Here is a 45905-nt window from a genome sequence, read left to right on the forward strand (position 1 = left end):
GACTGCGCAAGGAGCCATCCATGCGCAGCGTGGTAGGAATCTCCGGCCTTCAGGCCGGGGAGGATGTCAAGATTCCCGTTTGCGACAGCTTCAGCCCCTTTCTCAAAGGGAGAGAGGAGTTGAGGCGATGCACAGCCCGACTGGGAATGCTCCTCTTGGCTCAATTGGCTGATGAACCAGAATCCAGCCCCTGGAGTTGCTCCCACTGGGCGGGGGTAAAGGTGCGCAGGGCCAAAGCATGTAGGCGGCCATCCTGCAGGTAGGCTTTCAGGGCCTCATTCACCAGCCGGTGCTGTTTGATCAGGGGCAAGCCCTGGAATTGTTCCGCCACCACGATGGCCTGGAAATGATGGCCATCGCCGACAGTGTCTTCCACCTGCACCCTTGCGCCGGGTAGGGCAGCCCGTACCAATGCCTCAATTTCTCGTGGATCCATGCGCTGTTGTTCCCGTTGTCTCGTCGCGTCAGCGTTGCGGAGCAATAGTGTGTCCAAGCTCGAGATCCCGCCTTGGATCTCGACCTGCTCATCCATTACCCTAGATGGTTCCGGGGCAAAACGGGATCTCTTCCGGCCCACTGCAGGCGGTGGCCAGGCTGGGATGGCTCAGCACCAAGACCTCGGTGATGGGACCGCGTTTGTGGCCCTGGGCGCTGATGGCACGGCTGGCAGAGATGGTCTGGATGGGGTAATCCCGGTACAGTTCCCGCACAAAGGGGCAATCGGAATTGGAGAGCAGCACCTGCACGCCTCGGTCGGCCAATGTTCCAAACACTTCTCGCAGGCGGATCTGTTCCGCTTCGCCGAAGGCAAACCGGCTGTAGGCTGTGAAGCTGCTGCTGGCAGAAAGGGGATAGTAAGGGGGATCCAAATAGACGAAATCCCCGGGTTTGGCTCGTTCGAGCACCTGCCAAAACGGCTGCACCGCGATCTCCACGCCTTGTAAAACCCGTGCCACGGCCCGTAGGTTCTCCGCGTCGCAAATGCGGGGATTGCGGTAACGGCCCAAAGGGACATTGAACTCTCCCCGCGAGTTCTCCCGGTAGAGGCCATTAAAACAGGTCTTGTTCAGATACAGCAGGCGGGCAGCCCGTTGCGCCGGATCTTCAAATCGAGCCGCGCGGATGGTGTAGTAATAATCCCGGCTGTGGTGGGCTTGGTGGTGGCTGAGCAGGGCAATGATCTCCTCCACCTGATCCCGCACGCAGCAATACACGTTTACCAGCTCAGGGTTGATATCCGACAAAACAAAGGGCCGCAAGCCCGGCGGAGTCCTCTGGGCCAGATGAAAAAAGACCGCTCCACCCCCCAAAAAGGGCTCGTGATAGGTGTTCCAGGCGCGAGGAAAAAAGGGTTCGTATTGGCTGAGCAGTTGCCCTTTTCCCCCTGCCCATTTTAGGAAGGGACGCGCTTTAACGGCTGGCTCCGCTGGGGTGGGTTCGCAGGAGTCGGGTACAGGGTTCCAGAGTTCTTCCCGCCGCAGAGCACGCCTATGTCCAAGAGAACAAGGGTGGGTCATCGTTGGTTCAGTGATCTGGATTCTCTTCCAGCAGCTTTTCTAGCGTCTCGATCCAATGCTCCAGCTCCTCCAGCGCCTGCAACACTCCCCCTGGGTCGCTCAGATCTGCCTGCAGCAGCTGGGTGGTTTCTTCCAAAGTCAGGGATCCGGGCGGGCTGGCCAACCAACGAAGGTAGTGGGGCAGAAAGTTGCGCGGAGAATCATGATAGCGGCGGTGACAGGCCAAGGCCACCAGGCTGGCAAGGCTGGCCTGATAGGCACTGAAGGGGTGGAGAAACAGCTCCGGCATCCCCACCCAGTAGAACTGGTGTTCCGGCAACAGTTCCACCGCATCTCCGCACAGCTCCTGACACAGCTTCAACCACTCTTCGCTCACCCAGGAGGAGTAGGTTACACCGTTTTCCCATTCGGGGATCCCCGACCGATAGAGGAGCAGCTCCAGCCGACCGATCAAACCCTGGTAAAACACCGCCTGCAACTGGGCTTCCAGATGATGTATCAACAGGGCCTGGGCCAACTGGAGGCTGCCGGAGCGTTCCCGCCAGCGCTGCGGAGCAGTTTGCCCCTCTGGGTCGTAAAGAGCAGGCCTGCCCATGCGAGGGGATCCCACTGCTGAGGCAACCAGGTGATCCAGGAGTATTTGCTGCAAAAAGACGGTGTGAGCCTGCACCCCCCACGCTCGCGGCAGCAGTGCGGAACTCCCCTGCATCTCCTCTAGATCCAGCCAAACTTGGGGATCCTCAGGCCGGAGCCGCCGGCTGAGGGTGGCAAGGGTCTTCAACAAGAGCTCGCTCCCGCCGGATCCCGTTTCTCCTGGTCTAGACGAGGACTCTGTTTCGCTGACGCGAGTGGGCTTGTCTGCCTCGGTTGCGATAGCGCCGACTTCCAGCAGCCAGGGTTTGGCCTGGGCAGCACACTCAGGGCAAAAGTCCTGCAAAGCAGCCCAGATTAGAGAGGTGGCCTCAGCAGAGGTCAGGGGCGGCACGGGATCCCCCCAGGGCGCATGCAGATCGCAGATGCGAATGGAACGTCCCATTGTTCTGCTTTTGAGGCGGTAATAGTGCTGGAACAGGTCAAACCGATCGCGGATCCCTTCCAATAGGTTCTCCAAAAAGGTCTGAGTCAGGCCCTGGCGGGCCAGATACAGCTCGGCAGCAGAGTCATAGCCCCGCCATTGGGCCTCCCACAGGTGGTCGCGGATCAGGGTGCTGAGGATAAACCCACCCAGATCGGCATGGGCTTCTAGGTGTTGGACTAGCCGCTGGTAGGCAGCCCAGCGGATCTCCGCGCTGGCGTGAGTTTGTAAGCTCTGCAGCTGGACAAGAGTGTGCTCTGGGAGCGCAGCAGGCGAGTTCAGGGTCACTTGCCACAACTGCCGCCAAGCTAACCTTCCTGTTGGGTACTGTTGGTGGAGCAGGCACTCCAGAGGCTCCGGTTGTTGGTGACCCCGCTGCTGCAGGAGGCGACACAAAAACTGGCGAAAGGGGCGCAGCTCCGGCTCGGCACAAGCAGCGGCCAAGGGATCCGAGGGCCGATCCTCTCGCTCCTGCGGCGTCTCAGCTGCGGGTTCGCCGAGGGGAACGGCGGTCAGGGATTGCAGTTCCAGGGGGAAAAACAACAGCTGGCTCTGCAGGGAGATGACCCGCTCCAGATCCCTCCAGCTGGGGTCTGCCTTCGTCCAGGCCATCTCTGGTTCGGCCTCAGCCGGGATCGCTGTTGGAAGGCTGCTGCTCTCGCAACCCTCGGCAAGATGGGCTGCCAGGGCGAGCGCCTGCGTCAGCTCCGACAACTCCTGCAGCGCCACCGCCAGCTCTGGCGGGCTGAGCTGGACCACCTGCCCCCGGTAGCGCTGGGCAAACTGCTGCACCTGCTCCTCCAGTTCATTCCAGGTTAGGGCGCGCTTTTTCCCAGAGCCAGAGAAACGCTCGAAAGGGGGTTCAGCAGCAGGAAAGACCACCGGCATCAGCCTCCTAGAGATGGGGTCGTCCCTCTGTTGGCTTGTCGGCAGAGGGGTGTGCCCGCCTTTTGACCTCTGCCAAAGGGCAAATGGCTGGGGAAATCTGGGTTGGAGGTGCAGGCTGCGATCAGAGGGATCCGGATCCCTGCTATCCCCCCCTGGGGGTTCCCATCCTGGTCAGAACATAGCCTCACCGCTGCTGTGCTGCGCAAAGGCGGCAGCAACAGCCAACCCAAGCCTGAGCCATTCGGCAAGCTCGGATCCGGGATCCCGCATTCATTAAAGACTGCGACTGCGAAAACCGACGTGCCTCCTTGGGGGCAGGAAAAACCTGAGATGATTGTGACATTCTCCTTGGGCAAATGCAGCCGGCAGCGTGGGGATCCCAATTTCGGCCAGGATACGTGTTGGGACAGAATAGGCCTGCGGCCACTTGTGCAAAGGGTAAAAGAACTATCCGAGGGAGGTGACAGCATTGTTTGCCCAAGTCACTGCTGCCGCTCTGCTGGGACTCCGGGCCGTGCAGGTTACGGTGGAGGTGGATGTGGGCGGTGGCTTGCCCCAGATCACCTTGGTGGGACTGCCCGATACTGCCGTTCAGGAGGCCAAAGAGCGAGTGCGGGCGGCGATCAAGAACTCCGGCTTTGCTTTACCCCAGCGGCGGATCATCGTCAACTTGGCCCCTGCCGATCTGCGCAAAGAGGGCCCCAGCTTCGATCTGCCCATTGCCATCGGGATCTTGGCGGCCTCCGGGGTGATCGAGGGGGAAGCGCTGGCCAACACCCTGATGGTGGGGGAATTGGCCCTAGACGGCACCCTACGCCCGGTGGCCGGGGTTCTGCCTATTGCCGCCAGCGCTGCCGAGATGGGGATCCGCCGCCTGGTGGTACCCCAGGAAAATGGGCCGGAAGGAGCGGTGGTGCAAGGGATCCAAGTGTATGGGCTGCCCTCCTTGGCGGCGGTGGTGGGCTGGCTGCAAAACCCAGAGGGAGTTGAGCCGGTGCGGATCCAGCCAGAACAGATGTTGCCAACCGAAACGGAACCCCTGCTGGATTTGGCCGATGTGAAGGGGCAAGAACATGCCCGGCGGGCTCTGGAGATCGCGGCAGCCGGCGGGCACAACCTGTTGCTGGTGGGCAGCCCGGGAGCGGGCAAGACCATGCTGGCGCGGCGACTGCCCGGCATTCTGCCCCAGCTGCAGTGGGAAGAGATGTTGGAGATCACCCGCATCTACTCGGCAGCCGGCCTGTTGCGGCAAAACCTGCACCTGGGACGCCAGACCCCCCTGATCGCCCAGCGGCCCTTTCGCGCTCCACACCATTCGGCTTCGGCAGTGGCGCTGGTGGGTGGCGGCCCCTACCCCAAGCCCGGGGAAATCTCGCTGGCCCACCATGGCATCCTGTACCTGGATGAGCTGACGGAATTCCGGCGGGAGGTGCTGGAGGTGCTGCGCCAACCCCTGGAAGATGGCAAAGTCACCATCTCCCGCGCCCGCGTTTCCCTAGAGTTTCCCGCCCAAACCACCCTGGTGGCCTCCACCAACCCCTGTCCCTGCGGCTTCTACGGGGATCCCGTTCACCCCTGCACCTGTACGCCGCAACAGCGGGAGCGCTACTGGTCCAAGCTCTCCGGCCCGCTGCTGGATCGCATCGACCTGCAGGTGCGGGTCAACCGCCTTAAGCCGGAAGAAATTGTCCGCGCCCAGGGCGGCGAATCTTCCCAAGCGGTGCAGCGGCGGGTGGAGCGGGCACGACAACGGCAGCGGCAGCGCTTTCAAAACGAGCCTGGGATCCACTGCAACGCCCAGATGCAATCCCGCCACCTGCGGCAGTGGTGCTCCCTTTCGGATCCCTGTCGCAAGCTCTTGGAAAGCGCCATCCAAAAGTTGGCCCTGTCTGCGCGGGGGAGCGACCGCATCCTCAAGGTGGCCCGCACCATTGCCGATCTCGAGGGCGCGGAGGCCATTGCCCCCACCCACATTGCCGAAGCGATTCAATACCGCAGCCTGGATCGCGCTCGGCTGTAAAGCCCAAGCGCTCGGCGCCGCTGACGCGACCACCCCCAGCCCCCCTCCCAGAGGGAGTTTCCCTTACCGCCAGAGCTCCGGCCTGCCCTACGGGATCCCATCCCCTGTTTTGCTGGGAAAAAGCTGCCCCCCCTGCACCTGAAGGATTTGGGCGGCCTTGAGCCAGCTGGCGTCGAAGGATCCCAGGTGGGTGGTGGTAACCAAGGTTTGCACGCGCTCCTGAATGGCTTCCAAGAGTTGGTTTTGCCGGTGCAGATCCAGCTCTGCCAGCACATCGTCCAACAGCAGCAAGGGCGGATCCCTGACCACCTGCTCGATCAGCTCCAGCTCGGCCAGCTTTAGGGCCAAGACCAAGGTGCGCTGCTGCCCCTGGGATCCGTAGGCGCGGGCGGCGGCTCCGTTGATGCACAGCTCCACTTCATCCCGATGGGGGCCCACCAGAGAGCTGCCCAGGGAGTGTTCGGCGGCGGCTTTGGCGCGGATCTCGGCCAAAAACTGGGCTTGGATCACTTCGGGGCTGGCCTGGGGATCCGGCAGGGGCACCTGGGGTCGATAGGTGAGGGTGAGGGTCTCCCGTCCGCCGCTGATGGTTTGGTGCCAGCGGGCGGCCAGGGGTTCCAGCCGTTGCAGCAGCCGGGCACGACGGCGCATGATCCGGCTACCGGTGGTGGCCAGTTGGGCATCCCAGAAGTCCATCTGCGAGAACTTGTCGCCGGCAGCCGCGGGATCCTGCTTCAGCAGGGCGTTGCGCTGCTTGAGGATCTGGCGATACTGCTCCACCAGGCCGAGGTAAGCTGGCTCCAGCTGCAGCAACACCCCATCCAACCAATTGCGCCGCGCCTCTGGCCCCCCTCGCACCAGCTCCAGATCCAGGCTGGAGAACACCACGGCATTCACCTGTCCCAAAAAGTCCACCTGGCGGCGCAGCACCTGCCCGTCCACCTTCAGGGATCGCCTGCCGCTGCTGCGCAGCTCCATCACCAGCTCGTGGGCCACCCCCAGCCGTTCCACCGTGGCGGCAATCCGCGCCTGCTGTTCTTCTTGATGCACCAGCTCCCGATCCCGAGCGGCCCGCCGCGAGCGTAAGGTGGCCAACAGCTCCACCGCTTCCAGCAGGTTGGTCTTACCCTGGGCGTTCTCCCCCACCAGGATGGTTTTGGGCGCGTCGAAGGGGATCCCTTGCTCCCGGTAGTTGCGAAAGTGCCACAGGTGCAGGAAACGCAGGTACACCAAGGGAGATGTAAAGACGCGATCAGTCAGTATTCGAGAAGAACAGCCCCCGCTCTGGGGGCTTTCACTTTAACCCAACTCCAGCAGGGGCAAGAGAAGGTAGAGGGGTTAACCCCGAAGACTCAGCCAGCAGGGATCCCTTCTATCCCCTCAGTTCAGGGTAGGCCAGATCAGCGCCTACTCAGGGCAGCCACCCCTCCGAGGCGCTCAGCCGCCAACAGATGGAGGGCTGCGCGGGCAGAGTAGCGGGCAGCTTTGCTGCGACTGTAGTCGGCGAAGGTGTAGCTGCCGGGATCCGTACTCACGTTGCCCAACAGGTTCTGCACTTGATTCTGCAGGCTAGAGACGCTGCCAGAGTTGACGTTGGCGAAGGTCATCTCTGCTTGTAGCCGGCTGAGGTACTCCTGAGCCCGGAAAGCGGCCTCGAAGAAGGAACGGCCAGGGCGACCCATAAAACCCAGCTCCGCTGCCCCGCTGAGCTTGCGCCGGGGATCCCAGCACCAGGGGGGTGAGGAGCACCAAAATCGGCAGAGAACAGCCGAGGGCACGGGTGAAGGAGGAACGAATCCTTTGCCAAGCCACTCGGCCTTACCTCAGGGGGGATCCAACTACCCTGAGCGAGGTCATGGCAACCAACCGCGAAATGGGAATCAGGGGAGAAGGGCTGGGGAAACGTCTCAAACTTCATCTAGACCTGGATCTAGAATGGCCCAAGCTGGTCGGCCCGAGTTGGCTAGACTCCGAACCTTCAGCCCATTGCTTGCCCACGTTTTGATGCCATGAGTTCTTCCGCCGAGCCTACTTGGGATGCCTTAGAGGTGGATCCCGCCCTCCTCACCCCCATGATGCAGCACTACGTAGAGCTGAAGCGGCAATACCCGCACGCCATTCTGCTCTACCGCCTGGGGGATTTCTACGAGATGTTTTTCCAGGATGCGCAAGTGGTGTCGCGGGAGCTGGAGCTGGTGCTCACCGGGCGAGAAGCAGGGGCCATAGGGCGGGTGCCCATGTGCGGGATCCCTTACCACGCCTTTGACCGCTATGCCGCCCAGTTGGTGGCCAAAGGCTATGCCCTGGCCGTCTGCGACCAGATGGAGCCAGCAGAGCAAGCCAAGGGCTTGGTGCGGCGGGAAGTGACGCGGGTGATCACCCCTGGCACCGTCCTCGAAGAAGAGCTGCTGCAGGCGCGGCAAAACAACTACCTGGCAGCCGTCGTGCGGCTCAAAGGATCGAAGCAGGCTCCCTGCCGCTGGGGCCTGGCCTACGCGGATGTCTCCACCGGCGAGTTCTGGGTGTGTCAGAGCGAGGGGCAAGAGCCTCTGGAGCAGGAACTGGCGCGGCTGCAGCCGGCGGAGATCCTGCTGCCCACCGAGGAGGGACTGGGCCTGGGTCTACTGCGGCCCGGGGATCCCCAAGGGCCTTTGGGGCTACCCGGCCAGTACGCCTATACGCTGCGCCCAGCGGAGCCTTTCGAGTTGGCGGTGGCGCGGGAGAACCTAATGCAAACCTACGGCCTGCGCTCTCTGGAGGGATTGGGCTGCCAGGGGCTGCCCCTAGCTATTCGAGCGGCGGGGGGGCTGTTGCACTATTTGGAGGAGACGCAAAAGAACCTAGTGCAGCCCTCTCCTCAGGGGGGCCATCCGCTCCTGCGTCCCCCTCGCACCTATCAGTTGACGGATTACCTCATCTTGGATGCCCAAACCCAGCGTAACTTGGAGCTCACCCAGACCATCCGAGAGGGGGCTTTTGTGGGATCCCTGCTCTGGGTGCTGGATCACAGCCGTACAGCCATGGGGGGGCGCACTTTGCGGCGCTGGCTAATGCAGCCTTTGCGGGATTCGGAGCAAATCCGCCTTCGCCAAGACACCATCCAAGAGCTTTTGGAAAACCCTTCTCTGCGGGCCCGCCTGGGATCCCTTCTGGACTCTCTGTACGACCTGGAGCGGCTGGCCAACCGCGTCGGATCGGGCACCGCCAACCCGCGCGAGATGGTGGCCTTGGGATCCTCCTTGGGCAAACTGCCCCAGTTGGCCGAGCTGGTGGGGGAAGCCAAGACTCCCCTCTTGCAAAGCCTGCAACAGGTGGATCCCGCCCTGGTTGAGCTGGGCCAACGCATCGAGCACACCCTCCTGCCCTCCCCTCCCCCTGTGCTCACCGAGGGGGGCCTCATCCGAGCCGGCGTGGATCCCGAGCTGGACAGGCTGCGGCAGCAGGTGGAGCAAGACCGCCAGTGGGTTGCCCAGTTGGAAAAAAGCGAGCGCGACCGCACTGGGATCCCCACTCTCAAGGTGGGCTTCAACAAGGCCTTCGGCTACTACCTCAGCATCAGCCGCGCCAAGGCCCACCAAGTCCCCAAAGAGTACATCCGCAAGCAAACCCTGACCAACGAAGAGCGGTTCATTACCCCCGAGCTCAAAGAAAAAGAGGCCCGCATCCTCACCGCCCAAACCGACATCAACCAGCGGGAATACGAGCTGTTTGTGCAGTTGCGCCAAGAGGCAGGATCCCGGGCCGAAGCCATCCGCCAAGTGGCCCAGACCCTGGCTGCTGTCGATGCCCTGTTTGGCCTGGCGGAAGTGGCAGTGCAGCAGGGATACACCCGTCCCCTCCTCACAACAGACCGCCGGCTGATCATCGAGGAGGGTCGCCACCCGGTGGTGGAAAAATCCCTGCCTCAGGGCCTATTTGTCCCCAACTCGGTGCAACTGGGATCCCCCCACGGCCCCGATTTGATCGTCCTCACCGGGCCCAACATGTCCGGCAAGTCCACTTACCTGCGGCAAATTGGGCTCATCCAAATCCTGGCCCAGATGGGCAGCTTTGTCCCCGCGCGGCGGGCAGAGTTGGGCCTCTGCGACCGCGTATTTACCCGCATTGGCGCTGTGGACGATCTGGCTACCGGCCAGTCCACCTTCATGGTGGAAATGAACGAGACCGCCAACATCCTCAACCACGCCGGCGAGCGCTCCTTGGTGCTGCTGGACGAGATTGGCCGAGGCACCGCTACCTTCGATGGCCTTTCCATTGCCTGGGCGGTGGCGGAATACCTGGCCACTCAGGTGCGCGCCCGTACGGTCTTTGCCACCCACTACCACGAGCTCAACCAACTGGAGACCTTGCTGCCCAACGTGGCCAACTTTCAGGTGGTGGTCAAGGAATTGCAAGATCGCATCATCTTCTTGCACCAGGTACAGCCTGGGGGGGCAGATCGCTCCTATGGCATCGAGGTGGGGCGCATGGCTGGCCTGCCGCAGCCGGTAATCCAGCGGGCCGAACAGGTGCTGGCCCTAGTGGAAAAACACAGCCGCATCGGCCTGGGCCTGCGCAACCAAGGAAAAAGCCAACCTGCCCAGAAGAACTCCAAAAAAGAGCCCGCTCCCAATCGCAGCCCCGATTCCGCCGTTGGGGATCAACTGTCTTTGATCCCAGCACCTCTCTCTCCCGATTGGCCTTAGACTCCCCTACCCCTAATCCAGATCCCGTTCTTGCAACCCCAGGGCTGCAGCCAGCCCATCCAGCTCATCCCGATGCCCCTCCACCCACAGGTGGGATCCAGAAGCCGTTGGCGTTCGTTCCCAGGACGAGAGCGGGACAGAGTCCTCGTCGGCTTCCTGCAGTTTCAGGCGGATTTGCTCCGGGCGTTGGTTGCGCCGCCAGTAGTACCAACCCGCCCAGGGGGAGGCCAGCACCACCATCCAGGGCCAAGCTCCCCACCCAGGCTCAAGGGTCTGCAGCACCAAGGCCAAACAGGCCAGCCCCGCCCCCGCCAGTCCCGTTAAAAAAAAGGTCAGCCCCACGCTAGCCTGACCCTGCCCTGCAAAGGTGGCGATCCCCTCGGCATCGGCGGACTGGAGACGATAGCCACGCCTTTCCAAGTGCTCCCGTAGAGCGGATCCCATTTCTTCCAGGCTGCGACTGCTAGAGTAGAGGCGACTCTCCACGCGATCCTTGCCCGCAGCTCGCAGAAAAAAGAATAGACCGATGGCCAATAGAGTCGTCAACGCCAAGGTTGAAACCTTTTCCCCCGTCAGCGGGGCTATGGCCAACCCAAGTGCCTGAGCAGAGCCCAGTCCGCCCAGAGGAAGGGGGTTGACCTGTTCGGGGAGTCTGGCTCCCCCACAGCTGGGTGGGATAGGTGAATGGGAACAGTTCATCGAATAGAATCGAATAGATTGGAATAGGCAAAGCAATTTACACGCTACCTTTGAAGTTTAGACCCTCTAGGATGGATGGGTTACTTCCCCCAAGGACGAGCTGCTGGGTTCACCCTGAGGGCAATACGCTTTTTCGCAGTGGCGGTGACGGTTGAACTGGGGGGATCCTACGCTGGCTCTCATGTCTCTGGGCTGAGAAATGCAACTATAATTAAGTTATGATAAGGGGCTCACGCTCTCCGTGTGACCCCTCCGCTGCTACTTCAGCCTTTCCCTATGGGGCATGGGCAGGAGGTCCGGTTGAGGAAGAGGTCAATGTATGATTTCCTCTGACTGCTGTAAGGCGTTGAGCAGGCGCGAAGTTACCGTTGGGGAACACTTAAGCTTAACTTGCTCCACATCACTGACCATTCCTCTCTCAGCCCACTGAACTGCTACCTCTGTCGCTACATCAGCAACACCCTACATGTCTAACTACGAACCTGAACTCAACGACATTTTGTTGGATGGACCCGCCGATCTCCTCGATGCTGCCGAAGAAGCAGAGGTGGATCTGGCCGATGGCGAGTTTCTGGAAGAGGAGCCAACCCGCCGCTCCACTGATCTGGTGCGCCTCTATTTACAGGAGATTGGTCGTGTTCCTCTTTTGGGGCGCGATGAAGAGGTGGCCCTGGCCCAAAAAGTCCAAGACTACATGAAGCTCTTGGATTTGCGCCTGCGCCTGCAGAAAGAGTTGGGACGGGATCCCACTCTTGCGGAATGGGTGGCCAAGGCTAACCAGTACCCCGAGTGGGCGCAACTGACCCCTGAAAAGCTGCAGCAGATTCAGCGGATTGGCAAGCGTGCCAAAGAACACATGATCAAGGCCAACCTGCGCCTGGTGGTGTCGGTGGCGAAAAAGTACCAAAACCGCGGCTTGGAGCTGTTGGATCTGATCCAAGAGGGTACGCTGGGCCTAGAGCGGGCGGTGGAAAAGTTCGACCCAAAAAAGGGCTACCGCTTCAGCACCTACGCCTACTGGTGGATCCGGCAGGGCATTACCCGCGCCATTGCCACCCAAAGCCGCACCATCCGCCTGCCCGTCCACATCACCGAGAAGCTGAACAAGATCAAAAAAGCGCAGCGCAAGCTCTCCCAGGAAAAGGGCCGCACCCCCACCATCGAAGACATCGCCTCCGAGTTGGAGATGACCCCGCCCCAGGTGCGGGAACTGTTGGTACGGGTGCCCCGCTCGGTTTCTCTGGAAACCAAGGTGGGCAAAGACAAGGACACCGAACTGGGGGATTTGCTGGAAACTGACGACATTTCTCCAGAAGAGACCATGATGCGGGAAGCCCTGCATCGCGATCTACAGCAGTTGCTCTCGGATCTCACCAGCCGCGAGCGGGATGTGATCCGCATGCGTTTCGGCTTGGGGGATGGGCGCACCTATTCGCTGGCGGAAATCGGTCGCGCCTTGGATCTGTCGCGAGAGCGGGTGCGGCAAATTGAGGCCAAAGCTCTGCAGAAGCTGCGTCAGCCGAAGCGGCGCAACCGCGTGCGAGATTACCTGGAAGCTATCAGCTAGTTCCGGCTTGCCCACTGGCTCCCCCAGCGTCCTACCCGTTTCCGCAGTCGGGCTGCTGCCCACTCTACTTCTGGGATCCGCAGGTAGAGAGCTCCGGCGGCGAACAAGCTTAGACCTAAACCCGCGGCCAGCCCGGCCCAAATGATGGCGGTGAGCAGGGGAGACCCCACAATCTCGTAGGAGCGCAGTTGGGTCCACAGCCAATGGCTCAGTCCCCCGGCCAGGACGGTGCTCCCCAGCAATGGCAGTAGGGCTTGTCCCATCTCCCGCCAAGGGATCCCTGGCAGGCGCTGGTGGAGGCGGATCCCCAGTCCGATCACGGCTATCAGGTTGACGCCGGCGGTGGCCAGGGCAATGCCCGGCGCTCCAAAAGCCTGCAAAAATAGAAAGTCCAGTAGGGCATTCAGGCCAATGGCCATGCTGCTAATGCGCAGAGGCGTAGCCCCATCCTCCAGGGCATAGAAGATCCGCACCAGCACATCCCGCAGCAGGTAACCGGTCATCCCCAGACCATAGGCCATGAGCAGGGCTGCCACCTCTTGTGTCACCTCCGGCGTAAAGCGCCCCCGCTGGTAGGCCACTTGGACAATGGGCTCGGCCAAAGCCACCAACAGCATCGACAGGGGCAGGGTCACAATTGCCGTAAGCATCAGCCCTTGGCGGATACGCTGGCGCAGCTCCGGCCAACGGGATCCATCCCCTGCCAACTGGGCATAGAGAGGCATCAAGGGCACCAGCACCATGTTGGAGAGGATCCCCAGCGGCGTTTGTACCAGAAGCTGGGCATATCCCAAGTTGCCGATGGTGCGATCCCCAGGTACGAAAGAGGCAAAAAACAGATCCACATAAACATTGATGTGGATCATCCCGGAGGAGATCACCGCCGGCAACATCAGCAAGCCCACCGCCCGTACCTGCGGGGATCCCCACTCAAAGCGCAGGCGCGGTCGCCCCAGCCCTAACCGCATCTGGAGCGGAACTTGGGCCAACCATTGGGCAATGGCCCCGATGAGCACGCCCCAGGCCAGCAAAGTTGGGATCCCCGTCCATCCCAGCGTGACCAGGATCCCGATCACCGCCAAGCTGGAGATCAGCGGGCTAAGGGCAGGCAAGGCGTAGTGTTCGGCAGCATTCAGCGCTCCAAAGCCGATGCCAATCCACCCCGAGAGCAAGGCCAAAGGGGCCATGATCCGCAGTTGCGCAGCGGCCAGAGCATGGACTTCGGGGCTGGCTCCCGGCGCATTCAGGCGCACCACCCAGTCCGCTCCCCACCAAAGGCCCAAGCTGACCAGCAGGAGCAGGCAGCCTACCAAGGTGGAAATGGATTCCAGCCAGGCAGCCGCATCCTCCCTGTCCCGATCCCGCTGCTTTTTGAGGACACTGACGATGGCGCTGTGGAAAGGGCCGTTGATCCCTCCCAGCAGAATCAACAGAAAACCGGGCAGGATGTAGGCTACCCCGAAGGCGCTGTACTCCGGCCCCGAGCCATACACTGCTGCAATCAAAGCTTGGCGAACGAAGCCTATGCCCTTACTGAGCAAGGTCGCCCCGGCCACCAAGCCCGCCACCGACACCAACGAACGGGATGGCCCTGCTGAAGGAGATCCCCCAGGGATCTCTTCCTGAGTGGCAGACTCCTCCATTACCTTGTGTCCTGCACCCCAACCACTGCCTCAACAACAAACTGATCCCGGATCCCTCTTTGAATCCCAGGAGCCGCTTCCCATTATCGGGAATATCGAACCCTTCTGGGCAATTGTCGGGCATTAGCTGGATCCCTTGGGCAGGCAGCGAGCTTGTCAGGCCAACAGTTGCCGTTCCTGTTCCAGTTGCTGCAACAGATGCTCATCCCCACGGGCTTGAGCAGAACGGATGCGCTCCTGCAGCCGGTGCAGCAGGTTCCGCCGATGGGTTTCCTCGACCAAGGTCATGAAGTGCTTCCGAGAGGAGACAGCCGCTGCCGGGCTCCCTTGCACCTCAGGGATCCCTGCCGTCACCCTTGCTCCAGGATCGAGGGCAATACCTCGATAGGTGAGGGGGAAAGACTGAGGCAGCGCCACGGCTAGGGATTGAGCTGGCCAGCTCCACCCCAAACCCCGGTGCCGAGCGGGCACATTCTGACGGCTTTGAATTACCCCAGAGGGATGCACAAACTCATGGGCAATGCCTTGATAGGTCAGTTGCAAAGGACTCCGTCCCGCTAATGTGAACAGCAAGGGCCCAGAAGCACCACCGCTCACAGCAGCTCGTCGATCAGCCGCAGCACCTGGTGCAGCTCAGCACCGGGGATCTTTTGATGTTCTAGGTTGATTTCCACCAACTGTTTGAGGGCAAGAAGCTTCAGGTTGGCCTCCACCGCCGCCACCGCAATGGCTTGTGCTGCCGGCAAATAGCCACTGGCCCCCAAATCCAAAAGGGCAGCCCGCCGCAGATGGATGTTGTGGTGATTCAACACCGACAGCAGGCGCTGAGCAAAAGTCGGATCCCCAGTGAGACGATAGCAGGCCCGTGCCGCCGCACATTGCAAACGGATGGAAGTGTGCTCTAGGTAGGGACAGATTGGCTCCAGAGCAGCGGTCACTTGCAGTTGTCCAAGAGCCTCGACAATGGCTTCTAGGGCGGCTTGGGCTTCCGTCTGCAGTCCTCGCTCCACACGGCGCAGCCCTTCTAGCAAAGCGGATCCCAGCTTTTCCACTTCGTCGGGATCCCTATGGAGGTTGTTGGCAAGGGCAATCTCAACCAGCGCCTGGGCAGCCGCTGCCACCACTTGGCCATCGGAGCAAGACAAAGCCGCCTTCAGGGGAGGGATCCCGGCGAGGGATCCCAGTTTACCCAAAGCACGAGCAGCGTTGCGCCGCAGCGGATATCCCCCTTGAGCGGTGCGATCCGTTTCATCGGCCAGGGCCTCGATCAGGGCCGGGATCCCTTCGACGATGCGCATGCGCCCCAGCCACCAAGCGGCATAGTAGCGTTCCCCCGGATCCCCGTGGCGCAGCTTGGCGATTTGTCCAGCCGGGGTGAGATCCACCGATGGATCGGGATCCAGAGGAACAGCAGTGGTCATGGAATCAACAACGGAGAGGACACCGAGAAGGGATCAAGCGCTGCGGACACTGACGATCTTGGCGCCCGATTTGAGCAACCGCTGCATTGTCGCCGACAGTTGATCGGCAGAGACGAAAATCTGCTGGTTGGATTTGCGCACTCGGCTGGAAGTGGCCAGCGCCGAAGGCGGATTCAGCAGCCGGGTCACTTCCACACAGAACATGCGATCCGACTGGCCCGTTGGCGGCCCCAGGTGTTTGGAAATGGGGCTGGGCGGCAGCAGCCCCCGCACCCCAATGCGGCGAATGGCCGGGGTAAACCCGGTGGCCAAAGGCATCATCAGACGGGGTCTGGGCCCTTGGGAGCGATCGTTGTTGGCGTAGCCCCCGTAGAGAGCGAAGAGATTGGTAAAGTCGCGGGTGGAATGAGCCTTGCGGTATTCAAACCCACGCGGGTAGGGGACGATGTTGTCTCCAAAAGCTTCCAGGTATTCTGGGCTGTCGATGTAGGAATCGATCTCCGCGCTGTGGCCGCCAGATTGGTAGATGTCCAAATGGCGGGCGATGTCTTTGGGGCTGGTGGGAGCGCGTCCCAGCAGATGCTTGAAATTGAGCTCGATGGCCCGGGTTTGCGAGTTGGGGTAGAAAAACCGCTTTTTGTAGGCTTCGGACTTGGCGATCCATCGCACAAACTCCCGCACCGTCAGGCTGCCCTGGCGCAGCAGCGATTCCGCACTGGCTAGCTCCTTCCTATCGGCCCCAAACAAATGGTCGTTGCCCAGCACCTGACGGTAGATGGCCCGCAGCACCGCATTGAGCTGATCCTGGCTGGCGTTGGGGCGCAACTCCAGTGGGGTGGTCTCCGTAATGCCCCGGATCCCCATCCGGCTTGCCGCTGTAATTGCACTCATGCTAATTCCCCCGATTGAACTGAATGGACACAGATTGAGAACAAGCTTGCGTTTAGGGTCATTTCGATTCAAGCTAGGACATTGCACCCACACCTAAAGTGTTGGTTGCGTCGTCGCGTCGGCGTTGCGGAGCAATAATGCAGGGGGCCAAAAGGCTTTTCAAGGACTCCGTCCCGCTGGCGCGATCAATAGCCCAGGCGTCTCACCCTAGCCTGAAACGACTGTAGAAATCGAAAACTAAAATTAGAAATCAAAAATCGGCAGCCCCAAGCTGCAGAAGAGCAACAGTGGCGCCTTCCTATTGGGGAGACTGATCCGCAAACCCACGTGGTCAAACGTATCTCTCCGCAACGTAGCAGGCTCACCACCGTTGCCCTCAACAACCTTCCCTCGCCATCCCCCCTGGTTTATGGGATGAGCCAACTGGCTAGCCGGCGTCGCCCTTTTAGAGGGATCCCAAGCCAAGGGTTTAGCTGAGCGCGTTGATGGCGTAGTCGATGTAGGTGTTGGCTTCGGTGGCCGCTTGCCCGGTCAGGCCGTGGTTGGCTTTGATGTAGCGCAGGGCTTCGATGAACCAACTGGGGGAGAGTTCAAAAGCGGCGTTGATTTCGCGGATCCCGGCCAACTGATACTCGTCCAGAGGACCGGTGCCACCGGCTACCAAGCAGTAGGTGATGTAGCGCAGGTAGTGGCGCACGTCGCGGGCGCACTTGTCTTTGCCGGCTTGGGTGTGGCACTGCCCACCGGGTTGGGTGGTGTAGGGGAACTTGGCGTAAACGGCTTCGGTGGCACCGCGCACCAGCTCGTCGGCACGGCTGCTCAGAACTCGAGCGGCTTCCATGCTGGCGGCAGCCCGCTGAAAACGGCCATTGATGGCCTGCAATTCGCTGTTGCTCAGGTAGCGCCCTTGGCTATCGGCAGTGGCGATGGCGTCAACAATTGGGGTTTGCATGATTCAAAACGCTCCTTTACTTAACTCAAGCTCAATGCAAAGAACAAGGCCAAAGCTGCAAAGTCTCAACTGCAAAATCGCTGCAAAAAAAGTTGCTTTTCTAGGGATCCCCTGCCAACCCGAGTTGTCTTAGATCCCAGAGAGGTCTTCACAACTGGATCCGGACACAACAGAAACTTCAGTCCACAAGGGATCAAACCACAGCGGCAGCAGCGCGATCGAAGTAGGATTCGATTTCGGCAATCAGAGCGCTGCAGTCACCCCGGGTGATGCCGTTGGGGTCGTTTACCACCGCCACCGCAGCCTTTTTCATCTTTTGGATGCCGTTGGCCACCGAGCTACCGGGGGTGCCCAAGGCTTGATAGGTTTCCCGCAGGCCGTTCAAGCAGCGCTCGTTCAGCACACTGGCATCTCCGGCTGCCACGGCGTAGGTGATGTAGCGGAGAATAATGTCCATGTCCCGCATACAGGCAGCCACATTGCGGCTGGGGTAGGCAGGCCCACCGGGAGCGTTCAAATTGGGCTCCTCGGCAAACAACTGACGGATGGCATCGGTCACGATCTTGGAGGCATTGCTGGTGAGGCGGTTCACAGCGTCCAAACGCTTGTTCCCCTCGGCAATTACCTGCTGGAGAGCGGCAAACTCGTTCTCTCCCAAAAAAGCGCCTTTGGAGTCAGCTTGGGCAACCACTTTGCCAAATACATCGTTCATGGTTTTGAATCTCCCTAGCAAAAGTAAAAGAGGTTATGAATCCACATTCCCTGCAGCGGACAAGAGAGCACCTGCCGGCCAGGAATGCAACACTGCTTGGATCCCCAGTGCCGAGAGGTGCTGTTTAACTCACAGAACCGCCGACGGGATCAAAGCCGATAGAACCAAGATGAGCAAGCGAAGCTCGCTCCCAGATCCAGGCCACCATCTACGGGATCGGACTTGGACAAGAAGCCTCAGCCGCTGCTGGCAACCTCAACTGGCAGACGAGAAGAAGCTGGCTCGCCTTGTTTCCAGTCTTTTTCTACCGCGAAGGCAAGAAGCGATGAAATCAAAAAATGTAAATCGGCTTTACCTCGCGCAAAAAGGCTTAGATCGGTTTTCAATCTGTTTCCCATCTGGGATCCCGGCCAATGCTCCCTATCTTTCGTAGCGGCAGTTTTTTACAAAAGAGAACGTTTCTTGACCTAGCTTTACAACATGAACAAAGATGTCAGCCCCGATCGCGGCTTTGCAGCTTGCAAGGGATCCATTTTCAGTATCGGAGCGAACATTCTCATAAAGGATACATAATTTAACACTTGCTGCAATCCTCGGTCGGGCCTGAGGTTGGGGCAAAATCTGAGAAGGTTCTCTTCGATTCCCTAAGATTTTCGGTACACACCTTTTACAGAAGTTCTGGATGCCCGCTTATGCCTATTGGGTTGGATCGCACTCCTTCCCCAGAGCTGCTGCAGATGGCGCGTTGGCTGGCAGGAGACTTCAGCAACCAAGAGCAAGCCTGGGAAAATCCACCGTTTTTCGCCCAGATCCGGGTGGCCTATCGCCCCTTGCCGGCCCACGTTTTGGGCGGGATCGGCTTTTATGTGGAGCAAGCCTACAGCGGCCATTTGGAGGATCCCTATCGGCAGGCGGTGGTGGAATTGACTCAGGCAAGCGCTGGGATCGTGATTCGCAACTACCGCCCTCTGGAGCCGCAGCGGTGGCGGGGCTGTGCTCGGGAAAGGGCAGACCAACTGAGTCAACTGAGGGCTGCCGATCTGGCCTATCTAGAGGGGTGTGATGTGCAGGTGAAGAGGCAGGGATCCCTCTTTGTCGGCGTGACGGAGCCGGGGTGCCGGTGTTGCGTGGTGCGCAACGGCCAAACCACTTATCTGCAGACCACCTTGCACCTGAGCGAGAGCGAGTTTTGCAGCCATGACCGAGGGATGGATCCCATCACCCACCAGCAGGTTTGGGGAGCCCTGGCAGGCGCTTTTCGCTTCCAAAAGGTAGTCGATTGGCAGGCAGAGCTGCTGCTGTAGGCTTCGGCCCAGCCAGCCCTGCAACCCCACAGTTGACGACGGTATTGCGCACTCTCCCTCAGTCGGCCTTGTGTACACTGTCTTTGGCCGGGATCCAATATTGCCGCGCGATGCTTCCGGGTTCGAGCATGCTGGCAATGGGAATGTTCTTTGCCGCTTGCAGACAGGATACGCTCCTTATCGGCTTAGTGTGGGTGTTCAATGCAGGTGAGGTCAAGCCCAAAGAATGAGCCACGGTCTGGGTGGGCTTGGCACAGCCCTTGGGGAATGGCAATCGCCCTAGTTGGGATCTTGGCCTTGCTGCTGCTCGGTGCCGGATGTTCTGGCCAGGGGGAATCTGTGGCTTCCCCCCCTGCGTTGATCCCTCTCCCGCCTCAGCCGGGAACCGAGTCGATTCCCATGCCGGTGCGCACGCTGGGCAACAGCCGCTTTAAACTGCTGGGCTTGAACGTGGGGGTGGCCGGGAGCGGAGCTGAGGTGTTACTGGATACCGGCTCGGCAGGTTTGCGCATCATAGCGACAGCAGCAGGTCGCTTTGGCCTGGAACGGACGGGGATCCCTTCCACCGTGACGTTTGGAGATGGCACGCAATTTATCGGCGTGTTGGCCCGCGCCCCCTTCAGCATAGGAGGGATCCCCAGTCGGGAGCCGGTAACGATTCAGTTGATCGACCGGATCACCTGTGTGGACGCCCTGGTGGCCAGTTGTTCAGAGAACTTGTTTGGAGAAGGGCGGCCCTTCGCCGGGATCCTAGGCACGTCCTTGGATGAGCGCAGCCCCGACCGCGAGCTGTTTAGTCCGCTCACCCGCCTTCCGGGCAATTTCCGCTCTGGGTACATTATTCAAACGGGGGGCTTCAACTCCACCCAGGGCCTGTTCACGGTTGGCCTAACGGCTGCCAACACCGTCGGCTTCAATTTCCGGCAGTTTCCCCAGGTGGGAAGCTTTCCCGATGGCACCCCCATCTGGCGGGATGAGGCTTTGCAAGTGGCCTACAGCATTAGCAACACTTCCATTCAAAATGCCCTCAGCCCCACCGTTTTTGACAGTGGTTCTTCCGACATTTTTCTCAATGTCAGGCTGTTGGGGGCAGCTCCTTTCTCCACCTCGACCTTGCCCCCCGGCGCTGAATGGCGAGCTGTGCTGGAGGGGGCTTTTGACTACCGCATTCGGGTTGGCTTTTCCATTACGCCCAGCCGGGATCGGATTTTTGTTAACGGCAACCAAGGAGTGCAACTGTTGGGCATGCCACTGTTTTTCAACGCCGACGTTGCCTTTGATATTGAAGGCGGTCGGATCGGCTTTCGCCTACGTTGAGACGAAGTTGTTTTCAACATCCAAAAGCATTGGGATCACTTGCGGAGAAGAACTTGCCATGTTCGGCCGAGCCTTGAAAACCGGGAACAGCACGCTGCACAGATGGCCTTGGGTTTGGGGGCTACTGCTGCTCTGTTGGCTAGGGCTGAGCGGGCCGGCTTGGTCGATCAGCTTAGGGGATCCCTTGCCGGAGTGGGCTGAGTCTGTGCAGGTGGGACGACAGCGGCTGCGCGGGGTGGAGCAATACCGCGGCCAGGAACAAATCCGCGCCTATGGCAACGAAGCAGGACGGGTGTTTTGGATTCAAATCAACAGCAGCGCTGACTTGCCCCCGGATTACCGAGACTATTTGGGCGAATACCAACAATTTCTGGTAGAAGCTGTAGAAGTGGTGCCGTTGCGAGCCCGACGGCTGCGCTTCCGCCAGGGAAATCGCAGCGCCGAGTGGCAGGTGGTGGGCATGAGCGGTCGGTTTCAGGCAGAGGCGATCAGCAGAGATTTGGCTCTGCCAGGGTTGTTTGGAGATCCCTCGTGAAGAGCAGGAGAATTAGAGCTTATCCTAGAGATCCTAGAGAGAAACTTGAAACTAGAGTCTGCCAATGAATTTACTCCAGAAGAAAGTTGAGGTTACTCTTAATCGCTTCTTCGTCAAGGAGCTAACTCAAGAAGAGCTCACCTTCTATGAGTATAGTTGCAGGCCAAACCCTCTTCCAGATCTAGGAGAGGAGCAGAGGGCTCTCTCCAAGATTTGTAATCAGCTAGGTGTAATGGCTGTTCGTCTGGGAAATCGCATCATAACCCGAGAAAAAGTTCCGGCCAGTAAACTCAAAACAGAGGAATGGGAGTTGGAAGAGCTTGGTTCTAAGGCTCTAGATTGTACAGACCCTACAGAGAGACAGGCTCTAGAAACTTTCGAGCGCAAGAAACTAGATTGGAGTCTAAGATCTAAGTACAAAAGAACAGAGATTGAGCGATCAACAGGAGGAGGATTGATCTGGTGGGTTACGGGTCTGGAAGGAGTAGAACGGATTGAAGGAGTAAAACCACTTTGCGGAGATGGGTGGGAGGTTCACAGAGGAAGAGAGCTAGACGTTGTTATTAGACAAGATAAGAAGCTCTATCTAGAGATCGACATCCGATACCATTTCTACAGCCCATGGACGCTGCATGAGTGGCTGGAAAATTACCCAGATGTCTCAATTGAAATTGTACGAAACACATACAGGACAAAAAATAATAAATACCTAACTTGGGAGTATCGAGGCATTATCTCCAATCAGTCGCCAAGGGAAGTATGGTTAGCGGAGCTAAACACTAGCTTAGCGGATTATCATGTACAGAAGTACGGAGCAACTCCAGAAGAAGTTGATGGCTCTCTGGTGGTTCAAGTGGTCTCGAGAGAACGCAATTTCAGACAAAAGGCAGAGCCTATCCTTCATCTATCGCGGAGACTGTCGCCTGTTTTAACTTTGGAGATGCTAGCAAGTATAGAAGATCAAAGATGGACTGGCAAAAAAGTTAGCTCCTTGGTTAGCGAGCACATCAGAAAAAGTTTAGAAGAGAGATTGAAAGAGTCTAAAGAGACCGCAAAAACTATTATAGAAAATGTCTACAATATTTCTGACTTTCAGGCTGACCCCCTAAAAGCAGAAGGATACATTATGCCAAGGCCAAGGCTATTGGGGTTTGGTCATAGACAAGTCCAAAACCCCGCGAGAGTTAGGTACCAAGGATGTGCAAGAGTTGGCGAGACAAAGTTTGGACTTCTAAATCTTGACGATAATAAACGTGAGTATCCTACTGATGTTCGCAAGTGCCTACTTGAAGTAGCTAAAAAGAGCGGAGCAAGAGTTGAAATAGACTTTTACGCAACCCGTCAAGATTTGCCTGAAGGCGACCTTGCTCAACAGAGGTTTTGGCAAAGCTGGGCCGACAAAGGGATCAAAACCGTTCTGGTTGTCATGCCCTTGTCGCCTAATGAGCACAAGCAAAAGATCCGCTTGCAAGCACTTCGAGCAGGAATAGCAACTCAGTTTATGATTCCTGGAGCTGACCCCTACAAAGCTCTAAATGTCGTACTAGGACTTCTGTGTAAAGCTGCGTGGCAACCCGTGTTGCTTGAACCCCTCGATCATCCTGAGTGCTCCGAGCTTACCATTGGTTTTGATGTGGGGACGAATCGAGAGCTTTACTACGGAACCTCTGCCTTCGCGGTACTGGCCAATGGTCAAAGCTTAGGCTGGGAGTTGCCCGATATACAAAGAGGAGAAACTTTTTCCGGCGAGGCAATTTATCAAACCGTGTCCAAGCTCGTCAATAGATTCTACAACAAATTTCATCGATACCCTAGAAAGGTTCTTTTGATGAGGGATGGCTTAGTTCAAAGAGGCGAATTTGATAAAACAATTGAGGAACTAAGAAAAGAAAAGATTGCTGTGGATATTGTTGGAGTGCGCAAAAGTGGCACAGTCAGAATGGGAAGAGAGGAAAAAGGAAGCTATAGAGACGCTGCAATGGGCACTGTCATTTTTGACCATGAACGAAGGTCATTTATGCTCGTAACAAGCCAGCCCATTAAGAAGTCCTCGGTGCCAATTGGCAGCGCAAGACCGCTGCGAGTTGTCCATGAACACGGCAACACTCCTTTGGAAGTTCTGGCTATACAAACTTACCATCTCTCCCAGCTTCATCCTGCTAGTGGTTTTCAAGCCTGTAGGCTTCCTTGGGTGTTGCACTTTGCCGACAAAAGCAGTAAAGAGTTCCAGCGCATTGGCAACAGCATTTTTAGTGTGCTGCAGAACATAAACCGAGAGAAGTTGATTGCCGTCTAGCCAAGGGAGGGGATCCCCACCTGCCGGCCTTGCTAGGATTGGGGGGGTGGTTGGTGTTGCGGCTATGGTGGAGATGAATGAGGTCTGGAAGACCTTTCTGAGCAATCCTGTTCCGTTCTGTGGCGGTTTTCTCAGCGGCCTGCTGCGTTTGGATGTGAAGCAGGATCCCTTGCGCAGTTGGCTGGAGTCCCAGGGGCTGAGGGTGGAGGAGCCCCCGCCTTCCGGTCGCTCCGACGGCCCCCAATCTATTTCCATTGAATAGGCGTACTCAGTTGGCGGGCAGAGCCTAGGGATCCCTTCCGAACGCTTTCTCTCAGGTGTGGGAAGCGCTCTGATCCGGGCACAAGCAGCGACAAGAAGGGCAGCAAGAGCGGTGTTGCGAGGTGAGCTGATGTTCCCTGAACCCTCCCAATTTAGGAAGCGGCAGGGATCCCTTCGAGGCTGTGGCTACCTCTGCGGGATTGTGTTCCTGGTAACGGGACTGGTCGGTCTGCCGTCAGGGGATCCAGCCGTGGCCCAATCGTCTCCCTCTTCTCTTGCCAGCCCTAAGCAGGATCCCCAAGCTTGGCTGGAGCGCTACAACGCCGCTCTAGAGCAATTGCCCCCTTTGCCCAACTTGCAATATCGCCAGCAGGTGCGGGTAGAGGGATCCCAAACCTTCACAGCCACGTTGGATGTGCTCTACCGCCGCGACGGCAGTTGGCAGGCTTGGGTAGCCAAAGGGGATCGCATCCGCCTCTTGGATTCGCGCCAATTGGAAGTGGTGAACCAGTCGGATCTGCTGCAGCTGTACTCGGTGTATGTGAGCCGACCGGAAGCCCTCTTGCCCTCGGTGAGCTTTTACTTGAAGGCGGATCCCAGCCGCTACCGCGTCCTCTCCTCAGAACGGGTGGATTTGGCTGGATCCCCTGTCCAGCACTTGCGCCTAGAGCCCATTCAGGAAGGCCAGTTGCGGGAGCTGTGGCTGGATCCGCAGTCGGGGCTGCCGCGGCAGGTGTTGCTGTTTTTGTCGGGGGTGTGGGGGCAGGCCTATGTCCTGATGGGGTTTACGGCGGTGCCAGCTCCCGAGGGAGGGGAGCGCTACTGGCTGCCGGAGAGCACCCGCATCAATTTGGGCTATGGCTTTTGGACCCTGGAGGGCCTGAACCGCCGCGTGTTCAGGGGATCCCTGTCCATCCAGCATGACTACCAGGACTACCGCATTTTGCCAGAAGGGACGCAGTTGCGCTTTTTGCCTTCGCAGCCGCCGGTGGATGCGCCGCCGGTGGTAGCCGGCCTGCCGGGGAGCGCTCCTCAAGCGGAGTTGGGAGATGTGCGGGCCTTGGGAGTGGATGAGCAGGGCAACCAGCAGTTCAGCATTGGCCTGGGCCGGCGCTCCAGCCCGGACAATTCCTTGGAAGACCGAATCGTTGCTTTCAACCTAACCCGACCCACCAGCCGCAACGCCCTGACCCAAATCGATACTTTAGCTCTTTTGCCTCTGGGGAATGGCCAGTTGCCCATCTATCTCTTCCAATTCGACACCGGTCGCCCCCTCTCGCCCCTGCAGGGGGTAGAGCGCCCGCAGGTGGATCCCAACGAGGTCTTCGCTCCCAGGCCGCCAGCCATCAGACTCTTCGGAGATTAGTTCCCCAATGCTGATAGATGCTGCCTATGGGGTGATCCCCATCCTGCCCCGCCCGCCCGCCCAGGAAGCTCCCGGACCCGGCTCTTCGCATTTGTATCTGCTCATCCAGCACCAGAAGGGGCATTGGGCTTTCCCAAAAGGGCACAAGGATGGCTCCGAAAGCGACCTGGAGGCGGCGCAGCGAGAATTGCGAGAGGAAACCGGCTTGACCGACTACCAGCTTCTGACCCTGCCCGGCCAGTCTGACCCTTTGACGCTGCAGGAAGCCTACACCTTTACGGATCCAGAGGGGAACCGAGTGGCCAAAACCGTTACCTACTACGTGGCCTTGCTGCCGCCCCAATTTCCTCCCCCTGAGCTACAGGTGCAACCAGAGGAGGTGGCCGCCTACCGCTGGTGCTCCTACCCCGAAGCCTTGGAGCAGATCAGTTTTGAAGAGAGTCGGCAACTGCTGCGCCGCTGCCAAGCCCACCTGGAGCAGCTTTGGAAATTGGAGAAGACCTAAGTTCCGTATTTTTACGGAAGAGGTTTATCGGGGTTACCTTTATCTTGTCTTGCAGGCTTTCCGCGGGAAGTTCCCGAGTAAGAAAGCCAGCAGACAATCTGAGGGCTAGCCTTCACCTTTAGAGATTGGCTGATGAGCAATAGTCATCGATCTCCCCAGGAGGAGAGTTTTTCTGAATACGGATTGAACGCTGAAACTGCCTTTGAGTTCGTGCAGCCTTGGCCGTCTTGTTGGGCTTGGCTCATCTAAAGATCTCGTCTGGGTCAGGGCTGGGCTTGAACTGTATTCTGGAAAGCATTTTTTCACCGGCTTGTGGGGTAGCTAAGACTTCAGTCGTGTCATCAACCTCAGCGCAGGAAATTGTTCCGAGCACGTCCTCTCGACCCATGAACCGTCCCCCCGTCTGTACAGAAGTCTCGGCCCATCTGCTGAACGCAGAGGTCAGCTTCACAGGAGTTGTTCGGTATTTCAGTGCCTTGGACAAAGGGGAGGGGCTGGGCACTTGGTCATTGGTGTTTCACCAAGGTCGCCTGGGGTTTGCTCACCACAGCTTGGAGCCCTTGGAGCGCTTGGATCGCCACCTGCGTCGGCTCAGCCATCAAGTCTTTTCTCTGACTCGCCAAAATTGCCTACGCATCCATCGGCAGGTGGAGGCGCTATTGGCTCAGGAGACTGGGCCTCTACCTGCAGACCTTCTGGGGCTGAGTTGGATGGTAACGGAGCAACTGCTGCCTTGGGAAGCTGCGCGCAGGTTGAATGCTTGGATCGGCGAGGAGGTGCTGCAAAATCTGTTGCTGGTTCCAGGGGGCTTTCAGCAGGAGATCATCCCACTGGACAACGTGCCCACCCTGGGCCAGTGGGATGGGGGATCCCTGCTCGACCTGATCCAAAAGCGGCTACGGGCATGGCAATCTTTGGGGCCTGAGATCACCTCCCCCTACCAACGGCCCTACTTTGCCAGCCGGGCCCAGGCAGAACGCCTTCCCGCCGAGCAACAGGAACGGCTAGGCCGGTTACTGAAGGGGTTTAGCTTCCGCCAGTTGAGCGCCCTTCTCGATCAAGACGACCTCCAGATCGCTCGCCGCCTACATCCTCTGGTCAAAGCCGGTATCCTTGTCCTGCGGGATCCCCAGCCCCCCTTTGATCGGCTGCCCAAAACCTACTCGGCCAAGCTTGAGACAGAATCACAGCCCTCAGAAACTCCCACCGTCCCTCTTCACCTGGCCAACGGGCTTGCAGATCTAGGCCCATCTCCCCAAGCCTCGAAAACCTGGATTGTGGCCTGTATTGACGACAGCGAAGCCATGCTCAGCGAGTTGCAGCGGTTGTTGGAAGGGCACAACCTGGTCATTCACGCCATCAGCGACTCTTTGAAAGCCCTGATGAAGCTGACCACCCTCAAGCCAGATTTGATCCTGCTGGACGTGGGTATGCCCAACGTGGATGGCTACCAATTGTGCAGCCTCATCCGCAAATCCTCCGTGTTAAAGGATGTGCCGGTGGTGATGGTCACAGGCCACAAAGGTCTGATCGATCGGGTGAAGGCGCGCCTGGCCGGTGCCACCGATTACCTGACCAAGCCCTTTCGGCAGGAAGAATTGCTGCAGATGGTGTTTCGCTATCTCAGCTAGGGATCCCTCTAAAGGTTCGTCGAAAAAGAGGTAAGGAGATGTCGATCATGGTGAAAGTTCTTGTGGTGGAAGATGTGGCCTCGGAGCGACAGCTCATCAGCGATTACCTCCGCTCAGAAGGCTATCAGGTGGTAGCGGTGGCCAACGCCCAAGAGGCATTGCAGCAGATCCGCAACGACAAACCCGATGTGGTGCTGACGGACTTGGTCATGGAAGGCATGAGCGGGCTGGAATTGTGCCGCCAAATCAAGAAAAACCCGGAAACCCAAAAGTTGCCCGTTGTGGCCTGTACTTCTAAAAATCAAGAGCTGGACAAACTCTGGGGCATGAAGCAAGGGATCGATCTTTATCTGACCAAGCCTTTTACCCGCGAAGACATTTTGCGGGCCGTGAAATCAGTAGTGCTCAGCCCGAGCTCATGATTTTTGCCACTCCTGTCCTTGCTGAGCTGCGCCTCCAGTTAGGATCCCTGTGATTATCACGAATTGTTCTTAGGAGATGTCTTAGAATTGGCAGAGCGAGAACGGCAATGGCGGTAGCTTTCTCCCCACACAGCCCTACTTCTACCCGTACCGGCGAGCTGTACTTACATCTACAGTTGGGGGTAGACTGTCGGGCCCTTTTGCCCATGGCATTTGCCCAGGAAGCTCTAATTGTTGGCCCGCACCACTTTACCCCTCTCCCCAACCAGCCCGCATGGGTGCTGGGCTTGTTCAACTATCGCAATCGCATTCTCTGGGGACTGGATCTGCCGCAATTTCTCGGCCTAGAGCCCTTGGACTTTGGGCAGCCCGAACACCACTTGGTGGTGATGCGCCCAGAATTTGGGGGCTCTGCATCGCCAGTGCGAACAGGCTTGGGCCTGGCAACCCAACACGTGAAAGGAGTAGCTCGAGTGCCCGCCGAGGAGATCCAACCCTTAACAAAAGCCCAGGCAGCACAAAACAACTTTCGACTGGAGAACTTCTACGACTCTTGCAAAGGGCTGGTGTTGGAAGGGGATGAGCCTCTCTGGGTGCTCGACCCTCTTGCCATTGTCCAAAAGCTCAACTCAGTTGATTCCTCGGCAAACCCTTGATCTTGGCAACCTTTTCCCCGACTTACCCTCACTTAAAGGCAAAATTCTATGGTTTCCTTCCGTCCCCTCTTTCTCAGGCCTGCTCCATCTTCCCGGGCCCAACGCAAAGTCGCGGGATCCCGCCTGGCCCTGGCAATCAGTTTTCCTCTGGGCATCAGCTCCCTGCTGTTTGCCGTCTCTGCCGGCAGCGTAGCCCGCACCTATTTCGAGTTCAAGCCGGCGATCTCGCGGCAGTTCACCCTGCAAAACCTGAGCGATCAGGTGATCTATTTGGATGAAGTCTTGACCATGTCTGCCCGCATGGCCGCTGCCAGCGGGGATCTGTCCTGGGAAGAGCGCTACAACATCCATGTCCCTCAGTTGGATGAGGTGCTGGCGGAGATTCAGCAATTGGATCCCGCCTCTTACGAAGCCTATGCAGCCAAAACCACAGCAGCCAACATCAAGCTGGTGGAGTGGGAAGTGCAGGCTTTTGATCTGATTCGGGCCGGCGAGCAGGAACGGGCTTTCAACTTGCTGCACAGCCCTGAGTACGAAGAGCAAAAGCGCATCTACGCCGAAGGGATCAACCAAACCCTGGAGGCCATTCGCAGCAACATTCAGGCCAGCGTCCAGCTTTACGAGCAAAATCTGCTGCAGGCTTTGATCTTTTCCGGCATCAGCTTCCCGATTCTGCTGCTGAGCTGGGGGATCATTTTGATCCTGGTGCGCAACTTTGTGCGGGAACGCAACGCCACCTACGAGCGACAAGTTTCCGACACCCGACTGGCCCAGCGGTTTGCCGATATTGCCCGGATTCGCCAAGAGCAAGAGCTGATCGATCCCCTAACTGACTTGTTGGGCGAGATGCGCCAGCGCTTCGGTGCCGAACGAGTGGCCTTCTATCGCTTGACCGCTCCCGAAGAGGCGCAGGTTATCGCTGAATCTCACGACAGCTGCCTGCCCGACACCTTGGGCACCCTCCTCCGCAGGATCCCGGCTCCGATCCAGCAGGCTCTCCACGGCGGGCAAGTTTACGCTTTTGGCCCGGTGCCTAGGCCAGATCTGGGCGCCGACTACCTGCAGAGGCTGGCCACAGCCCAACTGAAAGCCGAGATGATAGCGCCGGTGGTGCGTGGCGATGAGCTTTACGGTTTTTTGGCAATAGGCCGCGCCCAAAGCCAGAGCTGGTCTGACGAAGAACAGAAAACCTTGGCAGAGCTGGCCAACCGCCTGGGTCAAGCTTTGGGTAACCTGGGGGCGCTGGAGCAAAAAGCCGTGGCCGCCCAGGAACGGGAGCGGTCGGAAGCGCTGCAAAGAGAGCTGCTGCAGCTTATCAGCGAGGTCACAGAAGCCTCGCGGGGGGATCTCACGGTGCGGGCGCAGCTAACAGCCGGACAAGTTGGCATCATGGCGGACTTTTTCAACGTCATTATCGAGAGCTTGCGCGACATCGTGATTCAAGTGCAGCAGGCCGCCGGTCAAGTCAACCAATCCATTGGTCGTGACGAGGCAGCCATTCGCGAGTTGGCCGAAGCCGCTCTCCGACAGGCCACCCAAATCGAAGAGACCTTGCGCTCTGTCGAGCAAATGACGCTCTCAATCGAGGAGGTAGCCGATAAAGCCCAACAGGCCGCCACCGTTGCCGAATCTGCCGCCGCCACGGCCATCAACAGCAGCTTGACTATGGATCGCACAGTGCAAAACATCCTGCAACTGCGGGAAACGGTGGCCGAAACGGCCAAGAAGGTGAAGCGGCTGGGGGAATCTTCCCAGCAGATTTCCAAGGTGGTGTCCTTGATCAACCAGATTGCGCTGAAAACCAACCTCTTGGCGGTGAACGCCAGTATCGAGGCAGCCCGTGCCGGCGAAGAAGGGCGAGGTTTTGCGGTGGTCGCCGAGGAAGTCGGGGCACTGGCGGCCCAGTCGGCAGAAGCCACCCGCGAGATCGAGCGCATTGTGGAAGGGATCCAACGGGAAACCGGCGAGGTGGTACAGGCGATGGAAACCAGCACCGGCCAGGTGGTGGAGGGAACCCGCTTGGTGGAAGCAGCCAAGCAGAGCCTGGGACAAATTGTGGAAGTCTCGCGGCAGGTGAACCAGCTCTTTCAGGCCATTGCCCGCTCCACCGATGCCCAGGCAGATGCATCTCAAACGGTGCGCCAGTTGATGCAGCAAATCGCCAACATTGCCGCCCAGACGGCGGCAGCCTCGCAGCAGGTGGCCAACTCTCTCCAGGCTACGGTGGCGGTTGCCCGTCAGTTGCAGACTTCTGTGTCCACCTTCAAGGTGGGGGAGGCGGTTTAGCATGGGGCCGAATCCCACTTCCCTCGACCCACGCGAGTGGCAGGTTAGGCTGCAGTTTTTGGACGAAGCCCAGGCTTACCTCGACACCCTGGAGGCAGGGGTGTTGGGCCTGGGATCCCAGAGTTTGGATCGCCCCCGTTTGGATCGCTTGCTGCGGGCTGCTCATTCCATCAAGGGCGGGGCGGCCATGATGGGCTTTCCGGTGCTTAGCGACTTGGCCCATCGCCTGGAAGATGGTTTCAAGATCTTGCAGGTGGATCCCCAAAAAGCCGACCCCGCAGTGGAGCGCAACCTCTTGGCGGCGTTGGATTGCATGCGCCAAATAGCCCAGCAGCACCGCCAGCAGCGGCTTTTGGACGAATCTTGGCTGGCAGAGCGGGTGCAGCCTCTTTTCGATCAATTGCGAGAGCAGTTGGGAGAGTTGCAGCCTGAGGACAACGTCCAAGTCCTGGCAGCAGAGGCCGGGGGCGATATGCGGGTGCTGCTGTTTGCAACCGAGGTGGAGGCCTGTCTGCAGCGGTTGGAAGGTGTGCTGGCCCACCCCGAGCAGCCCTGTTTGCGGGAGGAGTTTCTCATTGCTGCCCAAGAGCTGGGGGCGCTGGGGGAAATGTTGGATCTGCCTGCCTTTGCCACCCTGTGCGGCTCAGTAGTCCAAGCTCTGGAGACGCTGCCGCCAAATGCCAAGGAGCAGGTGTTGCCCGTTGCTCAGGCGGCTTTACAAGCTTGGCGACGCTCGCAGGCCCTGGTGCTGGTCGGTCAGGTCGCTCTTCTCCCCAGCTCCTGGGATCCGGCAGAGCCTCCAGTTTCCCCCCCGCCAGAAGCCCCTCCCCCTGCAATGGCAGGAGCCACCGAGCTGCCGGATTCGATTCCAGCCGGGGCCAAAAGCGCTGCCGAGATGCTACGGGTGCCGGCTCGCCCTCTGGAACAGTTGGGGGAGCTGTTGGGAGAGCTCATAGGGGAGCGCAACCGCTTAAACAGTCGCCTGCAACGGCTGCGGGAGCTGGTCAGCTTGTTCAAACGGCGGGTTCGCACTCTAGAAGAAACCAACAGCCGCCTGCGCAGCAGCTACGACCGCGTCGCTGCCACCGTGCCTGCTTCTGTGCTCTTGAAAAAAGAAGGGGATCCCGGCCTGACCTTGGCCGATACCTTTGACCTCTTGGAGATGGATCGCTATGGAGAGATGCACCTGCTGACCCAAGAGGTGATGGAAACCGTTGTGCAAATTGATGAGGTAACCCACGATATCGACACCACCCTGCAGGAGACCGAAGGCAGCGCCCGCCAGCTCAGCCGCCTCTCCAGGCAAATGCAAACCCGTCTCGACCAGGTGCGCATGCAGCCTCTATCGGATTTGACGGATCGCTTCCCCAGAGCGCTGCGGGAGCTGAGCTTAGCCCATGGCAAGCCCGTGGAGCTGCGGGTCTTGGGGGGATCCACCCTAATCGAGCGCTCGATTTTGGAGGCCTTGGCGGATCCCTTGTTGCACTTGGTGCGCAACGCCTTTGACCACGGCATCGAGGCTCCAGACACCCGCCTGGCCCAGGGCAAGCCGGCCAAGGGCCTCATCGAAATTGCCGCCAGCCAACGGGGCAACCGCACTCTGATCACGGTGCGAGACGATGGGGCAGGGATCTGTCTGGATAAAATCCGGGCCCGCGCCTTGCAGATAGGGTTTTCCGCTGCCGACCTGGCTGAGGCCAGCTCCCAGGAGCTGCTGGAGTTGATCTTCCAGCCGGGCTTCAGCACCGCCGAGCGAGTCAGCGAGCTATCTGGACGGGGAGTGGGTCTAGACGTGGTACGCACCAACCTGCAACGAATTGGCGGCCAGGTGCAGGTGGAATCTTGGCCGGGACGGGGCACGCTGTTTACCCTCACTCTGCCCGTTTCTTTGAGCGTCACCCGCGTGCTGCTGACAGAATGCCAGGGGTTGATGTTGGCTTTTCCGGCCAACGCAGTGGAAGAATTGCTTATCCCCCCGCAGTTGCCTGCCGATTCCTTTCTCTGGGAAGGGGAGCAGATCCCTTTAATTCCTGTGGGCCACTGGTTTCGCTTCGCGCGCTGGCAGCCTCGCCGGGAAATTGACGAGACCCCCCTTCTCGACCGACCTGTGGTGCTGCTGGTGGTAGAAGACAACCGGCCCTATGGCCTGTTGGTGGATCGCTTTTGGCGGGAGCAAGAGGTAACTCTGCGCCCGGTGGAGGGAGGTCTGCCTCTGCCGTCGGGATTCTCCGGCTGTACGGTTTTGGCCGATGGGCGAATCGCTCTTTTCGTGGATCCGCCTGCCCTCTTGAGCTGGCTGCTCGCCCAGCGGGATCAGCCCTGTCAGTCGGCAAGGGATCCCCTTCCCCAGCCCAGGTTTGCCGCCCAGCCCACCCTGCTGGTGGTGGAAGATTCGGTCAACGTGCGCCGCTTCTTGGCCATGACCCTAGAAAGAGCAGGGTTCCGGGTTGAACAGGCTCGCGACGGACAAGAGGCCCTCGAGCACTTGCAGAGAGGAATTCCCATCCGAGCGGTGATTACCGACATTGAAATGCCGCGGCTGGATGGCTTTGGCTTGCTGGCCCAGATTCGTGCCCACCCCCTGTATGACCAGCTTCCCGTGGTCATGCTCACCTCCCGCAGTGGCGAGAAACACCGCCAACTGGCCCAGCGGCTGGGAGCCAGCGCCTACCTCTCCAAGCCCTTCCAGGAACAGGAGCTGATCCAAAAGCTGCGGCAACTGCTGCAACCAGCCTCTTCGGCACCTTCCACCGGCGTTTTGATGGCGAGGTAGTCCATGCCCCTGCTTTCCCCTCTGCGCCTGCGTCGTCTGGCTCGGCAAGAACAACTGAGAAACCGGCAGACCTTGATTACTTTCCAACTGGGCTCCTACTGCTTCGGCCTCCCTGTTGATCGGGCGCGGCGAGTTTTTAGCTGGGCAGAGTTTCAGCTTGCTCAGGAGGGCGGCCCCCAGCTTTTGGATACCGGTCGTTTGTTGCTGGGCCGAGGGATCCCTTTTCAACCGGAAGGGGTTATTCTGTTGCAGCCAGGCAGTTCTGAGGACGGATTGTCCGACCAGATCGACAACCCAGAAACAGGGGCTCTGCCCATTCCCACTCAGCCCCTCCTGCGCCGTCTGCCCTCTTCCCAGTTGCAGCCTCTCCCCAGCCGCTATGCAGCTCAGGCCCGCCAACGGGGTATTGTGCAGTGGATCCCGCCAGCCGAAGGCCAGCTCCCCCTGTTGGTGTTCGACCCTCATCTCTGGCCTGCCTGTTCTTGAGAAGGGAGAGGGGGCAGTTGCAGCTCTGGATTCTCCACGCGGGTTAGCTCCCAGCGAAAGGGCTCCCCACCCCGTCGCTGCCAATTCAATTGGAAGGGTTGCTCCAAGGCGTTCACCTGATCCCGCGTCAGGTTGGCCAAGGGGCCGCCGGAGCCCTCGATAACAAACCAGAGGGTGGCCCGTCCTTGGCGACTGGGATCCCCTAGGTCGAGCTGCACCTGCAGCGCTTGGGGTTGGAGGCGCAAGCGAAAAAATTGCCCGAAGATCTCGCGGCTGTAGGCCAGCGCCCGCTGCTTGTTCAGGCCCCAACCATCGCTATAGGCCTCAGATACCAACATCTCCACCTGATCCCAGTTGCGCTGCTCCACCGCCCGCAGCAATCTCTGGGTGTGGACGCGGATTTGTCGCTCAGGCCGCCCGTATTGCCAAAAGGCTCCCACCCCGATAGCCAAGACGACGGATCCCACCACCCCCCAGCGCAGCCAGGGGGGAAGGGGTGAAGGGGGAGAAGAGACAGAAGCAGACAAGGGATCCCTCTTGGGCAGTAGGGGGATTGCTCCCTCTAGCCTACGGGATCTACATGTGAGAAGATCAAAGCCTGACCCCGAAATCTGTGCAGCCTCTGCCGGTCACAGCACGCTCCCGAAATTTAGCCAACCGGTCATGACCAAGTCCAACGACCGCCTACTGCTGGAGTTTGAGCAGCCTGTCGCCGCCCTAGAACAACGGATTCAGGAAATTCGGGCCTTGGCAGAAGAAAACGACATCGATGCCTCTGAGCAAATTCGCCAATTGGAAGCCAAAGCCGAAGAGCTGCGCCGTGAGATCTTCAGCCAGCTCACGCCAGTAGAACGGCTCCAGGTGGCCCGTCACCCCCGCCGCCCCACCACCCTGGATTACGTACAGACCATCTGTGACGACTGGTTTGAGCTGCACGGGGATCGCCACGGCCAAGACGATCCGGCCATTGTGGGCGGGTTGGCCAAGCTGGGGGAGCAGCCGGTGATGATCCTCGGCCACCAAAAGGGTCGCGACACCAAAGACAACATCCACCGCAACTTTGGGATGCCCAATCCCGCCGGCTACCGCAAAGCCCTGCGGCTAATGGAACATGCCCACCGCTTCGGCCTGCCCCTGCTCACCTTCATCGATACGCCGGGGGCTTACCCAGGCGTCAAGGCGGAAGCCGAGGGCCAAGGAGAGGCCATTGCCACCAACTTACAAACCCTCTTTCGGCTGGAGATCCCCATCATCTGCACCGTCATCGGCGAAGGGGGATCGGGCGGAGCCTTGGCCATTGGGGTGGGCAACCGCATCCTGATGTTCGAGCACGCCGTCTACTCCGTGATCTCGCCGGAAGGCTGCGCGGCTATTCTCTGGAAGGATGCCAAGAAGGCTCCCCAAGCGGCGGCAGCCCTGCGCATTACCGCCCAAGACCTGCTGCAACTGGAGGTGATCGACGAGATCCTGCCAGAGCCGGTTGGCGGCGCCCACCGCGCGCCCTTGGAAGCTGCTCAAACCCTCAAAGAGGCTCTTCTCAGGCATCTCAAGGAACTTTCTAGCCTGAGCGGGCGAGAATTGCGCGAGGAGCGCTACCAAAAGTTTCGCCGCATGGGAGCGTTTCTGGAGCTTTCTGAATAGACTTATGCATCCCTGATTTATAGTCGTTTCAGATTAGGGTGAGACACCTGGGCCATTGATCGCGCCAGCGGGACGGAGTCCTTGAAAAGCCTTTTGGCCCCCTGCATTATTGCTCTGCAACGCCGATGCGACCAACATTTTAGGCGTGGGTGCAGTGTCCTGGTTTGAACTGAAATGACTATATTTGGGGTTTAATTTGGGGTTTATTCGAGGGGAGAGGCCCTTTAGGAGCTGCTCTGGGATGAACTTCCGAAAGCACTCCGCGCCCTCAACCTGACCAAGAGGGGGCTAACTCCTACCAGGTTACCCGATCCCGCAGTTGCTCAATCCGGGCTGGGCCAATGCCATTGACCCGTTGCAGATCCTCCAAAGAGGAGAAGGGGCGGGCCTCGATAATGCGCTGCGCCAGGGCGGGGCCAATGCCGGGCAACTGTTCCAGCTCCGCCGCCGTGGCCGTATTCAGGTTAACGCGGGGGGATCCCCCAGGAGACGCCACCGGAAAAGCAACCGACGGGGAAGGGGATCCCGCCTCAGGAGGAAGAACGACCTCGACTTCCAGCAGCTCCGGCTCCGGTTCAGGCAAGGAAGCGGCAACGGGGACGGGGTTGGGGCAGCGACGGGACGCCTCTTCTGCCTGTTGTTGCAGGCGGCGGCTGGGGCCAAAGCGGGCATCGGCAATGAGCCGGTCGAACTCCCGCACAAAGTGATCCACCACTCGGCTATTGCGGATGATCAGGAAGTTTTCGTCGTTGAGGTGGTTGGCCGAGACCGACCAGTTGTTGGATCCGGTGATCACCGTGGCCTGAGGAGTGCCGGGATCGATGATGGCAAACTTATGGTGCAGCTTATCGCCGGGGGCGAGGTTGGGTATGCCTACAGACTGGGCCGGCAGCGTCCAGGGCAGGCGCGCCGCCTCCACCTGGCACTTTTCGTCGGGGAGCAACAGCCCCCACATCTCCAGGGTGCGGCTGTAGTCCCGGAAGGCAAAACCAGGGTCGAACACCCCGCGGATTTCTACGTTGCGCTCCTGGCGCAGTTGCCTGAGTTGGTTGGCAATGCCCGGATCCGTAAAGACGAACAGAGCCAGATCCACCTGTTGCCGGGCTTGGGCCAGGGTGGCGGCAATAATGCCGTTGGAGGTGGCTTCGTAGGGCAGGGAGCGACTGGCAGGAGAAAAGTGAACCCCCACAATAGCATCGTCAAGGTACACCGTTTCCAGGGGACGCTTGAGCTTTTGCACGCCGAAGCGGCTATCGGTCAAGCCGCCAGGACCATCGCCCCACATGAGATCAAATTCCTCGGTGTAGAGGCGGGCCAGCTCCGGGCTGTCCAGCAGCAGCAGATGGTTGGCATTGCCGACACTGCCAGGCGCATCAAAGTCCCCGTGAATATCAGAGAGGGTGAAATTGGCCGAGCCGGTCAAGACTTTCTGCCCGTCGATCACCACAAATTTGTGGTGCATCAGGCCGCTGCCCTTGGAGCCATCGGCGGTATCATCCAGCCAGGGCACCCGCCCCCCATCCAGCAAGGCGTACACATCTCGGCTGGCAATCTCCTCGGGAGAAAACCGTCCATCGCGGTTCACATCCACCAGGTTGCGGTACTCCTCGAACTTGCGACGGCTGCGCTCGTCCAGCGCCCGCACTTCGGCAGGGGTGAGCTGGTGCCAGGCTCGCACGTAGGTGTTTTCAGTAATAAAACGCACAGGGATCCCCGCCTGCCGCCGCTCCACCAGAGCCTGGGCAATCAGGGGTAGGTTCAGCTCCTGCACGGCAATATCCACCGACTGCCGAGCGGAGCGAATCTGGGAAATGATGAACTCTTCCAGGTTGTAGCCATAGCGGCGGATCTGGCGATAGGGATCCCGATAGGTGCTCTCGCGGCTTTGGTTGAACACCACCCGGATGCGGGGGTGCTGCGGCAGAGGGGCCAGGGTGGGCAGCTCCGGCTCTTGGGGGTAGGGTCTGGGCCGAGGACCCACCCAGTAGCCGATCAAGACCAGAATGAGAAGCAGAGCAACCCAGGGCAGCCAGCTGCGGAGTTGCCGCAACCACGACGGGATCCCGTTCATGGCCTTTCTCCTCTCCAGCAATCACACCCCCAGGATACCGAACTTTACGGCAGCCACTTCTACGCGAAGGCGATCCCTGCTCTGCTCTACAGCTAACCGTGCGAGAGCGGCTGCTACCCCTAAGATGATGACAAATGTTTTAGAGTATTAACTTTTGTTATGAACTACAAAGCCCTCACCCTTGGGCTGACGGCGGCTGCTTGCTTAGCCTTGGTAGGCTGTGCCAGTTCCAGCAGCGATACGGCCATTGCCCCGCCGACGCCTACCCCAACTCTCTCTCCCAGCCCTACGCCGCTGCCCAACCTCGTCGCCGTTGCCGCCGCCAACCCCGACTTCAGTACCTTGGTGACGGCCCTGCAGGCAGCGGGCTTGGTGGGGACTTTGCAGCGGGAAGGTCCCTTCACGGTATTCGCTCCCACCAATGCTGCTTTTGCCGCTTTGCCCCCTGGCACGGTGGAATCTTTGCTGCGACCTGAGAACCGGGCAGAGCTGGTGCGCATTCTCACTTACCACGTGGTTCCTGGCTTGGCTCCTTCCAGTGCCCTCAGATCCGGCCAGCAGGTAACGACTTTGCAGGGATCCCCCGTCACCGTCACGCTTCTTGAGGGCGGACGGATTCGCATCAACAACGCCAACGTGATCGCCGCGGATATTCAAGCTTCCAACGGCATCATCCACGTCATCGATGCAGTCTTGATCCCGCCGCGTTAGGAATTGGGCCACCACTTCGGGCATCATAGAAGCATCGAGATCCAGCACTTTATTGGGGAGATTCAGCGTGGAGCGGCCTAAGTGGGTAGCAATCGTTACAGGGATCCTGGCCATTGCTCTGGGGGTGGGCTACTTGCTGCTGGCACAGCTGTTGGATTATCGCGGGGGCGAGTTTTTGCCGGCACCGCTGGAGCCGCCGGCGATTTTGGGAGAGGGGATCCCTGGCTCATTGGGCCGGTTGAGCTGAGGGTGTTTTTGACTTCCTGCTTCCCCTTCCTCTTTTACTTGCGGGTGGCTGATCCCCAGCAAAACTCTTGACAAAATTGTATGCTCAGCTACAGCAAGCCCTATGCTGGAGAAGCGGTTGCAGATTCAGTTGACAGCGGGGGCTGTCCTCTGGGATGACCGGTCGATTTTGGCTTTTTGATCTGGAGATCTGGGCAGGCTGTGGGTTGGGATGGTGCTGTCGCGCTCCACTTGGGTGTGGTTGTGGGCAGGGCTGGGTTTGGCGGCCCTGAGCCAATATCTGCAATGGGTTAGCGGGATCTATAGCTTTATCGCCCCCCATTCGTTGCCGCTGGCGGATCTGGCAGTGGCCGGGATCCTGGGAGGGACAGCAGCAGCAGGTCTGGCAGCGCGCCATTGGTGGCAGCAGGCTGGCCGACGGCAAAGTACTCCAAACCAGCGGACACAACCGCTACGGCGGGTTAAGTTAACGCGGAATCAGGTGCAAGCCGATCTGGAAGATGCCGATCGCCTGATCCAGAAGCTGCAGAATGACATCAGTCGCCGTGCCCTGCGTGCCAAGCTGCAAGAGATCGATCAGCGGCTTAACCAGGAGGAATTGCATCTGGTGGTGTTCGGCACCAGTTCCGCCGGCAAGACCTCGTTGATCAATGCCTTGATGGGCCGACCAGTGGGCGAAACAGCCCCCACCCTGGGCACCACCCAGCAGGGATCCATCCACACCTACCAATTGGAGGGCTGGAACGGCCCCATTTCCCTTACCGACACACCTGGGCTGCTGACGATTGGGGGAGCAGGTGAAGCGGAAGCCCGCGCCCTGGCCCAGAAGGCGGATCTGCTGATCTTGGTGGTGGCCGGAGACCTGCTGGCTTCGGAATATGCCGAAATGCTGGAGTTGGCCCGGCTGGGCAAATCCGCCATCCTGGCCCTCAACAAAACCGATCAGATGCTGCCGGAGGATGTGGAGACCATCTTGACCCATTTGCGCCGACGCACCGCCGGTGTTATCCCTGCCGAACAGGTGGTGGCCATCGCCGCCGATCCAGAACCCCTCAAGGTTCGCTACTACTCCGAAGATGGCTCTGTGCGGGAAACTTGGGAGCCGCAGCCCCCCGAGACAGAGGCCCTCATTCAACAAATGGCTCACCTGCTGCAGCAGAAGGGATCCCACCTGCGCTTGGCCAATGCCTTGTTGCAAACCCGAACTCTCAGCGAAGCCGTCCAGCAGGCCCTCCAAGAAGAACGTCGCCAACAGGGTCGCCAGATCGTGGAACGGATGCAGTGGGCCACCGCTGCTGCCCTGGCGGCAAACCCTCTTCCTGCTTTGGATGTGCTGGCAGGAGTAGCCATTCAGGCGCGCATGATTGGGGAACTGCACCAGGTGTTTGACCGACGCATTACCTTACGCCGGGCCCAGCAAATCGCCCAGAGTTTGGCGCAAATGGTGGTGCAATTGGGGGGGCTGGAGCTGGCCACTCAGGCTTTGGGCTCTCTGCTCAAGGCCAGCCCCTTGATGGTGATGGGGATCCCCCTGCAGGCAGTGACGGGGGCCTATCTGACACGGGTGGCGGGGCTCAGTTACCTAGAGTGGCTGTCTTCCGGGGATCCCTGGCAAGAGGAAATCCTGCAAGAGCGGATTAGGCAGCAGCTCCAAAACCGTCATCCTCTGGCCTTTCTCACCCAACTGGCCCGCCAAGCCCATTCCAACAGCTAGTCGAAGCATCCATCTTTTCGCCGCCACAGGCCCAACCTATCCCGTTCTCCGCCCGCTGCGGAAAATCCATTACACTGAGTACAGCTTTTTCTAACTTAACTTTGTAGAAGTTCTGTAGATTAGCAGGCTCCAGGTCACACAAGAGAGAACATTTGTACCAGCCATACTCAGTGTTGCCGGAAAAAGTTGCACAATTTGTTAATCACAAGTCAAGCCCAGTCCATCATTTTGTAGTCTGCTGCCCTAAACTGGCTCCGTTTGCGCCTTATGTCTTCCATCAACCCGACCTTGCCCATTCAGTGGATCGACGCGGATTCGGGAGAGGTGGTGGAAGAATGCCCTTGGGAGAGCAGTCCCCATCCGGGCACCTACGTCCAACTGGCAGAGCAGCACTACCTGGTTCTGGAAAAGCGTCATTCCTACCGGCTCCGGCAAGGCAAATACCACCTGTGTGGGATCCGCGCCCTGGTGCGTTCGGTCACCCCACCTCAGGAAGTGGGAAGGTTCCTGGGGGATCCCTCCTGTCGGTTTAATGCTCACTCGCCCTTGCTGCGTTGTGCCGTCAACCCCAGCGGGCCCTGTCAGGGCTGCCCCCACTACGAGTCGGCCCCGCGTTGCTAGCCCTCCAGCTCCAGAGCCAACACCTGGGTCAGCGCACGGTTGGTCTTTTCGCGAAACTCGGCCACGCTCACCCGTCCCAGCAAATACACGGCCAGCAACATCACCGCTGCCTCCACCCCAAAGACGGTGGCATAGGCAAGCACTGAAGAAGTGGGGAAGAGAATGCGCCCCAGATCGAGCAAAGCCCCGCCGAGCAAGGTGGAAACCGCCTGGGACATGGCCTGGGCCAGACCCCAAGCCCCGATAAAGGTGCCTGCCGTCTCCGCTGCCGTCAAATCCAACATGAGGGTAATGGCGCCATTGGTGGTGATCCCAGAAGCCAAACCAAACAGGATCATGCACAGTTGCAACAGCCGTGAATTGCCTGTAAACCCTGATGCAATGGTCAGCCCAAAAGAGATGGCCACCAGCAGACAGCCCAGACGGGCCGTTGTCTGTTTGCCCAGCTTGGGCACAATGAAAAATCCGGTCAGCACAATCCCCACCAAAATGCCCAAACTCCAAAAGGCATTGAGTTGGGTGCTCTGGGCCACCGTCATGCCAAACACCTCGCCGCCGTAGGGTTCTAGGATCGGCTGTTGGATAAACAGGCCCATGGTCATCAACACCAAGAAGCCGAAAAAGATCAGGGTTTGGCGGCTGGCGGTCAGCACCTTGATGGCCGTGCCAAGGGTGATTTGGTCTTCCCGTCCGGCCAGGGTGGAACGGGATCCGTAGCGGGAATAGCGCTTTTCCACTCCCCAGGTGGCAATCACCCCCAGCAGGATCACCACGGCTGGAATGATGACGAAGAGGCGATTAATGGTGCTCTGCAGGTTGTCTGGCTGCAAGCCCCGCAGCAGAACTGCCGAGCCAATCGCCCCCCCGGCAATGCCCACCATCAACATGGACCAGACGATCCCCACCAACTTAGAGCGGTTGTCCTCGTCTGACACATCCACCAGCAAAGCCGCAAAAGGCGTGGAGCAGGCGCTGAGGCAGAGACCATAAAGGGCAAACATCAAACAGGCCAAGCCTACCCAGCCATAGGTGGCTCCAGACCAACCCGTGGCCGCAAAGCTCTCCCCCAAACCCCACACCACCTGCACCCCCAGGAAGATACAAACGGCAAATAGCACTGATCCCAGACGCACATAGCCGGTGCGATGCAGGCCAAACAGGGGCTTGGCATCCGAGAGCTGCCCAAACCAAACCCGAGCCGGGGAGACCAACTGGTGCATGGCCAGGGATCCCCCCACCACCGTTGCCGGGATGGCCAGCAGATCCGTGTCGATCATGACACGGTTCAGCACTCCCAAAGTGAGCAACGACATCATTCCCAAGCCCATCTGAAACAGGCCCAGGCGGAACATAACATGCAGCGGCAAGGGCTGAACCTGCGCCTGAGGCTCTGGAGAAGTTGAAGTTACAGAAGCGTTGACCTCGGGATCCCGGCGAATACTGGCCATGATCTGGAATATTTCGAAAGGGTGCTACAGCTTTTTATCGTAGCCCAGGCGGCCTGGGATCCCGGCAAAAGCATGGGGTTGCCAAAAGTGAAACCGCCACACCCTCTCCCCTTTTGGGAGCTATTGTCAGGGTATAGTCCCCCAATTTCCAATCCTCAGGAATATTGCTATGCGCGCCCCCATCCCCTGGCTGCTGAGTTCACTGAGCTGGGTGGGCATTTCCCTGGCCGCTCCGCCGATGGTGTCTACTTCTCAGGCAACCCCTATGGATTTTCCCCTCCACCAGTCCCTTTCTTCCCCCTCGCCTTCAGAGTGGGCGGAATACTTGGCCTACAGGCAGGTGATTGACCAGACGATCTCCATGACCTGGGATCCGCAAGCGCGAGCCTTGGCAAAGCAGTATGGGCTGGATATCGTCAACATCACCTGGGAAGATACCGGACGCCACAAGGGATCCGCCCTTGGCCCCAACATCAGCGACATGACCATCCAGGTACAACAGCTCAACCCCAGAACGGGTCACTACGAGCTGAGCTTGATGCCGGTGATCCGCTACCCCAACTTTGCCGATCTGTCTGCCGACCTGCCCCTCGATAGCCTACAGGTGCTGGTGGGCAACGAAAAAGGAAAACCCCTGCAACCAGTGTCGTTGCGAGAGCTGCTGGGGAATCTGCGCCGCTACTTACATGATCCCGGCTCTTGGGCCGGCAACCGGAACTCCCTGCTGGCTCCACGGGATAGCCATGTGTTGGTGAGCGCCCAGGCCGCCTTTTTGCCTATCCCTGCCGGGGGCTCTGCCCAATTCAACCCGGTGTTATTCAACTACCAATCCTATCCCGGTAACCCAGCCGTGCTGGCAATCTTGGCCACCCGCGAGGGCACCAGCATTACGGTGATCGAGAACCGCACCGAAGATAAGGTGGGCGGGGCTATTTGGGGCCAGCGCCTTTTCTTCAATCAAAACGGTGAACGGGCCAGCCTCACCGGGCAGCGCCTCAGCGATTTTCGGACCGAGCAAGCCGCCAACCCAACCCCCAGAGATCCCCATTCGGCGGAAGTAGCAGAAGAAGCCCTGAACCTGGTGATGGTGATCCAAGTACCTCTCCAGCAGCGGCAGCCGCCGCGAAGGGAAGTTGAGGATATCTCTGTCAAGTTTTTCGGACCCGCAGCCGACCTCGGCCTCAGCAATGTAGAAGCCGCTGTCATCGGACATGGGCCGGTGGAAGGCCCCTTCACCGAGGTCAACAACCTGGACATCGAGCGGGATCCCCGCTTTCCCATTCGGGTCACGGTCCAGTTCTACAAAGCCACCGACAATGGCGTGGTCTCTGCTGAAGACATGGCCCAAATCCACCATCAAATTGCCCGCGTCTATCGAGAGGCCGACTATGTGGGCAGCTTGGTGCTTCAGCGGGACACAGGCCGACCTACGGAGTACGACCGCGATGCAGAGACAGAGCGCCCCTTTCCCTTTCCTGGGTGGCCGTGGCGTTAGGGCCTGCTGCGCATTCTTCCCACAACCTGCAAGCGAGGGGCAGCATCTTCTCGCCCTAGAGTTTCTCTACTACACTGACAACTGACCTGGTGCCAAGAGGAGGGGGTGTCGGCCCGATATCCTCGGCAAGGTCTGGGTCTGTAGAGGCGGTTGCCAAGGTCTCATTTCTTGAGGCCATGGTGCTTGTCTGTGCCAGCTCTTGCCCAAGGCAGTGGGGAGCTTTTCCTGCAACACTATGGCTGACGCAGTTCCCGTTCGGCGCTACGACCTGTTTGTGCAGGCTTCCCGGCTGCTGCAGCGCTACCGGCAGCTCACGCCGGAACTCCGTCCCATAGGGCTAGAGGTGGCTCTGGCCATCCAGTATCACCGTGCTCAGGCCGGATCGGGATCCCTGCTGCCTTGGGTGGGATCCCCTCGCGGACTGCCCTTGCAGCAAGTGGCCCAGCGCATTTGCGACCCGTTTTACAGCAAAACCCACCCTCTTTTACCGACCTTGCCCGAAACCGGCGAGCCTTTGGTGTGGCCTCTGTTCAACCAGGGGGAAAACGGTTTGATCCGGCCCCTGGCCCCGAGCAAAGTGGGCGGGAAACTGGCGGAACGGCGCTGGCTCAAAGCCTGCAACAGCCAGGAAGGGATCGGCTGTCATGCCTTGGCGGCCCACTTGTGGCAAGACGAGCGCTTTTTGGCCGAAGACCGGGATCTCTGTCCTTTCCGCCTTTATGATGGGCGCTACCCCTTGAGCGTGGATCAAGGGCGACAGACTTGCGGCTTTGACGATCACCCCTGTGGCTGGCAGCCGGGACACCCCAAAATGTTGCAGGTGGTGGGCAAAGGCAAACAGGCCGAGATCCTGCTCCCCCACTGGACGGATGACATGTGGGCGATGCTTATTCCCTCCCATCGTCCGCTGCCGATTTACCCGCTCTTGGTGATGCTTTACTTTGGCCAAGAAACTTTGCAAAAGGGGCGGAGCAGCCTCTCCATCGAGCAATTTCGTCTGGATTTTCAGTTTAGCCAGTCTCAACTGCACCTGTTGTTCGACACCCACCCTGAGCACCCCTTGAATCGACACCTGCTTACCTGGGCTCAGCAGCCAGAGGTGGAGTGGGGATCCACAGAACTCTTGCCCCAGATGCCGCCCCTCCTGCATCAACCTGCTGGGGGCAAGGTGGTTTTGGATCCCGATGAGCCGCCCCAGTTCCGCAGCAGTGGGATCCCTCACAGCGCCGGGACAGACCCGCTGATGGCAGAACGCCGCCGTCGCCGTCAGTTGGAGCGCAGCGAGCGCCACAACGAGATCTTGCACCAGTTTCGCCGCTGGTTCCGCCTGGCAGGATTGGAAGTCCGGGAGGATCAGCATACCTTTGACTTTTTGGCCGTGGCGGACGGGCATCTGCTTTTGGCCGAAGTGAAGCTCCTGCACCACAAGGATGCGGCAGAGGCTTTGCAGGAAGTGGTGGGACAGTTGCTCTACTATGAGCGCTTTGCCCTCGGCCCTTGGATCGAGCAGGGCTTTTCCGTTCAGAAGGCCGCCGTTTTCGATGGGCCACCGCCAGATCCCTATGTGCGATTTCTAGAAGACCTGGGCATTGCCACCTACTGGATCAACGAGCAGCAGATGATCGATGGGCCAGAAAACTCTTTACGCCTGCTGCGCCAGATGGGGGTGCGGGTACGACCGGATCCCGAATTGGGGGATTAGGGGAAAAAGCCTGCCCATGTTCTCCCCTGAGTTTTGACTCAGGCGGGGGTAACTTCTTGTCTTCTTAAGCGTACCTTAACTGCCCCTTTACTCAGATTCCTTCCTGAAGATGGTATCCATACAGACGGTAAAAATACGGGATCCTTTGAAGTTTCGGGAGGAGTGAAGCAGATGTGGTCTAGGGTTACTTCGCGTCGTGTTGCCCAATCAATTGCGGTGCTAGTTTTTGGTTTGGTGCTTTTGGTTTCTCTGCAAGGGTGCGGCTCCAGAAGAACTCTTTTGCCAATACTTACACCTGTGCCAGCACCGACCCCGACTTCAACACCCACAGCCACGCCAACACCGACG

General features: G+C 59.2%; 39 protein-coding genes. 23 read left to right on the plus strand and 16 right to left on the minus strand.

The features are described 5' to 3' along the window. Positions 1-160: 160 nt before the first annotated feature. From NW839_RS01405 to NW839_RS01415, 3 genes are all read right to left on the minus strand, one after another. Positions 161-436, minus strand: coding sequence for a BolA family protein (locus NW839_RS01405; RefSeq protein ID WP_011434256.1), 276 nt, complete (start codon positions 434-436; stop codon positions 161-163). 100 nt (positions 437-536) lie between these two features. Beyond that, complete coding sequence (locus tag NW839_RS01410) at positions 537-1517, minus strand: DNA adenine methylase (protein WP_414349714.1); 981 nt, start codon at positions 1515-1517, stop codon at positions 537-539. Between the two features lie 7 nt (positions 1518-1524). Next, complete coding sequence (locus NW839_RS01415) at positions 1525-3480, minus strand: peptidase M3 (protein ID WP_414349715.1); 1956 nt, start codon at positions 3478-3480, stop codon at positions 1525-1527. Between the two features lie 469 nt (positions 3481-3949). On the opposite strand from NW839_RS01415, the gene NW839_RS01420 reads away from it, so the two are divergent. Further along, positions 3950-5500: a YifB family Mg chelatase-like AAA ATPase gene (locus NW839_RS01420; RefSeq protein ID WP_011434260.1), complete on the plus strand. Its 1551-nt coding sequence runs from the start codon at positions 3950-3952 to the stop codon at positions 5498-5500. 87 nt (positions 5501-5587) lie between these two features. Here the strand turns inward: NW839_RS01420 and recF are convergent, their stop codons facing one another. After that, positions 5588-6730, minus strand: coding sequence for a DNA replication/repair protein RecF (recF, locus tag NW839_RS01425; RefSeq protein WP_414349716.1), 1143 nt, complete (start codon positions 6728-6730; stop codon positions 5588-5590). Positions 6731-6900: 170 nt separating this feature from the next. Beyond that, the gene (locus NW839_RS01430; protein ID WP_414332328.1) at positions 6901-7278 is read right to left on the minus strand and encodes a hypothetical protein; all 378 of its coding nucleotides are present in this window, start codon (positions 7276-7278) and stop codon (positions 6901-6903) included. Between the two features lie 231 nt (positions 7279-7509). Between NW839_RS01430 and mutS the strand changes: the two genes are divergently transcribed. Continuing rightward, the gene (gene mutS / locus NW839_RS01435; RefSeq protein WP_414349717.1) at positions 7510-10185 is read left to right on the plus strand and encodes a DNA mismatch repair protein MutS; all 2676 of its coding nucleotides are present in this window, start codon (positions 7510-7512) and stop codon (positions 10183-10185) included. 12 nt (positions 10186-10197) lie between these two features. Here mutS and NW839_RS01440 read toward each other — a convergent pair whose 3' ends face one another. Continuing rightward, positions 10198-10737: a cofactor assembly of complex C subunit B gene (locus NW839_RS01440; protein WP_414349718.1), complete on the minus strand. Its 540-nt coding sequence runs from the start codon at positions 10735-10737 to the stop codon at positions 10198-10200. A 613-nt stretch (positions 10738-11350) separates the two neighbouring features. Here NW839_RS01440 and sigC point away from each other — a divergent pair. After that, the gene (sigC, locus tag NW839_RS01445; RefSeq protein ID WP_414332157.1) at positions 11351-12451 is read left to right on the plus strand and encodes an RNA polymerase sigma factor SigC; all 1101 of its coding nucleotides are present in this window, start codon (positions 11351-11353) and stop codon (positions 12449-12451) included. Here the strand turns inward: sigC and murJ are convergent. The 7 genes from murJ to NW839_RS01480 form a co-directional block, all read right to left on the minus strand. After that, positions 12448-14094 carry a murein biosynthesis integral membrane protein MurJ gene (murJ, locus tag NW839_RS01450; RefSeq protein ID WP_414349719.1) on the minus strand — a complete coding sequence of 549 codons (1647 nt, stop codon included), beginning with the start codon at positions 14092-14094 and terminating at the stop codon, positions 12448-12450. The two genes, sigC and murJ, sit on opposite strands and share 4 nt — an antisense overlap. Positions 14095-14250: 156 nt before the next feature. Continuing rightward, on the minus strand, positions 14251-14637 hold the full coding sequence (locus NW839_RS01455) for a hypothetical protein (RefSeq protein WP_414332159.1): 387 nt from the start codon (positions 14635-14637) through the stop codon (positions 14251-14253). 50 nt (positions 14638-14687) lie between these two features. Then, positions 14688-15515, minus strand: coding sequence for a HEAT repeat domain-containing protein (locus NW839_RS01460; RefSeq protein WP_414332160.1), 828 nt, complete (start codon positions 15513-15515; stop codon positions 14688-14690). Positions 15516-15548: 33 nt separating this feature from the next. Then, positions 15549-16406 (minus strand): phycobilisome rod-core linker polypeptide, encoded by an 858-nt coding sequence (locus NW839_RS01465; RefSeq protein ID WP_414332161.1) that lies wholly within the window; start codon positions 16404-16406, stop codon positions 15549-15551. 469 nt (positions 16407-16875) lie between these two features. Next, positions 16876-17358, minus strand: coding sequence for a phycocyanin subunit alpha (locus NW839_RS01470; protein ID WP_011434281.1), 483 nt, complete (start codon positions 17356-17358; stop codon positions 16876-16878). A 193-nt stretch (positions 17359-17551) separates the two neighbouring features. Continuing rightward, the gene (locus NW839_RS01475; protein ID WP_011434282.1) at positions 17552-18070 is read right to left on the minus strand and encodes a phycocyanin subunit beta; all 519 of its coding nucleotides are present in this window, start codon (positions 18068-18070) and stop codon (positions 17552-17554) included. Positions 18071-18306: 236 nt separating this feature from the next. Further along, a complete protein-coding gene (locus NW839_RS01480) occupies positions 18307-18468 on the minus strand; it encodes a hypothetical protein (protein ID WP_414349720.1) in 162 nt (53 codons plus the stop codon). Positions 18469-18762: 294 nt separating this feature from the next. Here NW839_RS01480 and NW839_RS01485 point away from each other — a divergent pair, with 294 nt between their 5' ends. The 13 genes from NW839_RS01485 to NW839_RS01545 all read left to right on the plus strand — a co-directional run bounded on the left by NW839_RS01485 (position 18763) and on the right by NW839_RS01545 (position 33908). After that, a complete protein-coding gene (locus NW839_RS01485) occupies positions 18763-19374 on the plus strand; it encodes a chromophore lyase CpcT/CpeT (protein ID WP_414349721.1) in 612 nt (203 codons plus the stop codon). Between the two features lie 339 nt (positions 19375-19713). Beyond that, positions 19714-20691 (plus strand): hypothetical protein, encoded by a 978-nt coding sequence (locus NW839_RS01490; RefSeq protein ID WP_414349722.1) that lies wholly within the window; start codon positions 19714-19716, stop codon positions 20689-20691. A gap of 58 nt (positions 20692-20749) precedes the next feature. After that, a complete protein-coding gene (locus NW839_RS01495; protein WP_414349723.1) occupies positions 20750-21226 on the plus strand; it encodes a hypothetical protein in 477 nt (158 codons plus the stop codon). Between the two features lie 232 nt (positions 21227-21458). Next, positions 21459-23522 (plus strand): argonaute PAZ domain-containing protein, encoded by a 2064-nt coding sequence (locus tag NW839_RS01500; protein WP_414349724.1) that lies wholly within the window; start codon positions 21459-21461, stop codon positions 23520-23522. A 46-nt stretch (positions 23523-23568) separates the two neighbouring features. Continuing rightward, the gene (locus NW839_RS01505; protein ID WP_414329987.1) at positions 23569-23784 is read left to right on the plus strand and encodes a hypothetical protein; all 216 of its coding nucleotides are present in this window, start codon (positions 23569-23571) and stop codon (positions 23782-23784) included. A 129-nt stretch (positions 23785-23913) separates the two neighbouring features. Further along, positions 23914-25149, plus strand: a complete 1236-nt coding sequence (locus NW839_RS01510; protein ID WP_414349725.1) for a hypothetical protein — start codon at positions 23914-23916, stop codon at positions 25147-25149. Positions 25150-25156: 7 nt separating this feature from the next. Next, positions 25157-25654, plus strand: coding sequence for a bis(5'-nucleosyl)-tetraphosphatase (locus tag NW839_RS01515; protein ID WP_414349726.1), 498 nt, complete (start codon positions 25157-25159; stop codon positions 25652-25654). Between the two features lie 386 nt (positions 25655-26040). Beyond that, complete coding sequence (locus NW839_RS01520) at positions 26041-27285, plus strand: response regulator (RefSeq protein ID WP_414341953.1); 1245 nt, start codon at positions 26041-26043, stop codon at positions 27283-27285. A gap of 47 nt (positions 27286-27332) precedes the next feature. Then, the gene (locus NW839_RS01525; protein ID WP_011434291.1) at positions 27333-27707 is read left to right on the plus strand and encodes a response regulator; all 375 of its coding nucleotides are present in this window, start codon (positions 27333-27335) and stop codon (positions 27705-27707) included. Positions 27708-27814: 107 nt separating this feature from the next. Next, on the plus strand, positions 27815-28363 hold the full coding sequence (locus NW839_RS01530; protein WP_011434292.1) for a chemotaxis protein CheW: 549 nt from the start codon (positions 27815-27817) through the stop codon (positions 28361-28363). Between the two features lie 48 nt (positions 28364-28411). After that, positions 28412-30649, plus strand: a complete 2238-nt coding sequence (locus tag NW839_RS01535; protein ID WP_414349727.1) for a methyl-accepting chemotaxis protein — start codon at positions 28412-28414, stop codon at positions 30647-30649. A 1-nt stretch (position 30650) separates the two neighbouring features. Further along, on the plus strand, positions 30651-33422 hold the full coding sequence (locus NW839_RS01540; protein ID WP_011434294.1) for a hybrid sensor histidine kinase/response regulator: 2772 nt from the start codon (positions 30651-30653) through the stop codon (positions 33420-33422). 3 nt (positions 33423-33425) lie between these two features. Then, entirely contained in the window at positions 33426-33908 is a 483-nt protein-coding gene (locus tag NW839_RS01545) for a hypothetical protein (RefSeq protein ID WP_414329976.1), read from the plus strand. Here the strand turns inward: NW839_RS01545 and NW839_RS01550 are convergent. Further along, on the minus strand, positions 33884-34435 hold the full coding sequence (locus NW839_RS01550; protein ID WP_414349728.1) for a hypothetical protein: 552 nt from the start codon (positions 34433-34435) through the stop codon (positions 33884-33886). The two genes, NW839_RS01545 and NW839_RS01550, sit on opposite strands and share 25 nt — an antisense overlap. 136 nt (positions 34436-34571) lie before the next feature. On the opposite strand from NW839_RS01550, the gene NW839_RS01555 reads away from it, so the two are divergent. Then, positions 34572-35549 (plus strand): acetyl-CoA carboxylase carboxyltransferase subunit alpha, encoded by a 978-nt coding sequence (locus NW839_RS01555; protein ID WP_414349729.1) that lies wholly within the window; start codon positions 34572-34574, stop codon positions 35547-35549. A gap of 295 nt (positions 35550-35844) precedes the next feature. Here NW839_RS01555 and NW839_RS01560 read toward each other — a convergent pair whose 3' ends face one another. Then, positions 35845-37620: a phospholipase D-like domain-containing protein gene (locus tag NW839_RS01560; RefSeq protein ID WP_414349730.1), complete on the minus strand. Its 1776-nt coding sequence runs from the start codon at positions 37618-37620 to the stop codon at positions 35845-35847. Between the two features lie 159 nt (positions 37621-37779). On the opposite strand from NW839_RS01560, the gene NW839_RS01565 reads away from it, so the two are divergent. The 4 genes from NW839_RS01565 to NW839_RS01580 all read left to right on the plus strand — a co-directional run bounded on the left by NW839_RS01565 (position 37780) and on the right by NW839_RS01580 (position 40912). Then, positions 37780-38331 (plus strand): fasciclin domain-containing protein, encoded by a 552-nt coding sequence (locus NW839_RS01565; protein WP_414349731.1) that lies wholly within the window; start codon positions 37780-37782, stop codon positions 38329-38331. Positions 38332-38398: 67 nt separating this feature from the next. Further along, entirely contained in the window at positions 38399-38578 is a 180-nt protein-coding gene (locus NW839_RS01570) for a hypothetical protein (RefSeq protein ID WP_414349732.1), read from the plus strand. Positions 38579-38788: 210 nt separating this feature from the next. Beyond that, on the plus strand, positions 38789-40291 hold the full coding sequence (locus tag NW839_RS01575; protein ID WP_414349733.1) for a DUF697 domain-containing protein: 1503 nt from the start codon (positions 38789-38791) through the stop codon (positions 40289-40291). A gap of 267 nt (positions 40292-40558) precedes the next feature. Continuing rightward, the gene (locus NW839_RS01580) at positions 40559-40912 is read left to right on the plus strand and encodes a DUF6464 family protein (protein WP_414349734.1); all 354 of its coding nucleotides are present in this window, start codon (positions 40559-40561) and stop codon (positions 40910-40912) included. Here NW839_RS01580 and NW839_RS01585 read toward each other — a convergent pair. Continuing rightward, positions 40909-42360 carry a BCD family MFS transporter gene (locus NW839_RS01585; RefSeq protein ID WP_414349735.1) on the minus strand — a complete coding sequence of 484 codons (1452 nt, stop codon included), beginning with the start codon at positions 42358-42360 and terminating at the stop codon, positions 40909-40911. The genes NW839_RS01580 and NW839_RS01585 overlap by 4 nt on opposite strands. A gap of 169 nt (positions 42361-42529) precedes the next feature. On the opposite strand from NW839_RS01585, the gene NW839_RS01590 reads away from it, so the two are divergent. Both NW839_RS01590 and NW839_RS01595 read left to right on the plus strand, forming a co-directional pair. After that, positions 42530-43855: a hypothetical protein gene (locus NW839_RS01590; protein WP_414349736.1), complete on the plus strand. Its 1326-nt coding sequence runs from the start codon at positions 42530-42532 to the stop codon at positions 43853-43855. Between the two features lie 235 nt (positions 43856-44090). Continuing rightward, positions 44091-45557: a hypothetical protein gene (locus NW839_RS01595; RefSeq protein WP_414349737.1), complete on the plus strand. Its 1467-nt coding sequence runs from the start codon at positions 44091-44093 to the stop codon at positions 45555-45557. Positions 45558-45905 lie beyond the last annotated feature (348 nt).

The sequence above is a fragment of the Synechococcus sp. R5-15 genome (genome assembly GCF_047462035.1).
In the GTDB taxonomy this organism is placed as follows: Bacteria; Cyanobacteriota; Cyanobacteriia; order Thermostichales; family Thermostichaceae; genus Thermostichus.

Bases quoted from the DNA above. Each gene is read 5' to 3' on its own strand.
- NW839_RS01470 (WP_011434281.1), bottom strand. From the start codon at position 17,358: ATGCAAACCCCAATTGTTGACGCCATCGCCACTGCCGATAGCCAAGGG.
- NW839_RS01460 (WP_414332160.1), bottom strand. From the start codon at position 15,515: ATGACCACTGCTGTTCCTCTGGATCCCGATCCATCGGTGGATCTCACC.
- NW839_RS01475 (WP_011434282.1), bottom strand. From the start codon at position 18,070: ATGAACGATGTATTTGGCAAAGTGGTTGCCCAAGCTGACTCCAAAGGC.
- NW839_RS01565 (WP_414349731.1), top strand. From the start codon at position 37,780: ATGAACTACAAAGCCCTCACCCTTGGGCTGACGGCGGCTGCTTGCTTA.
- NW839_RS01575 (WP_414349733.1), top strand. From the start codon at position 38,789: ATGGTGCTGTCGCGCTCCACTTGGGTGTGGTTGTGGGCAGGGCTGGGT.
- NW839_RS01540 (WP_011434294.1), top strand. From the start codon at position 30,651: ATGGGGCCGAATCCCACTTCCCTCGACCCACGCGAGTGGCAGGTTAGG.
- NW839_RS01465 (WP_414332161.1), bottom strand. From the start codon at position 16,406: ATGAGTGCAATTACAGCGGCAAGCCGGATGGGGATCCGGGGCATTACG.
- NW839_RS01525 (WP_011434291.1), top strand. From the start codon at position 27,333: ATGGTGAAAGTTCTTGTGGTGGAAGATGTGGCCTCGGAGCGACAGCTC.
- NW839_RS01530 (WP_011434292.1), top strand. From the start codon at position 27,815: ATGGCGGTAGCTTTCTCCCCACACAGCCCTACTTCTACCCGTACCGGC.
- murJ (WP_414349719.1), bottom strand. From the start codon at position 14,094: ATGGAGGAGTCTGCCACTCAGGAAGAGATCCCTGGGGGATCTCCTTCA.
- NW839_RS01555 (WP_414349729.1), top strand. From the start codon at position 34,572: ATGACCAAGTCCAACGACCGCCTACTGCTGGAGTTTGAGCAGCCTGTC.
- NW839_RS01410 (WP_414349714.1), bottom strand. From the start codon at position 1,517: ATGACCCACCCTTGTTCTCTTGGACATAGGCGTGCTCTGCGGCGGGAA.
- sigC (WP_414332157.1), top strand. From the start codon at position 11,351: ATGTCTAACTACGAACCTGAACTCAACGACATTTTGTTGGATGGACCC.
- NW839_RS01495 (WP_414349723.1), top strand. From the start codon at position 20,750: ATGTTCGGCCGAGCCTTGAAAACCGGGAACAGCACGCTGCACAGATGG.
- NW839_RS01520 (WP_414341953.1), top strand. From the start codon at position 26,041: ATGAACCGTCCCCCCGTCTGTACAGAAGTCTCGGCCCATCTGCTGAAC.
- mutS (WP_414349717.1), top strand. From the start codon at position 7,510: ATGAGTTCTTCCGCCGAGCCTACTTGGGATGCCTTAGAGGTGGATCCC.
- NW839_RS01485 (WP_414349721.1), top strand. From the start codon at position 18,763: ATGCCTATTGGGTTGGATCGCACTCCTTCCCCAGAGCTGCTGCAGATG.
- NW839_RS01515 (WP_414349726.1), top strand. From the start codon at position 25,157: ATGCTGATAGATGCTGCCTATGGGGTGATCCCCATCCTGCCCCGCCCG.
- NW839_RS01560 (WP_414349730.1), bottom strand. From the start codon at position 37,620: ATGAACGGGATCCCGTCGTGGTTGCGGCAACTCCGCAGCTGGCTGCCC.
- NW839_RS01590 (WP_414349736.1), top strand. From the start codon at position 42,530: ATGCGCGCCCCCATCCCCTGGCTGCTGAGTTCACTGAGCTGGGTGGGC.
- NW839_RS01415 (WP_414349715.1), bottom strand. From the start codon at position 3,480: ATGCCGGTGGTCTTTCCTGCTGCTGAACCCCCTTTCGAGCGTTTCTCT.
- NW839_RS01595 (WP_414349737.1), top strand. From the start codon at position 44,091: ATGGCTGACGCAGTTCCCGTTCGGCGCTACGACCTGTTTGTGCAGGCT.
- NW839_RS01580 (WP_414349734.1), top strand. From the start codon at position 40,559: ATGTCTTCCATCAACCCGACCTTGCCCATTCAGTGGATCGACGCGGAT.
- NW839_RS01480 (WP_414349720.1), bottom strand. From the start codon at position 18,468: ATGGGAAACAGATTGAAAACCGATCTAAGCCTTTTTGCGCGAGGTAAA.
- NW839_RS01585 (WP_414349735.1), bottom strand. From the start codon at position 42,360: ATGGCCAGTATTCGCCGGGATCCCGAGGTCAACGCTTCTGTAACTTCA.
- NW839_RS01405 (WP_011434256.1), bottom strand. From the start codon at position 436: ATGGATCCACGAGAAATTGAGGCATTGGTACGGGCTGCCCTACCCGGC.
- NW839_RS01500 (WP_414349724.1), top strand. From the start codon at position 21,459: ATGGCTGTTCGTCTGGGAAATCGCATCATAACCCGAGAAAAAGTTCCG.
- NW839_RS01545 (WP_414329976.1), top strand. From the start codon at position 33,426: ATGCCCCTGCTTTCCCCTCTGCGCCTGCGTCGTCTGGCTCGGCAAGAA.
- NW839_RS01510 (WP_414349725.1), top strand. From the start codon at position 23,914: ATGTTCCCTGAACCCTCCCAATTTAGGAAGCGGCAGGGATCCCTTCGA.
- NW839_RS01535 (WP_414349727.1), top strand. From the start codon at position 28,412: ATGGTTTCCTTCCGTCCCCTCTTTCTCAGGCCTGCTCCATCTTCCCGG.